This window comes from Paenibacillus marchantiae (assembly GCF_028771845.1).
GTDB lineage: Bacteria > Bacillota > Bacilli > Paenibacillales > Paenibacillaceae > Paenibacillus > Paenibacillus marchantiae.
Genome location: NZ_CP118270.1, coordinates 1499461 through 1557131, shown reverse-complemented (window position 1 = coordinate 1557131; position 57671 = coordinate 1499461). Strand labels below are relative to the sequence as shown.

Here is a 57671-nt window from a genome sequence, read left to right as displayed (position 1 = left end):
AACTCTCGGATATCGATATTATTCTCGCGGTGGCAAGGTCCGGCAAAATCTCACAGGCCGCCAAAGAATTGAATTATGCACAATCCAACGTCACCACACGCATCAAAAAACTGGAACAGGAATATCAGGTTCAGTTGTTTAACCGTTTTCCCAAAGGGGTGGTGCTGACTTCCAAAGGAGAACAATTTATCCAGTATGCAACACGCATCCGTGACCTGTTAAACGATCTGGAGCAGGATATGACTGATCCCGGTGAGCCTTCAGGCACGTTAAAAATCGGGATTGTGGAGACGGCAGCATCCAGCCGGTTCATGGAGATTCTCAATGAATACCAAGTGACCTATCCCGAGGTCTCCATCTCGCTTGTGAATGCCACTTCACCCAAAGTGCTGCGCAAGAAAATACAGGAATACGAGATTGATGGTGCCTTTATTAGTGGTGCGTGTGTAAAAGAGGGTCTGAAAGTGGAATATGAAATGCAGGACACGGTGCATATCATCTCCAAAAGGATGGACGTTCCACCCGAAAGCCTGTGTCAGGTTTCGTGGGTCGTTTTCCCAAAAGGCTGCCCATACCGTGAAATTACGGAGGAATATTTGCAGGAAGAAGGTTTGTCTGCTCGCAATATGATTGAAGTCAGCACGATGGATAACCTGCTTAGCTGTGTGGAGTCGGGAATTGCTTTTACCATTATGCCTTGCAGCGTTATTCACAAGAAACCGGATGAGTTCTCTGTATTTGATCTGGCCGAACGATTCACACATACCACAACGACCTTTGTCCGGGGTGAGGATCGATACGTCAGCAGCGCGCTGGATCAATTTGTGAAGCTGCTGAATCAGAAGTGTATTACATTTTGAAATAAAATTTCAATTTTCCCCATATCTGATTCAGCGCTTATCTAGGGCTAGAGAACACCAGAAGAAGAGATGCGTAAGTTCGCATCTCTTCTTCTGGTATTAGCTATAAAGGCTTTTTCTTACTTTTCACTAAAATGAATAGCAGGGATAGAAAAAATAAAATTTCTGACATGTTGACCAACAGCCTCATGCCTTCCCCTAATTCCTTTAATCCAAATAGAATATGGATTAGCGAAATCATTCCCGTCATTAAAGCGACCACTACAGCCAAAACCAGCATGCATTAATCCCCTCAAAATTTATTTTAAATTTTAATACTACCAAACCATTCCTTTAAATTACAAATAATGATAGATTAGGAGAGGTACAATATGGATATACATTCCAAAGGAGGATATTAATATTGAGTAAATCTATTATTCTACGTTGTGTCTTAACCTGTCTGTTCTTCGTTAGCTCGTTATCTTTGCTATCCATCCCTGCCGGTGCGGAGCAGTCAGCGGCGACCAATGGGCGCAATCCGATTGTGCTTGTACACGGTATTGGAGGCGCGGGATTTAACTTTGCCAGCATCGAAAGAGCACTAATAAACGAAGGTTATTCCCGAAGTGACCTGTACGCCATCGATTTCCTCGACAAGTCGGGAAACAATGTCACCAATTCACGTCAGTTATCCACCTATATTGATGATGTCCTGCGGAAGACCGGTGCCAGCCAGGTCGATATCATCGCCCATAGCATGGGCGGAGCCAACACCCTGTATTATATCAACAACCTCGGTGGTGGTAAAAATATAGGCAAAGTTATTACACTCGGCTCTCCCAACCGGCTTGTGGCCCGATCGGCACCAAACGGCATTGCATATACTTCCATCTACAGTACGTCGGACTTAATTGTAAACAATACGTTATCCCCACTGAACGGGGCGAACAATATTCGTATTTTCGGGGTGACCCATATCGGCCTGCTGATTGATCGTGGTGTTCAAAGTCACATCATGAACGCCTTGAAGTAAAACAAATGATAAAGAAGGCGGGCATCCATGGACGCCCGCCTTTTATCTGTACAATCGTAAGGAACACCAGACCGCGTTATTTCCTAAAATTTCGCTAATAAGACGCTAAAAACGCCTCAAATTTTGATATAACGTGTCTCAGGTTTCTTATCCTTCTGCTGACGCTTTAATCCCCTGAATATAAAAAGTCTCAGATTCGTTAGCGCTCCGCCCACGTTAAAGGCCCTCTTCAGCTCTCAGACAGAGGTTTCTTACCCGCGCAGTCTGCGGGAACTCAGCGCGTGATGACCATTTTGCAGAAACGTGCTGCGTGTATTTTTCATCAGTTCAATGCGGCGTTCAGCCAGGCGATCCGCAGCAATATACGTTGCGATGCCTTCGGTCCGTGACGTGTCGAAGATTTTCTCCAGATTATTGTAGATCTCCCCAACCTTGCTCCACGCACGATCTGCGTTATAGCCGTTCAGCTCATCCGCAATATTAATTACGCCACCTGCATTGATCACGTAGTCTGGTGCGTATACGATTCCCATTTCATGCAGCTTGTCACCATGACGCGGCTCCAGCAGCTGGTTGTTGGCACAGCCTGCCACAACCTTGGCCTTAAGCTGTTTCAACGTATCATCATTAATGGTACCGCCCAATGCACATGGAGCATAAATATCACAATCCACTCCAGTAATGTCGGTAGGGTCCACCGCCTTTGCACCGAATTGATCCACAGCCTGCTTCACGGAATCCTTATGGATATCGGTAACGATCAGCTGCGCACCTTCTTCGTACAAATATTTGCACAGACGCATCGCCACGTTGCCCACACCTTGTACAGCCACGGTTTTGCCTTCCAGCAGATCCGTGCCGAATGCTTGCTTCGCTGCGGCCTTTATGCCCCGATATACACCCCAGGCTGTTGCCGGGGAAGGATTACCGGAGGAACCGTAGCTTGGTGATATGCCTGTAACATAGTCAGTTTCCTGATAGATCAGATTCATATCTTCTTCTGTCGTTCCCACATCCTCTGCGGTGACATAACGTCCGTTCAGTCCCTGAATGTATCGGCCAAAAGCCCGGAACATCGCTTCATTTTTGTCACGGCGCGGATCCCCGATAATTACGGCTTTACCTCCGCCTAGATTCAGTCCGGATACAGCATGTTTATATGTCATTCCCCGCGCAAGGCGCAAGGCATCTTCAATGGCAGCTTCCTCCGAAGCATAGGTCCACATCCGTGTGCCTCCCAGCGCAGGACCGAGTGTTGTATCGTGAATAGCAATAATTGCTTTTAAACCAGAGGCTCTATCCTGGCACAGTACCAGTTCCTCATAATCGTGATGTTCCATTGCATCAAACCAGCTCATGTGTTAACCGTCTCCTCCAACCATTTTTGCGATCAATTCGCCTTCTTCAGTTCGTCTTCCATCCTCTATTGTACCCATGATTATCAAGTTTGTGCAAAACCACATCACGATGTAACAAAAAGACCTTTCTCTCTTCGCAGGGAAAAAGGTTCATTTACTCCAGCATGGAATCGGTAAAAAATCTAGCGACCAGTAATCATGGCAGGGTTTCAACCACGTTGATGGGATGCAGATCCCCTCCCACGGCGAATGAAGCTTGACCTGTCTCTTCCGAGACAACCAGCACAACCGCATCCGTCAGCTCACTTAATCCGAGAGCAGCCCTATGCCGTGTGCCAATCTTCCGCTCATGTGCAATGGCCTGTGACAAAGGCAATACATTGCCCGCGGATACAATCTGATTGCCCCGAATCAGCACCGCCCCATCATGCAGAGGTGCACCCGGTATAAAAAGCGATTCCAGCAACGCATGCGTGACTCTGGCATCGACTGCAACCCCTGAGTGGATAATTGGTTCAAGCGGAACTTCCCGTTCAATTACAATGAGCGCACCATATCTGCGATCCGACAAATGCTGTACACTGGCAGTCAGTTCGGCAAATTTCTCCGTGAAGGGAGACAGATAACAATCCAGATAAAAGGAAGAAGCCAGCACCTCGATCTGCTTGATCTCGGCCCGAATCTCCGCAAATTGGCCCAGCAGACACACACTGTCATGGTCAAAGGTGGATAACGTCTTGTTCATTCGATCTGCCACACGATGGAGGTCCCCTTTGAGTTTCTGCCTCATGGTCGAGCTGTCGCAGTCTGCTTGCCGATTCATCATGGTCTTCCTCCTCACCTTGGCATCTCACTCATCATTCATAATTACCCATACGTTTCCCTCTGCTCCGGGCATTTATGCAAAATAAAGCCTGTCCGCAATTGTGGCGAACAGGCCGATTTTCCGTATATTTTCCTTACTGCTAATCTTACTGCGCTTTGCCGTACGATCCTGCCTTAAACGTTGTAGGATCGTACCATTTGTAGCCTGCAGCCGGTGTAGCCCATGGTTCGGTTTGCGGCTCGGTGGAAGAAGCCGGCGCTTCAATTGCAAGCAGACTTGTCGGCGTATCCAATGTCAGTCCAGACACCTGAGACAGACTTGTGTAGCTTTCTTTTACTGCAAGCCATTTCACTGTATTCACAAGGAATACACCGTCATTCACTTCTTTGAAGCCATCATACGTTGTTTTGGCAGCACCTGTTTCTTCACGTAAATATTTTGGAGTAGCATCCTCAACAGGTGAGGAGTCGCCGATAAATGCTGCTTTACCTCCTCCGATCTTGGCGATCGCTGCGTAGGCTCCTTCAGCTCGTCCGCCGCCATTGTATACGCCCTGATCTACCGCGTTGCCCCATTTGGAAACCCCACTAGGTACATACACCAGACCTTTGGCTTTGTTCGGGTCAATAATGGCAAGCGTGGAACCAGCATGCATGGCTACTGCGCTTACGCCGGTTGTAATGCCGAACGACTGCGAAGGTGCGACGATATCGGTTGCATTAACATCTCCCAGTGCGTTGTAGCGGAAACGAATACCGAAGTTGGATGCCAACCAGTCGGAACTGGTCACACCTTGCATGGCTGGAGACTCGGCTTCTGCTGACGACATGCCTTTGGCCGGATTCAAGAATGCACCACGGCGATAGCCGTTGAATACTTCGGAGGAATCCCAACGGTTTTTGTTCCGGTCTGCGTTGTAGTGGTCGGCAATGAAGAAGACACTGCCACCATTCTGTACATATTGCAGCAGTGCAGCCTGCTCTGTCGCTTTGAAAGGCACGTTCGCTTCGCCGATAACGAAGACATCATAATCTTTCAATTTATTAAAGGTGATGGCTTGCTCACCGAAGGTATACGGGATGCTGCGATCCAGCTGATCCACGGTAAAGCCCGCGTTTCGCAAACCATTCGCAAAGTCCGAAAATGCCCCATCAATAACCCAGTCCGCAGCCCCGGCTGTCTGAGCATGCGTGTTATCGAATAATACTTTCTTCCCTGTACCATCCGGCAGCGTTGTGCTTGGATCAGGATCAGGATTGGTTGTTCCAGAGGAGAGTGCGATTGAGGTAGGATTCTTAACTCCGGCATAACTGTTATATGCGCCAAGTGTTCCGGTTATGATAACCTTCTGCCCCACAAGATTCGGGTTGGTAGCCAGTCCATATTGCGAGCGGTACGACGCTGGAATCTGCACGTCGAGCAGTTTCGCGTTAGTCTTCTCTGTCGCTGAATCTGCAATCAGGAAGTTAAAATCATTGGCGTAAGGAGATGTAAACTTGGCTGTAAGCGAACCGGTGGCATGTCCAACAATATATCCTTCCACCGTTGCCGTTGCTCCGCCACTCTGGGCAGCGATGGCCTGCGATACCGTAATAGGTGCTGCAGCGGCCTGTACCGGACCTTGTGAACCAGGTTGAAGCAATGCCGTCGCCATCATGATGAAGATCAGGAATGCCCCGATCCAATGCTGCCATATCGCTTTCTTCATACTTGCCTTCTCCTCCTCGTAATTACCTGATAATGGGTTATCCACCTTTAATTTAATCGTTCATATGCTGAATTCCTCTTTCTTTTTGTAAAATGTTTGAAAAAACTTTTGGAAATTCCACCAATTGCCCATACTGGTTAACAAAAGTATCCCAAAGGAGACCTGTATGATGAAGTTTCTTTTTCTTCTGCTCCTACTGATTGTTCCACTGATTATGGTTTTTGTTGCGCTTCGCTCTCGGATGGTGACCCGTGTTTTCCATGTACTTGCCCTGCTCTGCTTCTATAGTGCGGCGACTGTCATTGCCGGAGATGTGTACGCTACGAATGCCCATATGACAACGTTCACTACAGAAATTCACCATTTCCTGTTGAATGGATGGTTTCTTTATCCGTCTGCATACCTGGGTGTGTACATTCCCTATGTGCTGTGGATGAGCCTTTTTTCGAAAAAAAGTTGAGTACATTCGAGCCTTGGCATTGCATTTTGACATCGTTCATTGCATAATGATAATATAACTGTGATAATGATTATCATTCTTGAGCTTGTCTCAAGTCTTCTGCCTACTGTACATGACTTAACGATTTTATAGATAAAGGGGAACGAACATCGAATGAATACAACTCTGCAAAAGGCTGATCTGCAGCTTGACGATTATTTGGATCTTCTGAACCTGGCAACCAACCTGGGTGACACTAAATGGCAAAAGGAAATTATTCGCAAGCTGGCTTATACTTATCCCGCAGTTGAATGTAAACAACCACAATAGCATGCTTATACTTACATAGCTCGTAACCCATTCTTTACACGAATCGGTTATTGGGCTATTTTTGTTTTACTATATAATTGAACTAAACATTTACACGAGAAACGGAGAGGACAGAAAAAACCTGAAGAAGCGGAGCGTTCGCCTTTATCCCCGGATTTTCTCCTTTTAAAAAGGGAATCAAAAAAATCTGGGGATAACAGCGATCGGAAGGTTGTTCTGTCATCGAAGTGGCAAGTGTAAATATTCTTTAGTTCACTTTATATAGGAGGGAATAGCTATGCAATTGGAGACCGAACGACTCATCATCCGGGATATTCTGGAGACAGACTGGGAAAGTATACATAGCTACACATCCATGACAGAAGTTACTCAGCATACGGCATGGGGACCTAATACGGAAGAAGATACGCGAGATTATGTGGAATTTGTGCTAAATTCACAGCAAACACAACCACGAGAGGGTTTTGAACTGGCGATATGCTTGAAAAAGGAGGGCATTCTGATCGGCGGTGTTGGCCTTCACATCGAAAAGACGAACGCAGAAATCGGTTATGTGCTCAATCCCGTTTATCAGGGAAAAGGGTACGCTGCCGAAGCAGCCCGAGCGATGCTTGGCTTTGGCTTCAATACACTTGGCGTACACCGTATTTATGCGAAATGCCGCCCGAACAACAAGGCTTCTGAGAAGGTTATGCAGAAGATTGGTATGCAGCGTGAAGGTCTGATGCGAGAGCATTGGTTTTACAAAGGGGAATATCATGATTCGTGTCTATATTCGATTCTTTCAAAGGAGTATGTAAGCGCGAATGTTGAACGTTAAGCGTGCCTACAACAAAAAAACATTTTAACCACGCCAAAAAGCTGATCCCGAGTAAATCGGACATCAGCTTTTTTGATTTCTCCGTAACGACCCCAATCGCCATCGAAGGTAAAACTACTATTCAACTTGCTTTCATTACAATCGGCACAGCTCTACCGGGCAGCTTGGAAATGTAGGACATCCGCACATACAGCGTAAGGCTGCCAGGTCACGAATCATCAGCTTTCCATCCATGGTGTCCAGCGTCCCCTGTTCCTTCCATGCTCCCAACATACGCGTTACACTCTCCCGCGTGGCACCAATCATTTCCGATAATTCGGTATGATTCAGCTTCATGTCGAGCACGATGCCATCCGGCGTAATTCTGCCATACGAGTTGCTGGCACGAATGAGCGTCGATGCGAGTGCACCTGCCTTGCCATAGAGCAAGAGGTCACGGAAACGCGACTGGGTGATACGCTGGGCGAGGGCCATCCATTGCAGGAATTTCAAGGCAAGATCACCATGTTTGCTGAGCACACTTTCCAAGTCGCTGAGCGAGATAATCCCCAGCTCCCCTTTGCCTGCCATCTCTGCACTGTAGCTGTGAGTCAATCCGCCTATACCGCCAAACTCTCCAATCAGATCCCCGGTTTGCTGAATCGATAAAATGATTTCTTTCCCATCCTCAGTCGACTTGGTCAGCTTCACTCTTCCCGAGCGAATGTAGTACAGGTATCCGGCTTCATCGCCTTCCAGAAAGAGACTGTACCCCGACTTTACCCGTTTTGGCTGCATCTTCGCCTCGATCAAGCCCCACTGTTCAGCTGTCACGAACGAAAGGATTCCACCTGTCTCCCGTGTCATCTTGCTCGCCTCTGTCTGTTCTTGTTGTGTCGCCTGGGTTGTTCTTTCTGTAAATACCGTACCCATTACCATCGTCCCCCTCGGTGTTTCCTTATGTATCCATCATACCGCGAATATAGCGTGGGGGTTATCGGGGGATTACCTGAACCTCACGGGGAAACTCCCTGAATTTTCTGTGAGATAAATCACACTTACGAGATCCCTTCACGACTCCGTAATCGAAAAAAGCCTTGCCATTCCTGGCCTCAATGCCTGTCCATACACAGGATCAGCAAATTGCAGAACGGAAATAGGGGTTTTCCCTGAATTACAACACGGAAGAAAGGGGCTACAATAGAAACAACAGCGAAATACCCTTATTTTAAGATGTTCCCTGACCACAGGATAACGATATTGATTACACCGTAACGTACGGTATGATTCCAAAAAAGGAAGTGTCCTCTCATGCATGATGAACTGCCATCTGGCATTCAGGAGATGATCGACGGCCTGCGCCTGAGTACCTCCAGCGATTTTTGCGGACTGGCCTGTCTGTCCGGCACGATGCTGCGCTGGAAATATACATCCGGCGCCAGTAACGAACGTGTGAAACGCATGGAGATGCGTCCCGGACAAGATCTGGTTGGCACAGCGCTTCGAACTGGACGCACCGCTCTATCTGATGCACAATCCACCGGTGAGCATACACCCGGCCGTTGCCCGTTAATGCTTGCGGAGCGGTTGGTATGTGCCATAGCGGTGCCTGTGTTCCAGCAAGGAAGTGTTCCTGGCGCCGTGTTGCTCCTTGGCAGCAGATTACCCTGCACGTTCTCACCAGAGATGGTCCGTCAGACCGAGCAGGTCGCTATACAGCTGCAGCCAAAAGTGTACGGATAAAGATAGTTGTCTGTAATACGTTAAGAAGTCTTGTTATTTCCTTATAGGAAGTAACACGGACTTACAGAGAATCGAAGCCATTCAGAGATTAACCTCTGAATGGCTTTCTTTTTTGGTATGATAAAGAAAGAACTGTGGAACCGGACAGGAGGAAAATGATGTGATTCAATTATTAGTTGTCGACGATCATGTAGTTGTACGCTCCGGGCTGATTGCCCTGCTCGACGGAAAGAATGATATACATATTGTTGGAGACGCGGCCGATGGGGATGAAGCTATTGCCAAAGCACAAGAACTGAAGCCGGATGTGGTCTTAATGGATTTCAGCATGCCGCCAGGCAAAGACGGTCTGACCGCTACTGCTGAATTGAAGAAATTGATGCCGGATGTCTCCATTTTGATCCTGACCATGCATGACGATGAAGAATATCTGTTCCGCGCCATCCACGCGGGAGCATCCGGATATATTCTCAAGAGCGCACCGCATGAAGAATTGCTTGCCGCTATTCGTTCCGTAGCAGAAGGTAGCGCCTATCTATACCCGAGTGCGACCAAGCGGCTGATGAGTGAATACCTGGACAAAGCGAAGCAGGAGAACGCTGGACCGTATGACACGTTATCCGAACGAGAGAAAGAGATTTTGTCCTGGATTGCCAAGGGTTACGCCAACAAGGAAATCGCTGAACATCTGGTGATCAGTGTCAAAACGGTTGAATCCCACAAAAGCAATCTGATGGAGAAGCTCGGCCTTCGAACCAGACCGGAACTGGTGAAGTTTGCGATGAAAAAGGGGTTGCTGAACTTTGAGTAGCACACGTAAAAACAGACTTAGCGGATTTGCCGACCAGCCTGTGCGTCAGTTATTAGAGGAAATCGACAGTCACATTACAGATACTGAATTTCGCAGCAGACTGAAAGGTTCCCTGCATCAGCTCAGTGATCTGAAGTTTGCCTTGGATGAGTCGTCCATTGTAGCCCTCACGGACCGCAAAGGAAAGATCCAGTATGTAAACGACAAGTTCTGCGAAATTTCACAATATAATCGGGAAGAATTGATCGGCCAGGATCATCGGATCATTAATTCGGGTTATCACGGCAAGAATTTTATGAAAAACCTGTGGGAAACCATCTCTTCCGGACGAGTGTGGAACGGAGAGATTCGTAACCGTGCCAGGGATGGCAGCCATTATTGGGTGAATACAACGATTGTGCCTTTTCTCGATAACGATGGTGAGCCCTATCAGTATTTGGCTGTTCGCAGTGAGGTAACCAAGTTGAAGCGGGTCGAAGCTGAGATACAGACGATGATGACCCAGGTCATGAACATTCAGGAAGAGGAGCGGCGTCGCATCTCGCGTGAGCTGCATGACGGCATTGGACAGAGTCTCTTCTCTCTTGTTATTCAGATGGATCGTCTGTTGGTGGACCAACCTCAATCTGGTGTGGAAGCACTGCGAAAACAAGTTACGGGCATTATGGAGGATGTACGCGGCATGGCATGGGAGCTGAGACCCTCCGTACTGGATGACCTTGGTGTCGTTCCGGCCATTCGCACGTATATCGAGAACTATACCCGGCACTACGGGATTGAAGTGGAGCTGGAATGTAATCTGCGAAAACGGCTGGAGATGAACCGAGAGATCGCCATGTACCGCATTATCCAGGAGGCGTTAACCAATGTAGCCAAGTACGCCGATGTGTCAGAAGCACATGTGACGGTGGAAGATTCGGAAGAGGCAACCGTTGTGAAGATCGTGGACCAAGGCGCAGGGTTCAACAGTACGACGGCTGGTAACGGTGTTGGTCTATTTAGCATGGAGGAGCGCGCTCGTGGAGCCGGAGGTACACTTGTAGTATCTTCGGAGCCTGGCGAAGGAACTGTAGTTACCTTTTGTCTACCCAAAACTTTTCATTAAGTCGCTTCAACCTGTACTTTATATAGAAGACTGTTTACGGATGTGCTCCGTGAACAGTCTCTTTTTCGATTCATGCCTGCATCCTGCTCCCATTCATCATCTCTGATTGGTAAAAATGACAAAATGAAAGCTTTGAATCGGATAAATTCAACATTTACAATAAATATATTGACTCCAATTACGATTCGTCATTAAAATATGAATGCTGCATACAAATTGTACGTAGATTCTATCATAATTCTTTATTCTATATAGTTAAAAAAAAGGATGGTCAATCATGTCAGAGAAACGCTCCTCCAAAGGTGGAGAAATCCCGCAAATGCACAATCTGGATGCAATCGATCGTAAAATCATTGCCGCCCTTCACCAAAATAGCCGGATATCCTACACCGATCTGGGTGCACAGATCGGTTTGTCCCGTGTGGCCGTTCAGGCCCGCATTAATGCCTTATCCGAAAAGGGAATCATTGAACGCTTCACCGTGGTTATTAATCCGGGCAAAGTTGGACTCCAGGTCTCTGCCTTTTTCAATGTCGATGTAGAACCGCTATTCCTGGATGAAGTAGCCGCGAAACTGGACGAAGAACCCGCAGTAACCAGCCTCTATCATATGACAGGCCCGAGTACCCTGCACATGCATGGAATTTTTGCAGATATGGAAGAGATGGAGCAGTTCCTGCTGGAGAAGCTCTACAAGATGCCAGGCATCGTCAAGGTAGAATCACAGCTGTTGTTAAAACGATATAAAAGCCGAATGGGCATGAGACTCTAGGAGGAAATCAGCATGAGTTGGAAAGATTACAACGGTCTCGTCATTGGGATGGTACGAACCGGAATTTTGGGATATGGCGGCGGCCCCTCGGTTATTCCGCTGATCCGTTATGAAGCCGTTACCCGCTATAAGTGGGTGAGCGATGATGAGTTTGGCGAGATTTTGGCCATTGCCAACGCTCTGCCTGGTCCCATTGCTACCAAGATGGCCGCGTATCTCGGGTATAAAACGAAGGGCGTGCTGGGCGCTATTGTGTCGGTCCTGGCCCACATTTTGCCGACGAGCATCGCCATCATTGCGCTGCTTGGTTCCATGTACGCGCTGCGCGAATCGAAAATCGTAGCAGGCATGGTGGCAGCTGTTCGCCCGGTCATTTTTGTCATGCTCGGCATGATGGCATACGAATTCGCCAAGAAAGCATGGAAGGGACTCGGTACAACCTTTGCCGCCCTGTTCGGTGTCCTTACATTTGTACTGCTGCAGCTGCTGGATATTCACCCCGGTATTGTGATTGCCGTCTTCCTCGGATATGGCGTCTTCCATCTGGATGTGGTCCAGCGTTTCAAATCCAAACGCGATTCCGACAAGGGGGTATCCTAAGCGATGCTTCAGACATGGTGGGAATTGTTTTGGGGATTTTTTGTAGCCAATATCTTGGGATACGGGGGCGGCCCCGCCTCCATTCCGTTAATGCAGGAGGAAGTGGTCAACCACTACAAGTGGATGACCACCGAGCAATTCGGTGATGTACTCGCTATCGGCAATGCACTTCCCGGTCCAATCGCGACCAAAATTGCCGCATTTGTCGGTTATCAGGTAGCTGGCTGGTTTGGCGCATTCATCGCCAGTTTTGCCACAGTTGTACCTTCTGCTGTCGCGTTAATTCTGCTGCTTCGTTTACTGAACAAGCATCGCACTTCACCAAAGGTGAAAGGGATGACGTTGCTCGTACAACCGGTTATTGCTGTACTTATGATCTTACTTACATGGGAATTCGGTCAGGTATCCACCAATTCCATCGGCATTTGGCAGACATTGATCATTGCAGGGATCTCGCTTTGGGTCATGACCAAGACCAAGCTGCATCCAGCCATCCTCATCGTCATTGCTTTTGCATACGGTGCGCTGGTTCTGTCTCATACGATGTAATTCATTGATTATTTAGATTCGGGGAACGTCTTGGAACATTGTGTTTTTATATCCAGTATGGATATATGCACAAGTGCCGGGGCGTTTCTTTTTTGTATTGTTAGTTCTTTTGTGTTTTTCCCATTAAAAAACGGTGATGCCAGCATTTAAGCTGTCATCACCGTACATAAAATTGCTTGTTTTACCTTCGTACTTGAAGATATTATTTCGCTTCAACGACTACAGTTACTTTGGTTTTCACACCTGCGTAAGTTACAGTAATGGTTGCCTTACCCTTGCCATTGGCCTGGATTATTCCATCCTTCACCGATGCTGTCGCTATACGGGAAGATTTCCACAGTGCCGGCTTGGATACGTTCGCTTCGCTGCCATCGGCATACGTTGCTGTAGCAACCAGAGTTGCTTTGTCACCAGGCTTCATGGTCAGGGTTACTTTATCGGTTTGCAAATATTTCAGTGTATCTACATCGACTGCAATGGTTACCGTCTTGCTGCCGTACTTCGCTGTAATTTTTGCTTTACCTGAACCTGTCGCTTTTACTTTACCTTTGGTTACCTGAGCTACTTTGTAGCTGTTGGTTTTCCATTCCGCTTTGTCCGTGACATCACGCTCACTGCCATCGCTCAGATATGCGGTAACCGTAAGATCTGCGGAATCACCGGTTTTCAGGGAAAGAGCCGGTTCGGATGCTTCAATGCGTGAAATAACGTCCACTTCAACCTGAATGGTCACTTTGTTGGAACCATATTCAGCCGTGATATTGGCTTTACCGCTGCTGTTCGCAGTGATAACCCCTTTTTTCACGTCGGCTACGCGGGAATTGCTTGATTTCCATGTTGCATCGGATGACACGTCCTTGGTCAAGCCATCTTCATCCGTTGCTGTGAGTACGATTTGCTGTGTTTCCTTGGAGGACAACACCACAAAGTTCACATCTGCCTCCAGCCCACTAGCCATGCCTACTTCAACAGGCAAAGTTAACGTTTTACCTTCAATTTTGGCTGTGATGGTTACTTTACCTGTTACAATACCCGTCACGACACCTTTACTGTCCACTTCAGCGAGTTTCTCACTGCTGCTGCTCCAATCCGCATCTTCGGACACGTCTTTGGATGTATCACCGTATACGGCCAATACTTTCACAGATAATGTACCACCAATGGCTACAGAACCTTTTTTCTTGTCCATTTCATACTTGTCTGGAACGTCTACATTCACTGTGAATTTAACGGTTTTGCCGCCGTATGCCGCAGTGATGGTCGCTGTTCCAGATTTATAGGCGATCAGCTCGCCGCCAGATACATATACAACATCCGCATTGCTGGATGTCCAAGTTGCTTTGGAAGTTACGTTTTCTGTACTTGCATCAATATATTCTGCATTGGCTACCAGTTTCTTGGTTTTGTTATCACCTGTAACACTCATAGCCAGTTTATCTTCGACACCCGCAATATCCAGATATCTTGCTGTATCAACGTCAACCGTGATTTCCACTGTTTTGCCGCTATACGTTGCCTTAATTGTCGTAGAACCCGCACCAATGGCTGTAACTTGTCCCTTGAATACCGTCGCTACCTTCTCGTTGCTGGATGTCCATGTCGCTTGATCCGTTACATTTACATCAGCGCTATTCGGGTAAGAGGCAGTCAATACTACATTTGCCGTTTTATTGGACTCGCTCAAACGGAAGAAAATGCTCTGTTTCTCCACACTCAGTTTGCTTGTCAGATCAACATCCACATCTACGGATACGGATTTCGTTCCGTATTTGGCTGTAATCTTAGCAGAACCTGCGGAGTATCCTGTAATTTCACCTTTTAATACATCTGCTACTTTTTCATTACTTGACGTCCACTCTGCCAGATCCGTTACATCTTTGGTTGTGCCATCTGGATAGGTGGCTGTCAATTTTACAGTTTCGCTTTTGTTCAAGAGCAGATTGACCTGCTTCTTGTCCACATCCACACGTTTAACAACCTCAACATTAACATCCACAGTCACGCTTTGACTGCCGACTTTACCTGTGATGACAGCTGTACCGGCGCTTTGTCCAGTAACTTTACCATTCACAACCGTTGCCACTTTCTCGTCATCGGATGACCATTCAGCTACTTTGGATGCATCTGCATTCGTCGTATTATCACTGTAAGTTGCTGTCAAAATAATGTCTTTGCTATCCCCTGTGCGCAAGTCCAGGGACTGCACGTTTTTGGAAAGGGCTTTAACCTTTTTGGTTACATTCACCTGAACCGTTTGACTCTGAGACAGATACGACGTTGTAATGGTTGCCGTACCTTCCTTTTTGGCAGTAATGGCACCATTATATACAGTCGCTATCGAAGTATCACTGCTACTCCAGGAAGAACTGATGGTTACGTTAGCCGATGTATTGTCGGTATATACTCCTGTCACCGTAACCGAACTGGAATCACCCACTTCGAGCGACAGCTCATTTTTGGAAACTACAATTTTGGACAGTTCTTTATCTGCCGCAGCGGCCAAGCCTACGTTGGAAATACTCAGCACCAATACCAGCATCATCACCATGTACTTGGTCAATCTTGGCTTTAACATCATTTCCCCCCGATTCTTTTCATTTTGTTCCTTAGTTTAATGTCGGCAAGTTCTTTCCAGATGTTTAGACTTTCAGGGAATTTTCAGGGGATTTCGTGGAATTCATTCATCCGAACTATCGATTTCCAATTGATTCATACCTGCAAATATTACGCATAACCTATGTATAGTCACTATTTTGAATTCATTTATATGATCGGGGGAGAAACATGAGTCAGCCTTTTGACTACAAAGGATATTGGGAACAAACGTATAGCTCAGGCGAGACATCCGGAAGGGGTTCGTATGGCGTACTGGCTGAATTCAAGGCAGAGGTCGTAAATGGACTGATTCAGCGTGAGGGTATTTCCAGCGTCATTGAATTTGGATGCGGGGATGGCAATCAACTGCAATATATGAACTATAATACGTATCTAGGTGTCGATGTAGCCGGCTCGTCGGTGCGTCTATGCGCCTCCAAGTTTGCTAACGATACCTCCAAGAGTTTCATGTTATATACACCAGGTCTGTGGATTAACCGCGGTTTCCTTCAAGCTGATCTCACCGTGTGTCTGGATGTGCTCTATCATATTACGGATGAAACGGATTTTCGCAATACACTCTACGACATTCTGCACTCTTCGTCAGGGTGGGTTGTGTTGTACACTCGTTTGAAAGAAAACGGTAATCCAGGAGTTAGCACCATTCAGGACCGAAATATTTTTGACTATCTGTTCGACTATCCCGAATTCAAAGTACATGAAATTATTCCTCAGCGATATCCCGACCAGTCCTCGGCCGACTTTGTCATCTTAAGACGCACACCCGGCATCGAAAATAAATCGGTCTGAGACCAAGGGTGTGCTCCGCCTCCAAGACAGGAATACCCTTTCCCACTAGGAGGCAGGCACACTCGAACGGCTGTATGGTGGGTCGCCTACTCATGCAACTCACGCATACTCGCCGCTTGAAGTGTGACATTCCTGATTCCCTGATTCTCGTTTCTCTAAAATAAACCCGGGCGGCCACGCAGCTTCGCCAGCGCCTCCATATAGAAATAATCGCCGTATATAATCGGCACATTCAAGCCACGACCCTCTGGATAATGCACCGTGCCCTGCATAATTAGACCTTCTTCCGCTGCCGTCTCACCGGAGCTGTAGTTCTCATGCAGCCCGCGGAGGATACGCTCTGCCGCGGCTGCATATTCCTCGCCGCGCGGCGACAGCTTCGCCAGCTCCAACAGGCCGCTTGCGGCAATCGCCGAAGCGGACGAGTCCCACGCCACCTGATGCTCGGCAGGTGCGCGGAAATCCCACACCGGCACGATCTCTTCGCCAAGCATGGCGAGGAAGAAATCGGCCGCCCGCTCCGCTGTCTCCAGATAGCGGGCTTCGCCCGTATACCGGAAAGACAGCGCAAACCCGTGCAACGACCAGGCGGTACCCCGCGCCCAGGCGGAACCTGGCGCATGGCCCTGCCCGCCATGCTCCTGCAGCTTCTGCCCCGTGAGTGGATCGAACTCCACCACATGGCAGATGGACCCGTCAGCGCGGACGAATTCGCGCGCCACGGTGTCCGCATGCGCTTCCGCCAGGCAGCGGAAGCGTGGGTCGCCGCTCTGCTCGGAAGCCCAGTAGAGCAGCGGCAGGTTCATCATGCTGTCAATGATGGCTACGCCGCGCGTATCCATGGTTGACGAGCTGAAGTTCCAGGCGCGGATGAATTCACCGCGCACGTTAAAGCGGGCAGCGAGCAGATTGGCGGCGAGCATTCCTCGCCGCCGGCCATCTGCGCTGCCGGTCTGGCGGTAGTTGGCTACGCCACTAAGCAGCCAGATGAACCCGAGATCGTGATCCACCGATTCGGGATCACGCAGACAACCTTCCAATTGCCGCTCACAACTTTCGGCAATGCGGGATAACGGAGCGACAGCTTCGTCTTCCGGCGACTCGCCATAGACAAGCCATAACAACCCCGGCCAGAAGCCGGCGGTCCACCATTCGGGATCATTCCGGTCATATATGCCCTGCGGGGCAGTGTGCGGAAATGTATCCTTGATGCGCTTCGCGTTGCGAATCGTTTTGGCCGCTCCTTGCCGCCATGCTTCCTCCAGCCATTTCACGGATGTTGATGTATTCATAAACCTATGCCTCCTCTAATCGATACCTACCTCTTTTTATTACATCCAGCTCTAACACAACACATCTTCCGTAGCTCTTCCCCAATATCATTGCGATATATCTCCAATTAAGAATCCATGCCCACGCATCTGACCTGATATAGATATCGGAACAGACTCATGTCACTACACCCAATCTGATCGTAAACGTTATAATTCGCACGCCGCTCACTTCCATTCGTGCTTCCTTCAGCAGCCCATTGCGTGATGCCACCGGCTGTGGTTTGAGCTGAATGATGGCTCCTTCATCCAGCACAGTGGATTCCACATAAGCTCCCCGGTACTCGCTGCGCACAGCCTGCTTGGAATGAGTGATGACAGCCTGCTCGCGGCCGTCACTGAACATCAATGGAATGAGTGCTCCGACAGCCTCAAGCTCACCGTCGAATTCATATGTCACAGTAAGTAAATCAGCCTGCTGTACATAACGGGTGCGCAGTGAATCGAGTCCGATTAGTGGGCCGAGCCATGTCACTGTAAATGCATTGGCCTGTTCCTGATGCTTCCCGTCATTTTCCTCTGGGGAGGCTGAATCATCTCGGACCTCTCGATCTACCGTTTCAAGCAAAATCGAACCTCCGCCATCGGCAGGATTAATCCCGGCATCCCGGTCATAATCAGCACCTGACGGAATGCCCTCGGCAAGACTGTGCCAGTTCCCATCTGCCGTCTTCCAGACAGGACAATAGCTCAGCGGACTAACTTCCCCTTCCGCAAACTCTGTGAATCCAGATTGCGCATGTCCAGCAGCGGATGGACCGATCAGCCCTGACAATCCCGCCTGTTGTATGCGCACGAGACCGGGAACCGTGTATGGATCATTCATAGCTGTATGCAGAATCATTTGTTGACCTGGTACCGAGGCAATGATCGTTTCAAACCATCCATCGGTCTGCAACACCCGGTTGCCTAACTCGGAAGGAAGGTATATTTCCGTTACATCTTCACCAGGATCGCTAAGGCAGGCATGGGCCAGCGCTGCTGCCGTCCACAGATTATAACCCGTATGATTCGTATAGATTTCGTAGCCATGACGTGCATCAGGCGCATACTCGTTCCGAACAATTTTCAGACGCCCATCTTCCATCTTCCAACGCTCCACAGCTTCGAAACACCGATTGGCCGCACGAGCGAACGCTCCAGCCATCACCCGATCTCCAGTCTGTAAAGCCTGTGTTGCATGGACAGAACATACGTAGGCTGCAGCCGCTTCATTCCATTGATGTTGGGAGCTGCGTCCACGCGGAGGAATCTCCCCCAGCGGTGACAGTGTAAGCAGTGTACTGAATGCACCATGACGTAATTGTTCCTTTAACTCACCAGCGCAGGCCCCCTCATAACCCGCTTCAAGCATGACATCCAGATGATAGCGCGTTGCAATATCATAGGAAAATGGACAATTGGGTCGATCCAGCGGCCCGTCCTGATATAGTCCAAGCGCCGTAAATCGTGGCAGATGATACAGATTCAGATAACGGTCCATCCAATCCGTACCCTCACTGGCGAGATGTTCCCTCAAGCGCAGATATTCTCCCGAGATCATGATGGCGTTCCAGTTAATCATGCGATTGGGATTGTTCATTTTTCTCATTGTAAAAACATAATCTTGTTCTGGCTGTATCTTCTTAAGAGCCTCTGCCCAGACCTTTGCTTGCTCAGGCATATGCGGCTTCAACAGGATGTAAGCTCTCATCATCAACACGGGGAAAAAGTCCGGGTGATGATCCGGTGCACAACCCTTCACAACAACATCTATACTGTGTGACAGGGCCGATGCGGCCGAAGCAAGCAGGTCCATATGTCCCGCTTGAACAAGAACCGATGCAGCCATTGCATATGCTGGTGTGGAATAATATCGCTCGGCCTCCGAGAACGGATCAATAATGGCGCCACTACTGTCCTGGTAAGGTGTATAAGCCCGAACAACACTCTCCACAAGGGCCAATTTGCGAGCCTGATTCCAACCATCTGATGGGGCAGGCCCCGCCTTTTCCGCCAGTGTACGATAATTTTCGAGAGCATCTCTCCATGGATACGTTGATGCGGCTGTATACTTACTCACGTATGCTCACCTCCATCTTTCACTTTGGTTCAATCGTGAATTTCAGCTCACACATCGTCTCCAGCAGATCGGTTTCATCACTTCCCGCACTGGAGTTATCCGACTGCTCTCGCCATTCAAGTGATGTCCGATAGAATGTAACTGGCACATTGTCATGATCCACCGTATTAATGATCTCTATGTCAGCCTGCCATTGGTTTGCATCATACGTCATACAGACCGTTGCTCGTTCGCCATGCCATTGAATCTGCCCCTCATGTACGATCTCAGGTACCTTTCTGCTCATAAACCGTTCCGTCACATTCGACCGATTCAATTCGCCCACCGAATTTAACGTGCTTGATGAAGACGCCGCTCTGTTTTTCCATTGAAATCGATCCTTCAGACGCAGTTCTGCTACGCTCCCGGCATCATTAGCAGAACCGCTCCAATGCAGCTGGCGTGTATAACGAGCGAGCGAAGTTGCTTCAGGATAAGCTGCTGTCAGTTCCAAGCAGGCATCCAGTGTACGGTCATCGTCCGAAACCGTCGCCTCAAGAATCTGTGCTTGCGCCTCGCGCCCTGAGCTCTGCTCCTTCCCCTCAATCCGCGGCACGCTATGCCCGGCCGAACTAATGTGGAACAACCGCTCTCTGCCCGGAGCAAAATAGGCTTGTGTATACAGCCCTGCTCCCGGATCACAAAGAATGTTTTCGCCACCACAATGAATCATAAATTGCCCCAGATCATTATGGTTATGGGGTTCATCGTTATGCCCCGCCTTGACGGAAAAAGCAACAGCGAGAGGTTTATCTCCGGTAAGTTCAGCGCTTGGAGAATCAAGTGCTCCCTTCGCAATCATCCAGCCTAAATCTTCCAAAATAATCCCTCGTTCCGCCGGAACACCCCCCGCTTCTTGCAGGTACATTGCCGGACTGCTCCACATCACGTTGCGCAGCAGGTGAGCCCAACGATGACAGGGATCATCGGTAAACAAAGGAATATGAAACGGCAGATCGATCTGTATACCGAAACGAGATGCCAGAAGTGAAAGCAAGCCCGAAGGAATCTCTTGCTGCTCCGCACTATCCGAATAATTCACGAAGGTTCCCCCCGACAGATGAACCCGCAGTGGGAAGGCTGCTATCGCCGCTATCTTTGAACCATTCAGCAGATCCAACTCACCTTTACTGTATTCGCGTAGCATGTCGGCATAATAGACGAAATAGCCGAACCCATACACCCAGTAACCAATGCCTTCTGCACAGCCACCATCCATGCCATATCCACTCAGAAATGCCTGCATGGATCGAATCGCCTGACCAACCGATTCCGTCAGAATCGCTTCTTCCTCCAGCAGTAATAGTCCAGCCATGCCACAGCATCCGCTGCACACAGCAGACCAGTTATGCTCTGCATCTTGCCAGTGATAGGTACGTTGTTCCCGATAGAGCGGTGTGAAGATGCGCCGCTCGGCCTCAGCCCTAATCCGCTGGATGATACGTGCGTCCAATCGATCCGCGTGAATCGTCACGATTTCGGCCAGCATATGTACCGTCTCCGCGGCAAACAGATCAATATTACCGTTGACCTGTTCCACTCCCCCCGAACCCAAATGTGCAGGCAAACACCATGTATACTCACCACACACATCCCACAACATATCTTCCAATGTCTCTATCCATCTCGGCGCATTCGAATCCACTGCAAGCAGCGCTATTGCCGCCAGATTTCCCCTGCGTTCAAAGTACGCATCCTCATACAACTTTCGTTCCCCTATATCCCCAAACTTCCGATAAAGACCGAATGACAGCGAAGGCAAGCTTTCGTTCAGAGCACGTTCCCCATAGCTGCTCAGATCTGTGTAAAAAGAAGCTAGCTCTGGTTGCAATAATGCCTTTCCAATGGCATTGATAGAGCAGATTGAGGGTGCTGCTGAAGCAAGCAGAAGCTGCTGACTCCTATTTCTGTCTCGTACCATCCGATGTACTGCCTGCTGAATGACCGTAGAATCCGGGATGCAGATGGAGCTGACTTTACTTTGATTGGTGTTTTCCATTGAATTCACCCTAATCTATATGGAATACGAAACCTTCATTATATGTAACCGATTTCATTTTACCGGATAATGCTGTACATTTGAAGAGTTATCCATCATATCCAACCAAATTAACCACAGAATTCCTGTCCCAATATAAAAAAACGAAGAACCCCTCAGGGTTCCTCGTTGCATTCAGCTTTTTAGCTCAAACTGGATATTTCTAATTCTATTAACCAATCGCAAGTGGAGAATTCTGTACAACGGACAGCCATTGACGGGCAATCAGCTCATGACCCGCTGCGGTTGGATGCACACCATCCCATAACCAGTAGGCTGCGTCAGCTTGTTCGAGAGCATCGTTGAACGTTTGCTGCAAAGGTACCCAGACCGCCCCGAACTCACTTGCGAGTTCACGGACCAGATTTTGATACTGCCCGATACGCGCCTGCCAAGTATCCCAAAGCTCCACTGTAGCTCCCGTTTTAAGAATGAACGGCTCCATTAAAATCAGCCCGGTATTCGGCATTACTTCCCGTGTTTCCTCCAGCAAATGACGATATGCACGTCCAAGACGATCCGTCACTCCACTAGGTTCGCCATTCATGGTACGCCATGCATCATTAACACCAATTAGAATGCTAATCAGATCCGGCTTCAGACTAAAGGTATCCTCGTTCCAACGTGCATAAAGATCAGAAGCGCGGTCCCCGCTAATTCCTCTGTTGTAGAACGTTGGCTGTTTGGCTGCCAGTTCCACACCCAGTTTGCTTGAGATCAGATAAGCATAGCCATGCCCGAGAAAATGATTCGGATCGTCATTGCGCGATCTTCCGCCGTCTGTAATGGAATCTCCCTGAAAAAGTATAACGGATGAATGTGTACTCATAATCAAAACCGTTCCTTCCTGTATGTAAAATGAAAACCTCAACCCTGCAGTCTCCATTTTATCCCTTTCGGACGCAATAGAAAATAGCGTTTTCAGAACGGTACTTTTCAGTTAACTCTCCGCATTGTACTTCCTACAAAGTCACCCGTAGTTCTCCACGTCTTGAGACGTTGCAGGTCTTTAAGATTTCAGGATTTCAGGATTTCGGGTCCTTCGCGACATATCCTCCGCCCTGATATTCCGTCTCATCCTGCTTATCCGGCGTTCCCTTACGTTTCGCTTCTTCCCATAGCTCTGCTGCATCGTCCTCCGGGCGGTACCCAATCATCTGTTCCAGATATCCAATATCATAATAATTGTCCGTATTCGCTGAAGTTCCATATAGATTAACGTATTTCATGCTCGAATCCGCCTCAATGCAGCACTCGGCAAGCTGTACCATATCTCTTGGTGATATCCAAATGTGTGCGGAACGCTCAGAATGCGGATGTGCATCGCCCGAGAAGTTGCCAATTCGAATATTGAATGACGACAAATCATATTTATCCACGTAATATCTGCCAAGCAGCTCTATATAACATTTACTGAGCCCATAGAGACTATCTGGCCGATATGGATCATCCACTTCGATATCCTCACCTGTTGGATAAAATCCTGTCGCATGATTTGAACTCGCAAAAATAACCCGCTGTACACCGTTCAACCGTGCAGCTTCATACACATGGTAGGCCCCTGTAACGTTGATTGGCAGGACTTTGCCCAGAAAGTCTTCTTCATCCTTGGCCCATGCAATATGCAGCACCGTCTGAACACCCTGCATCAGCTCTTTCAGTCGTTCTCCGTCAGTCACATCCATCGCTACAATTCCTGCTTGAGGATCATCATGAAGATCGGCAGCCACAATGTCATACTTGCCCTTTCCCCTCAGTCCCTCCAGCAGACTGCGACCAATGATTCCCGCTGCTCCCGTAATCAATATTCTGTGCTTCGAGTTGCTCATGGATTTAGCTCCCTTCGCTCTATTACGATCCTATAGAACATTATTAACCGTTAGAGCGAAGGATTTACCTGATCCAATAAAGGCCCCGTATATTATCCCATCAAGTACCGCAAAATCATCATTGCAACAATACCGACAAGTACGGTTCCGAGCAGACTTCGTGTCCAGATGGCTACAGCAATCGTAGGCAGTGCTGCCCACAAAGCTGGATTATGTGTAATCGGCAACAACTGGTTGTCCGCCATAAACAGTTCCTGACCAATCAGTGCCGCCATGACCGCCACGGGTACATATTCAAGCCAGCGTAACAGCCACATCGGAATCTGTATTTTACTGAACAGCATGAGCGGCAATACGCGCGGGATGAACGTTAACAAAGCCGAACCCATTATAATCCAGAATACATCCCATCTTACTTCCATCGTTCCATCACTACTCCCATCGTTGCCGCAATGACCGCAGCCACAATGACACTCATGCTGCCAAGTGAAGCCATGCTGGCGAAGATTACACAGACAACGGCGATGATCGCCACATTGATGTGTAATTTTTTATTTTTGCGCTGCATCAGCTGAAGCACAACCAGACCAATAAACATTGCAGGCAGGGCAAAATCAAGTCCGAGCCGCTCGGGATTGGTTATCCAGCGTCCAAAGTAAGCCCCCGCCATATTCGCCACAAACCAATTCAGGTATGCTGTAATGTTCAGACCGTGCATCCAGCGCTCACTCAACGTTTTCCGGCCAATCGCTCGCGTCATCGCCACGCCAAAGGACTCGTCGGTAAGCAGCGAGCCGATCCACATATTTTTAAGCGGCGTCAGATGACGAAAGTACGGTGATACGGCTGCACTCAGCAGCAGATGGCGAAGATTCACGAAGAATATGGTGAAAATGATAGCAGTCGCTGAACCACTCGAGGCAAGCATGCCTGCGGCAATAAACTGAGCCGATCCAGCGTATACAATCAGACTGAGCAGAGCCGTTTCCGCCAAACTTAAGCCTGCCGTTATTTCAATGACACCTGCTGCAAACCCAATACTTAAATATCCAAGCAGTGTTGGAATACAGTCCTTAACCCCTTGCATAAATGAAGCATCATCCAACACCTCTTCGGTATTTGCGGGCCCGGATGTCAGTGGTATGGATTTATCCAAATCCGGTTCATCCCCTCTCCATGTCATCCACATCTTGCGGATTACTTTTAATTTAGAAATATATCACAGGATAAGACATTCAGGGAGAGACAGATTCACTTTTACAGAACAGATCCGTTCCGAGCGTTCATAAACCATTGATTAACGATAAATCACCAACGAGAAAAAGACTGAAGGGTTTCACCCCCACAGTCTCCTTCGAGAAATGCTATTGAACTATAACTTGAATTTCTCAATCAGGCTTTGCAGATCTTCAGCCATGCGAGACAATGCCGCAGAAGAAGCTGCAACCTCTTCCATCGTAGCCAGCTGCTCCTGCGCAGCAGCTGAACCATCTTCGGTTCCTGAGGCAATTTGATTGGATAATTCAATGGTGGCGTTCACTTCCTTGGACACATGACTCATGCCTCCATCAATCTGACGGGAAGCTGCCGACACTTCTCCAGCTTGTGCAGCAACCAACTGCACGGCGCTACGGATATTTTGGAAGGCCTCTCCCGCCTCCGTAATCATTTGCGTACCTTTAATCATGCCTTCTCCTGTACGGGCAAAGGTAGACTGTACCGCATTCGTTTTCTCTTGCATCTCACGCATAAGTTCATTAATACGTTCAGCTGCACTGCCCGAATTGTTGGCTAGCGATTTTACTTCATTGGCAACGACAGCAAAGCCTCGACCTTGTTCACCTGCTCTTGAAGCTTCAATGGATGCGTTCAAGGCAAGGATATTGGTCTGTTTGGCGATGTTGGTAATCTCGGCCACAATCTCAACAATCTCTTCATTTTTCGCTCGAAGATCCTGAATGACAGCAGCCATGGCCTCACTCTCATTATTCACCTTCTGAATATGAGCAACCGCCTCTTCCACCGTAACCATACCCGCTTCGGACTTAGTAGATGCTTCTACAGCTATACGAGCCGTGTCTTCAGCACTCGATGAGATTTCTTTGACACCTATAGACATTTCACCGACGAGTTGGCCCGTTGCAGCAAGGCTGGCGTTTTGTTTGTTCGTTCCTGCCGCTGCATCCTGCATCAATTCGGCAACCTGTTCCGTTGCTCTGGATGTCTGTTCAGAACTCGCCATCAGCTCCTCAGAGGATGCCGCTAGCTGGCTTGATGTATCATGCACTTCGCCAAGAACGTTACGTAGCGAAGATGTCATGGTATCGAAGCTTGCCCCGAGTTGTCCAAACTCGTCACGGCGCTGTAAACCTACACGAACTGTCAGATCACCCGCGCTTACTTTGGATGCTGCTTGCGTTAGTTGCAACAATGGACGGTGTATACTGCGAATAATGAACACAAGCAGAATAATACCAATAATCAACGAGGTCCCTACCAGAGTGTAGGCACGAATCAAGATCGGTCTTACCGCATCTGCTGCTTCAGAAGGAACCATCTCACCGACAATTTTCCAGCCTGTTTCTGGATTCGTATAGAATACGGCTTCCAATTCTTGTCCATCATACGTGTACTTTACAGTTCCTTGATCTTTTTTATACATCTCATTAATGTAGCTCTCATTGGACTGCACACCGGATTCGATATTGTAATGGAACAGGAACTTCCCGCCGTTATCCAGCATATACAGTTTTCCCTTTTCACCAATATGTATCTTATCAACGGAATCTTTCAAATAATTGAGACTTACATTGGCTCCAATTACCCCTTTACCATCGGCCAGCTTGGCAGCTGCGGTGACAACCCATTCACCCGTGGTTACCGACTGGAACGTGTCCGAGATAATTGGTTCATCCTGTGACATACCCATCGTATACCAGCTGCGTTCCCGTGGATCGTAGATTTGTTGTCCGGGGTCAGGGGATTTCATCCAGCTGCCATCTTCAGCACCTGCTGTTATTACACCCAGTTCTTTGTGAGCTTTGGACATACGATCCATTTGTCTCTGAACAGCTGGTGATTTATTGATAATATCTGTTGAAGTAATACCCGCTGCAAACTGCGCTGCGTTATCCTTCTCCATATCCAGCATTTGAGTAATCTGCAGACTGAGCATTTCCGTTTTGGCCTGTGCAGAAAGAATGATTTCTTCCCTGACCTGGTCTGCTGCTTTTAAATAAGACAACCATCCCACGCTAATGCTCGGTACAATCAAGAACAAGAGCAACGAAGCGATCAGACGTTTCTTAACCGTTAATGTAAACCAATTGCGAATCCTTTTCTTCATTTAAATATCCCCCATCATCATCTTCACCCCTTTTTTATCGGACAAACGTAGTAAAAATATTATGTATGGATACTAAAATGAATCGAAATTGCATTATTTTTGTTAGGGAAATAGAAAATGATGCTCACGCCTCGTTTTGACCCTCTCTGCGAGATCGTTTACAATATCTCATAAGCTGGTTATCCATGAAACGATTGGAAGGAGAGGATTCGAATCTTACGCAAGTCACATGTGCAACAACCTGTTACCAGATTATATTCATCCATGTTACGTATTCTGTTAGCCCTCATCCTTTGTGCAGGCCCTATTATGGGACAAGCCAGTTTCACGGCATCCGCGGCACAAGAGACGCAAACAGTTCACATTGAAGTGAATGGTCAAGAGCAATCGTGGAAAAATGCACCCCTTGTATACAAAGGTACAACGTATGTTCCATTGCGAGATGTGGTTACCTCTGTAAATGGCACCTTGAAGTGGGAAGCTCGTACCAAAACGGCTACGATTACCGTTGGTCGAGACAAGCTCTTTCACCAAGCTGGCAGTGACTTCATTCAAGTTAATCACGTTCGCCTGTCCTCCGGTGTGCAATCCCGCACCATTAACGGCACCCTGATGTTACCTGTCCGCGCGCTTGCCAATGCTCTCAAGGCAGATATTAAAGTGCAACGTACAGCCTCAGGGCAGATGAGTGTTAATATCCAGACGGACAAAGTGAGCCTATTAAATAGTCAAGTCGCTAGTGTAGACAGCTATTTGCGCGAAATTGATTTTCCAGGCATGGCTCTGATTGCCCGCAATGGCGAAGTGCTGCTTCGCCAAGGCTACGGACTAGCGGATGAACAGACGCTGAATCGTCCAGATCAGAAGACCAGAATTGCCTCTCTGAGCAAATCCTTCACCGCAGCCTCCATTCTCAGCTTGGTGGAAAAAGGGAAGCTCGATGTGCAAGATCCAATATCCAAGTACATCTCCGGTATACCAAAGGGAGATCAGATCACGCTCCATATGCTGTTATCCCAAACTTCAGGTATTCCATCCGCCTTTGGCCGGGGTGAAGGCACTTCATTGGAAGAAACGGTAGAGGAAATCCGGCACAAAACATTAAAATTCGAACCGGGTAGTGCCTATTTATACAGTAACAGTGGTTATGTTCTGCTGGCCTATGTTATTGAACAGGTATCTGGCATGAGTTATGCCGATTATGTAGAACAAACCATTCTGAAGCCACTCGGCATGAAGAACTCCGGAGAAGCTTCACGCAAGGTCCATACGACCAGCGGGTTTGTTTCGGAGAATAAGCAGTGGGTACCTGCCCCTTATTATGTTTCACAATCAGGTTCAGGGACGATCTACTCCACGGTGGATGATTTGCTGAAGTGGGATCGGGCACTGTACACGGACAAAATTCTAAGCCAGGATACGATTGAACAGATGTATGAGCCGTATTCGGATAAAAATTATGGCTACGCCTGGATTCTTAAGGAAAGCGATCAGAATCGTACCGTGTTCCATAACGGTAGCGGCGGTGGTTTTGCCACAGCGTTCTCACGCAATTTAACAGATGATGTTACCATTATTCTGCTCGGCAATCATGCGGGCATGGATATGACTTCGCTTATGGATAAAGTCGAGGCTAAGACAGCTCAGGCACTGAATCTGCAATAATTTTGCAATTATCCATTAGATATAGCAGAAGGGACGGTCCATTATAGGATCGTCCCTTCTGCTATATTGGTCTTCATATTCCGAATCAAACTTTCGCTTCGTTCGTCATTTAACGCCTGTCTACTTAATGGATACAGGAAGTTTCCCGGCAAAAGGAATATGCCCCATCAGCGCCCGAGCGGCGCTATCCATGGCAAGCGGCCTACTCTCGTAAGCTGCCACATACACCTGAACCTCCGGGATTGCAAGCAGATCATAGGGACTGCGGAGCGCCACAACAGCGAGCGGTTTGCCCAATTGCTGCAGCCAGCCGATCAACCTGCACTGCGGATCACCAGAGGCACTGCCTGCATTATACGTCCCCACCACAATCTGGCGAACGTCATCCTCTTCGGCAGCTTGAAGCAGACGGGCAGAACGAATGGCAACCTCCTCTGGCGTGACTGTTACTTCGAACACATCCAGACCGCAGTGCGACAAAGCCGAACCTAGAGTAACCGCCTGAGTCAGCTGTTCGTCGGCAATCGTTGTCACAGATGTAGCAACCGTTATGACCAGTGTACGTTCCGGCTTCAAAGGCAGCATGTTCAGTTGGTCACGCACCAGCGTGATGCTGTTCTCACTGATTCGTCGAGCCACCTCTTGGTGTAACGGTTGGTTGCGCTCTTGGAGCTTCGATGAAGCTGAATCGGTTAATACCTCAGCGGAGAGTGAAGTCGACACAGAATCGTGTACTTCATCATTACCTGTGCCTGTGCCCGTTCCCTTCTCCATCAGGCCTCGTTTGGCCTTGTACTTCAGCAACCGGGTTACAGATTCGTCTATGCGGGCCTCGCTGATTCGCCCGCTCTGCACGGCTGCCAGCAGCGCTTCAAACGCCCCTGCCTGAAGATGAGCTGTGTGGCTGATCAACACCAGATCTGCGCCGGCCTCTACCGCCATCACAGCTGCATCGACAGTACCATAGTTGGCAGCAATTGCGTCCATCTCCATACAATCGGTTACAATCATGCCGTCATATCCCAGTTCCTGACGAAGCAATCCACTTAACACGGCTCGCGATAGTGTCACAGGCAGACGCTCCGGTTCCAGAGCCGGAAAATAAATATGTGCCGACATCATCGCATCAACACCTGCCGCTATGGCAGCCCGGAACGGAATCAGCTCCACACGGTCTACCCGTTCCCGATCATGGGTGATGACCGGGAGATCCAGGTGCGAATCGGTATCCGTATCCCCGTGTCCCGGGAAATGTTTGGCTGTCGCTGAAATGCCAGCATCTTGGACTCCCGCAATGCTCCTGGCCCCATACGCTGCCACGGACTGCGGTGATTCCCCAAATGAACGCACACCAATTACCGGATTGGCGGCGTTATTATTTACATCAAGAACCGGAGCAAAGTTCATGTTAATTCCCATCGATCTAAGCTCCACCCCACTGATATAGGCTGCCTGGTATGCATCCTCGATGGAACCTGCTGCCGCAATCGCCATCTGTCCCGGCATCAGGGTGATCCCTTCGGTAATCCGGGCAACCATACCGCCCTCCTGATCAATGGATATCCAAAGCGGTACATTACCGCTATCGACAGCAATCCGTTGCAGCCCCGACGATAACCGCTCTACCTGCTCCGGCGACTCGACGTTGCGCGCAAAATAGATTACGCCGCCAATGGGATACTTTCGCAGAAAAGCATCCACATCACCGGCAGCCTCAGTGCCATGAAATCCACAAAGCAGCATTTGTCCAATTTTCTCACGCAGGGTCATCTGTTTCAGCTTCACCGGGTATATCTCTTTTGGCTCACTCATTCCATGCCTCCTCCCCATGACAAACATCATCCGTACATTACGCGACATTCTATTGATGAATTCCATACTTTATGGGTATAGCAAAAACGGCTTACGCCGTTCCTTCCATTCCTTTGCCTCTGCATTCCATGCTTCCATCAAGCGTACTAACTCTTCACGGTCATGAATGACATCCCTGACTTTCCTGCCTCCGGTCAACAGATCAATAAAATAACGGGAACCCGGCTGTGGCGGCTCCAACCAGCGAAATTGCTCCGGATAGAGCGATGCCAGTTCATGCAAAAGCACCAGACCTGTATCTACCGCCCGGAATGCCCTGCTATCTGTCACGAAAATCCTCACACCTCCGCACAGCTCACCTGCATGTTTGGAGAAGCTTGGCGACATGTACACCGGATGCACATGCACCCCCTCCATTTTATGTTCCCGAAAGCGTTCCGCCAGTCGTTCACCCTCAATCCAGGGGGCTCCAATCCACTCAAATGGGCGAGTCGTGCCCCTGCCCTCTGATACATTGGTGCCTTCGAACAGGCAAGTACCCGCATACACCCGCACACTGTCCAGCGTGGGCATATTGGGAGAGGGCAGCATCCAAGGAAGCTCACAATTCGTAAACTCCATGGAGCGCCGCCATCCTTCCATTGCTATCACATCCAGTTCGCAGGGCACCTCCATCTCACTGTTGACCAACAGAGCCAATTCACCGACCGTCAGTCCGGTGCGGACAGGAACACGCCAAGCGCCAACGAGTGATTCATACCCCGCGCTTAGCAGGCCGCCTTCCACACTATCCCCGCCCAGCGGATTGGGACGGTCCAGCACCAACAAGCGTTTGCCTGCTTCGGCACAGGCCTCCATCATGTGGAACAGAGTGGATGCATACGTGTAATAACGAACGCCCACATCCTGGATATCAAACAGCACCGTATCCACCTCAGCCAGCATCGCAGGCGTAGGCTTCTTGTGTTCCCCATAAAGGCTGAACACAGGGATGCCCAGACATGGGTGCACCGTATCCCCGAATCGAATACCAGCTTGAAGCTCACCATCCAGACCGTGCTCACACGCATAAAGCGCTGTAAGCTTGGCATCTGTCAACCCGGCACAAACATCCACCGTAGAGACAAAGTCGGCCGTAATACCAGTGGGGTTCGTCATCAGGCCAATACGCGTATCCGTTAACCATGGGTGGGAGAATCCTCCCGACAGAAGATCAACTCCAGTTCTTACACCCATCACACATTCCCCTGGCTTATCCACCCCGTATGTTGGTGGTCATTGCCGCCAGATGTGACAGGTTCCTCTTCAGGTTCAAGCACATTAAGGGCGACCTTATGCTGATAGATGGCAAACATGCCCGCGAACAGCGCTCCGAAGCCAACAACCGTCAGCATTAGCAAAGCCGTCAGACACAGCGCCTGAAAACAGGCTCCCATCGTGTACCCCGGATGACGGAAGAATAGCTTCACACTTTCCCCCATCGCCTGAATGATGCCCATGTTTTTTTGCAAAACAAGCTGCCAGGTATAGAATTGCGACATCAGCGCCATGAGGACGAAGAACGTTTGGAACATGCTCACCGCTGTGCCTGTAATCCCGCCCTGTCCGCCGTAATACCACCAGGTTGACCAGAGAATAAAGCCAAGCACGGCGAAAAGCACACCTACTGCCCCTCCCGGGATGAATCCCTTCATCGTACCGTTCCAGATATCCTTAAGACCATTGCGGCGTTCCTTGCGTTCCAGCCTGTGATGCACGGCATAACTGACACCGAACAGGATTGGCATATAAATCACGGCCAAAAGCAGCACCGCGATTGGCAGCGGAGCAAACATCAGAATGGGTACCAGCACGATGGAGCTGACAACACTGTACAGGGCCACCGGAATAATATCCCGATAGATTTCCGCCCCCGACTTGACCAACACTTCACTCAGCTTACGCATCCCCACACTCCCTTTCTTGCAGCTCGTTTCTTATTCCCGTCCAATCGCCAGTTCCGTCTCTGGGTCAAAAAAGTGCGCCTTACGCAGGTCCAGTACAAAATTCTTGTCCATTCCTACATAAGCATGTGTTTCCGGGTGAACCTTGGCCGTAACGGTACGGGCACCCGAATGGAAATACACCAGATTCTCGGAGCCCAGATGCTCTACAACCTGAACCCGCGCCTGCAGCATATGATCTGTCGGGATATTCGGAGCGACATCGTCACCAAAAATATGCTCTGGACGCAGACCCATAATCACCGGTTTGCCTTGATAGCTCTGAAGACGAGCGAGTACATCTTCTGGCAAGGTGAATGATGCACCGTCCACAACAACCTGCGTGCCTTCAATCCGGGCATCAATGAAATTCATCGCCGGGGAACCGATAAATCCGGCAACAAACATATTACGTGGACTCGCATACAATTCTTTCGGTGAAGCCACCTGCTGGATATCTCCATGATTCATGACCACGATTCGCTCCCCAAGTGTCATGGCCTCCACCTGATCATGCGTGACGTATACAATTGTGGCGCCGAGCCGCTTATGCAGTTCGCCCAATTCCACCCGCATCTGCACCCGCAGCTTCGCATCCAGATTGGAGAGCGGCTCATCGAACAGAAACACCTGCGGATCACGGACGATCGCACGTCCTACCGCCACACGCTGGCGCTGACCACCGGACAGCTCGCGCGGTTTGCGCTCCAGCATCGCCTCCAGCCCCAGAATGGCGGCCGCATTCTGTACCTGTTCATCAATATAGGATTTTGGTTTCTTGAGATTTTTCAGACCAAAGGACAGATTTTCACGTATCGTCATATGCGGATAAAGTGCATAATCCTGAAATACCATCGCGATATCGCGATCCTTCGGATGCAGGTCGTTCACGACCCGTTCCCCGATGACAATATCGCCACTCGTCTGTTTTTCCAGTCCCGCAATCATCCGCAGTGATGTCGTCTTGCCACAGCCCGAAGGACCCACAAAAACCACGAATTCCTTATCCTCTATAACAAAGTCCGAGCCGGCCACAGCCGTGAACGTTCCTTTATGATCGTCTTTGAATTCTTTGCGCACTTGGCGAAACTCCACGCGTGCCATAGGTAGATCCCCCTTTACGTTGTCGCTTGTCCTGAACTAACAGTTCACCTTAACCTTTTACTGCACCGATCGTAATGCCCTGTAGGAAATAACGTTGCAGTGAGAAAAACAGAATGATCATCGGCAGCGCACCAATTGTTGCCCCTGCCATCATTGCGCCGAAATCCGTTGATTCGGCAAATACGAACGAAGCCAGCCCCACCTGAACGGTGCGCATCTCGTTGGAGTTAGTGATCAGGAATGGCCAGAAGAATTCATTCCACGAAGCTACAAACGTGAAAATCGCCAGCACCGCGATCCCTGGCTTCGCCATCGGCAGAATCACTTTCCAGAAGATGCCGAACTCACTGCATGCATCAATACGTGCCGCATGAATCAGTGATGTGGGCAGCGTTGACATGAACTGTTTCATCAAGAAAATGTTGCCCACACTGACCGCAGCAGGCAGAATAATGGCCGTATACGTATCCCCCAGGTCAAACACGTTGACCATCAGAATATACAAGGGAATCAGGGTCACCTGTGCCGGAATCATCATCGTGCCCAGCAAGGTCCAGAATACCGCCTGACTTCCCGGGAATTTCAGTTTGGCGAACGCATATCCCGCCAGGGAGGCGAAGAACACATTCGTCACGGTTAGAATGACCGAGATGAGCAGCGAGTTGTACAGCCAGCGCCAGGCATCAGTTTTGGCAAAAAAGCGCTCATATGGTGATAACGACAGCTGCTCCGGGATCATCTGCGGTTTGAAGGAAGCCGACATCGCACTATCCTGCACCGAACCGACTAGCATCCAGTACATCGGAATGACCGTCACCAGTGCCCAGACCACCAGCAGAATGGATGCAACGACAAGCAGTGTCTTTTTCTGTGTTGATTTCATGGATTTCATTCACCCCCGGATGCTTAATGCAACATGCTCTAATAGTACGTGTTTTGAACTACCTCTAATACTCAATATCGCTGGAGAAATATTTGAACTGGATGACGGAGATGACAATAATGATAATCGCCAGAACGAACGACTGTGCAGAAGCCAATCCGAACTCATAGAACTTGAATGCCGTCTCATAGATCAGATAAGCGATCGTTGTTGTCGCAAAGTTCGGTCCACCCTGTGTCATCAGATATACCGAAATGAACACCTGGAAAGACGTGATCACACCTGTCACGAGCAGATACAGCGTCGTTGGTTTGAGGAGCGGCCATGTAATCTTGCTGAACTGGGTCCAGCCGCTGGCATGATCAATATCCGCCGCTTCGTACAGCGATTTCGGAATACCGCCCATGGCTGCCAGATACAGAATAATGCCCGCTCCGTGCGATCCGAGCCAGTTCATCAGAATGAGTGAAAAGAGTGCCGTTCCCGATTGGCCCAGCCAGATCACCGGATCAAGGCCTAACAGGCCAAGGAAGCGGTTCAGCAGTCCCGAATCTGTCGGGTCAAAGATCGCCAGCCATACGATGGAGATGGTTACTCCGGATGCTACCGCAGGCAGGTACAATGTTGCTTTGAAGAACGTCTGCCACTTGCTTTTCATCTGGTAGATGAAGTAGGACAGTACAAAAGTAATGAGAATATTGACCGGTACCGTACCTACAGTAAAGATGAGTGTATTTTTAATCGACTTCCAGAACGTCTCATCTTTCACCAGTCGCTCGTAGTTATCCAATCCAACCCACGTCGAGTTCATAATGTTGTATTTCTGGAAGCTCATCACGAGAGCCGTCAGAACGGGATATAGTGTGAAAATGAGAAACAGCAGGACAGGCGCCAAAATAAACAAATACGCCCACCCGTAGTCTCGCCAAAACCGGGCAACCCGGGAAGTCCGGGGCACAGACGGTTTTGGCGCAAGGGCGGTCTGCATGGCGAATCCTCCTCTCCTAATCAGTGTGGTTTTGCGTTATGTTGTATGGTCCGAGTTATTGTCCAAACATCTGCTGGCCTTTGTTCTTGAAGTCTTCTGCGATCTGCTCCGGTGTCTTCTCACCCGAGAACAGCGCCTGAATGTTAGGCTTCACAACTTGTTCCTTGAATTGTTTTTGCTGTGATGCTTTGTCGATATCCAGTTCCAGTACAACCGGCATAGCGATATTCTCTGCCATGACTTTTGCAGCAGCCAGATTATCCGGTTGACCAAGTTCTTTTCCTTTAAACAGATCCACCTGGGATTGTCTTACGAATGGGAGTGCCAATTCATTGGCCGAGTTCCCTGCTTTGGCACCACTGAGTGCCTCCATAACCAGGAACGTATTTTTAGCATGCTGTTCACCTTTGTCCTTCTTCTGTTTGAAGGCTACATACCCTTCGCCACCCATCGTTGTTGCCGCAGGTTGATCATCATTATGCGGTACAGGCAGCAGGACAAAATCAATTTTCTCCCCTTGTACCTTGCCGTCATCAATATCCTTGTTGCGGTTCTGAATCATCACATCATAATAAGGAATCGCTTTGGAGATGATCGCCGTTTCACCCGCGTAGAACATATCCGTCCGTTTTGCTGGAGCAAGAGCAGCCGTTTCCTTCGGCATATAACCTTGATCCATCAGATTTTTGATAAAAGAGAGAGTATCCAGAATGCGGCCATCATTCCATTGGAACGTGCCAGCTTTATCGAGAACGTCAATCATGCCGTTGTTTCGGGACAACATTTCAATGAAATCAAGCGAGGTTCCGTCGGTAACCAGTGCATATTGTTTAGCCCCACCATCCAGCGTTTTGGTCAGCTTGGCTGCGGCAGCGTTGAATTCGGACCAGGTCCAGCCATTTTGCTGAATGGATTTCCAGTCAATACCCGCTTCCTCGAGAATGCGTTTGTTGCCACCCCATGCCCATTGGAATTGATACAACGGCATTCCGTACTGTTTCCCTTGGATCTGGCCTAATTCAAGCGTACCTGGCAGATAGTCATCCTTGATCTCAGGTGTCAGGTAGTTGTCCAGCTCAAGTGCCAATCCCGTATTCACATATGTGCCATCTACACTATGAAAGTAAAGATCCGGCGGGTTGCCCGCGTTTAGAGCGACATCAAATTTTTTGGGCCCTTCCGCCCAGGAGAGCATTTCCGTCTTCACGGTAATGTTCGGGTGTTCTTTATTGAAATCAACGATCAGATCCTTCAGTTCATCTTCATATGTCCCATGTACTGGATAAGTCCATACGGTCACCGTATCTTCTGCATTGGGATCATCTGAAGCAGCGCCCCCGCTATTCCCGCAGGCAGTAACCCAGACCATCATCAACAACATTGCCCATACCAGACCCTTCTTTTTCATCCCTTCATCTCCTTCGCGTGTCGTCTCCCGATAATTGCATTGCCTAACCATGCTACCCCTTTTGAAATCATCCATCCTTAAACGACTTAACAGATTATTGAGCGTGGCAGTAAGGAAAATGCACCTCCCTTATGGATTAGACCTGAACGTACGCAGGATTAATCTCTTAAATGCAATATTAACGTCAACTTAGTTAACATTAACAGTATTAATTCCTTCCAAAATTGTAGATTGAGTTCATTATATGAGCTATGAAATAAAAATTCAACATTATTTTTTATTATAAAATTTAATTTTACTTTTTCATTTTATGCCTCTATACTATGTAAAAAGAAAACTCAAGCAATCGAGGTGAGCCACTTTGCGAGTATATGTAGGCGTAGATGGAGGCGGTACCAATACTGATGCAGCAATCATTTCTGAGTTTGGCGAAATTCTCGCCCGGCTCAGCGGCGGTCCCACAAATCCTCACAGCGTACCACTGGAACAGGCCCTTTCCGAACTGCAACGAGTGCTGGAACAGCTATTTAATCTAAAAAGTGATTTATCGACAAATTGTGAAGGTATATGCCTCGGCATGTCAGGTGTAGATACGATCCAAGAACGGCAACTTATAGCCGACGCAGTTAATAACTATATGAAGAGTCGGAATCGACAGGGATCAGAAGGGTGTCCAGTCTGGGTTGTATCCGAAGGAGAGATTGCTCTGATGGCCTCTCTCGGACATACTCACGGTGTATTGTGCATCTCTGGAACAGGATCCATCGTGTACGGATTTACGCTGGAAGGAGAGCGATACCGTGCAGGAGGCTGGGGTCATCTGCTCGGAGATGAGGGGAGCGGCTATCGTATTGGGCAGCGTGCACTCCAAGTGGTAATGCAGAGCTATGACGGTGTTCTTCCTCCAACCCGTTTAACCCCCCTTCTTCTAAAGAAACTGAACCTTCGGGATATATCGGAGTTAAAGGCACGGGTGTACCAGACGGATTGGGGCAAAACCGAGACCGCATCCATCGCCCGTCTGGCTATAGAGGCTGCTGAATCCGGGGATGAGGCCGCCCGGGCACTGATCATCGATGAGGCCGCACAATTGGCGGATACCGCCAAGGCGCTGATTGCCCGTCATCCCGAATTTGCATCCACTCAGGTTGTCCTGTCTGGATCATTGTTTCGATACGCTGCACTTTTCCGAACTACATTTATCCAGAAGTTATCGGGATATTATGAAGAGTTGGACTTTGTATATCGTGAAGATGCCCCTGCTCCAGCGATTGGTGCAGCACAACTGGCAAGAAGACGCTGTTCCTTGAATGAATCATTTTAAAAGAGAGAAGGAGGCCATACGGATGAATCACATGCTGAACTCACTACTAACGGAACAACCCAATCCACTAACGGATCATATAGATGAATTGCCTTCGGCAGAAATTATGGAGCTAATTAATAAGGAAGATCAACGGATTGCGGAGCTCATTCAGCCCCTGATTCCGGTCATTGCTCAAGCGGCGGACCTGATTTTGAAGGCCTTTCAATCTGGCGGCAGGCTATTTTATGTAGGTGCAGGTACCAGTGGACGATTGGGAATACTTGACGCTTCGGAATGCCCTCCTACTTACGGAACCCCTCCCTCCATGGTGCAGGGTATTATTGCAGGAGGATTCAGGGCAGTGAAGGACCCGGTTGAAGGTGCTGAGGATAGCGAGGAATTGGGAGCCGCAGACCTTGATGAACATGGAATAGACGAAAACGATGTCGTGGTTGGCATTGCAGCCAGTGGCCGGACGCCGTATGTGCTGGGTGCGATGAGACACGCCAAGGAGATCGGAGCTACTGTAATCAGCCTGAGTAACAACGCAGGTACGCCGATGACCCTTTTGGCTGATGTGAGCATCGAGGCTGTTGTCGGCCCAGAGGTTGTCATGGGTTCAACACGTATGAAGGCAGGCAGCGCCCAGAAAATGATTCTGAACATGCTCACCACTACTGCCATGATTCGTCTGGGCAAGGTTTACCGTAATTTCATGGTCGATCTGAACCCTTCGAACGAAAAGCTTGTCCATCGGGCCAAACGCATGATTCATCTGGCAACCGGAGCGAACGAAGCGGATATTGAACAGGCTTTTTCCAGTGCAGACGGTCATGTAAAAACGGCAATCGTCATGCTAATGGCAGGCGTGGACGCCGTGGAAGCTCAGCGAAGACTGGATCTGGCTGACGGATTTGTCCGCGCCGCCATTGTGGGTCCTTCCTGAGCCGTACAGAAGTATTCCTAGAGGTTGAAAGAGAAGAGCCCGACATTAGTCTGGGCTCTTTTTATAATTTTTTTATTATAAAAACGGATATAATCCGTCAAAAAAATCCCCTCCTGTATAAACAGAAAGGGATTCATATGGTTCTACTTCACTTATGCTCCAGAATAGCCTGCCGGCTCTTCTCCAAATATTCCACCGACTGGTTGTAGTCGCGGCTGGCAATCGCCAGATACAAAATGTCGATCACGTTCAGCTGTGCGATGCGTGACGAAGTTGCTCCGCTCCGGATATCGCTTTCGGTGGAAGTAATCATCAGGGGTACATCCGCCAAACTGCTGAGCGTATTGCTCCCCCACTTGGTAATGCTAATCGTTGCAGCGCCGCCTTCACGAGCATGCTTCAGACAGGAGATCACGTTCGAAGTCTCCCCTGAATACGAGATACATACCACCGCATCATCTTCGCGAAGCGTCGTTGCGGACGAAATCTGCATATGCGGATCGGCGAACGAAAAGCTTGTGCGATTGATTCGCATGAACTTGTAGTGTGCATCCAGCGCAATCAGGTTGGAGGCCCCCACCCCGTAGAAAAAGATCCGGTTCGCCCGATGAAGAACATCCACTGCCCGCTCCACCAGACGCGGGTCCAAAATATGAACGGTATCCTTCACCGACTGAATATTGTTTGCGGACACATGCTGAATAATGCTCTCCATGGAGTCCTGGGGACGAATCTCCGTATATTGGTATTGCTCACCTGTCTGCAAATCTCCGGCAATCTTCAGCTTCAGCTCCTGGAAACCCGTTACACCCAGTGATTTGCAGAGACGGATAATGGCAGCCGGGCTGCCACCGCTCCGTTCAGACAGCTGTGCCACCGAGGACTGAACCGTCTCTTGGGGATGATCGAGAATGTAAGCACCGATCTTCCGTTCCGACGGAGTCAAGTCATCCATTAATGCGCGTAAACGTACAAGTCCACCTTTCATGCCTTCCATCCGCTCCTCCTTTCCGTACTGCCTTCATGTACAAGCATTTTATCCTATAATTCCAATAGAGTCTAATTGATTAAACGCCCTTGCTTATTCAACTCATTCAAAAGCCATGCTGCACTACAGTGTCAGGTTGCCCGATATTACGGCGTGTTTCGCGCCGGTTACTGCCGGGAGCGTGTTGGTTCTGCCCATGAGTGCCTCATGGCCAAGGAGGGCAAATCCGATCGCTTCACGGGCATCATCTGGTATACCATAGTCCGCTGTTCGCTCCAAACGGATACCTTCCGGGAGTCTCTGACGGATCATCTCCATTAACGCGGCATTGGAAGTGCCACCACCGCAGGCGAGCATGGCCGATATGTGCACCTTGGGCAGGATAAAATCCTTCACTGCACGCACGATCGTCTCCGCGGTCAGACAAGTGGCGGTAGCCAGCGTATCCTCCAGGGATAAAGAACGCGCAGCGGCCATCTCCATCAAGCGTACTGCATATGCTGCACCGTATACTTCACGTCCGGTACTCTTGGGAGGCAGCCTTTTGAAATAGGTATCGTCCAAACACAGATCCACCAGATCCTGATCAAACTTTCCCTGTGCGGCGATGCTTCCATTTGGATCATAGTGCTGCCGCCCACCAGTCGCCTGGCGTACGATCGCGTCCATCACCATATTGCCAGGTCCCGTATCAAAAGCCGAAATGCCTTCATTAGAAGACGCTGATGGAAGCACGGTAACGTTGCCAATACCGCCGATATTTTGCACCAGTCGTCCTTCCTCCGGGCTGCGGAACATCAACGCATCGGCGTAAGGGGTAAGGGGCGCCCCCTCCCCGCCAGCCGCCATATCCCGTGCCCGCAAATTGCCGATCACTGGCAGGCCAGTTCGTTCACGTACAACGGCGCTTTCGCCAATCTGCAACGTGGACACCACTGGAAGACTCTCGCCTGCTGGCCCTGGAAAAGCCGAAGCTACAGGTGCGTGCCATACGGTCTGTCCGTGCATGCTGATCGCATCCACCTGCCCGGATGAGATTCCTGAGGATCGAATAAGCTCTCTGACACTCTGAGCATACCACTCCGATACGCCAAAATGTGCAGCCGTCAGCTCATCCACACGTGCCGTCTCCGGTGAACATAGTCGAATCAGCACTTCTCTCAATTCATTGGAGTAAGGTACGCAGACGAAGTCAACCAGATCGATCTTTTGCAATGCCCCGCTGTCATCTGTCAGAATACGCACCAATGCCGCATCCGTCCCGTCGAGGGACGTGCCTGACATCAGTCCAATGATGTAATGCTCCCGTTTCAAGCGATATTGCTCCCACATCGGATAGCTGCCTGTATCCATCCATTCACAACCTCCCGCCAGACCCGATGAACACGTCATCCTGCCATAATTTCACCCAGTATATGATATAAAATTTCACAAGTCAAATATTTTATGAAATTTAATTACACTCTTCCAACCATAGCGACTCTTTGTCCGAAATGAAATGCTCACAAGATACTTCTATAAATAAAAATAGATAAATAACGATCAAAAAAGAAACATTTTTACAATTTTACCGTTTATATAACGAAGGTATATTTTGGAATCGAAATGTTGAGGATTATAAGCTGTCACTAGCGGAAGGAGATACCAAGATGAATAACGCTGCTATTTGGTTTTCGACTGTGCTATTACTGGGGGGATTGACGACTACATCGTCATCTATTGTTGGTGCCAAACCAGCTGCACCAGAACAAATTTCACAACGTTCCGTTAATGCGCCTTCTGTAACTCCTTCCATCTATTCAAGCGTCACACCTTTTAAAAAGAGCAACAGTACCAACAAAATCATCTTGAAGGGAGGAAATATTACTTTAACCGCTACTACAGTGAAGTTGGAAGGTATGCCCACATTTGAACAAAACGTAATTCAATCCATTGTCGTCACCAAGGGGAGCCAGAAATATACGATTGAAACGAGTGACTTGGAGGACAATTGGCTCGATATCACAAGTGTTGTTGCCTCTAACTCCAATACATGGCTTGCTATACACGCAGAACGTAGCTCAGGAAACACTCTGATGCTGCTTAACCTTCAAACGGGTGAAGTGACGGAATTAAATGATCGATTGAAAAAAGCAGGCAAGAAAAACATAGAAACGATTGCCGACTATAACTGGGCACCCAACGAAGATCAGATAGCCTTCTCTTACGGAGATCCCTCCAAAAGCTCAATAGCCATCTACAATGTTCAGAAAGAGAGCTTTGTATACCTACCAAGGGCAACCAATTATATTAGTACCAATCTGATTTTGTGGCAAAAAAACGGAAAAATGCTAGATTACATCAGTGAGTACCCGTCTGATCAAATGATACTTTATAGGTATAGCATAGAGAGTAACAAGGTGAAGCCTGTTAAGAAAATCAGCCGTAATGAGTTTGCCGAATGGTTTAAGCTGGATAAGTATTCCATACAGTAACGATCTAAATAGTAGAGGTGCATAATGAAAAAATCGATTTTACTCCTGTTTTTGAGTCTGTTCTTGCTGGTTGTACTCCCTCATCAGGGAAATGCGGCTGCAAGCACGTCGAAAATCTTCTTGGACGGCGAGGAATTAATCCTCCCAAGTGACGTTCAGGTGACCATCGTGAATAAGAATGTTATGATTCCGATTCGTGTCGTTGCCGAAAATTTGAAATTCAAAGTGGATTGGAATCAAAATACACGTAATGTAAAGATCCAGCAAAATGACAAGACGATTTCTTTAACCGTTGATCAAAAGCAAGCCATGGTCGCTGACAAGCAAGTTACCCTGAACACAGCTCCACTCATTTTAAATAACACCATGGTGGTACCCATTCGATTTGTCAGTGAACAAATGGGACTCAACGTGAAATGGAACAACAAGGAGAAGATTGTATACTTAATCAACACCGCCACCAGTAAAGAGCTCAATGTTGAGCCGGGCAACGGTTCAGGAAACGGTAACCCAGCATCGCTAACACATGTTACCGATATCCAATTTGCCAACAATCAGCTCGTCGTGTCTATGGATGGTGAATCCAAACCAGTGATGACGACTTTGAAGAATCCCGATCGTCTGGTCGTGGATCTGCCCGGAGCAGTGTTTGGTGATCTATCGCAACCTTTGAATCAAAACATGAATGGTAAATTGGATGTGGACGCATACCCCAATGTAACGGAAGTTAGATATTCTCTTTTTAAACAAGACCCTGGTCAAGTTCGAATTGTCGTTGAATTGAATCAGGTGAAGGATGTACAGTACAGCCAGAACATCATTGCCGATAAACTAATTATCGATCTAAATGTTTCGGGAGATAACGTCACACCCGTTCCTGTAACTCCTGTAGGCGATTCAGGACGTAAGGTTGTTGTCATCGACCCAGGCCATGGGGGTAAAGATCCAGGTTCAACCAGCATCACCAACAAACCCGAGAAAGAATATAATCTGGCATTGGCTCTCAAAGTACAAGCACTGCTTCTCAATGAGCCGGATATCGAATTGGTGATGACTCGTGACGGTGATACTTATCCCACTCGCCCGGAGCGTGTTCGGCTCGCTAATCAATTAAACGCGGATGTTTTTGTATCTATCCATGGCAATAATGTGGAGTCCTCACCCCAGGCGACAGGTACAGAGACGTTCTACTATCAACGCAGCAGCAGCAAGGAATTAGCCAATATCATTCATCAACGTTTGGTTAAAGCCATGGGGCTCAAAGACCGTGGTGTGAAAAATGGCAACTTGGAAGTGATCAGAGATACGACCATGGCTGCAGTACTTTTGGAAGTGGGATTCCTGAGTAATGTTATAGATGAAGAACTGATGTCGTCCGATGTCGTTCAGATGAAAGCCGCGCAAGCGATAGCAGATGGAATTAAGGAATATCTGGGTATAAATTAAATAATAAAACATAATGAAAATATGCTGGAGGATGTGATCCATTGAAAACGAAATTGGGATGTGCACTCGTCTTATCCTTCTTAATGATAGTTGGCATTGGTTGTGCTCAGAAGCCAGTCAGTGAATCCGGATCGGCCGAACCTGCTGTTCAGGGAGGACAGTCACCAAAGCCATCCGAAACAGAGGTGGATCTGGGCTCAATGAACACAAAAGCGGTTGATGTGTATTTCGCAGATGCCCAGGTACTGGAACTTGAGAAAAAAGAGCAGGAAATTGAATACAAGGACGATTCCGAGAAATACAAAAAAACATTTGAAGCTTTACAAAAAAATACCGATTCGGAGCTCGTATCCCTCTGGGAAAAAGTCGAATTGCTCTCCCTACAGTACGGTGAGGGCAAAGTCACTTTGGATGTTCATATTCCGGATGAGGCCAAATTGGGAACCAGTGGCGAGCTGCTTGCATTGGATGCACTGACCCAGACGATGTTTCAATACGATGAAGTAGAAAGTATCGATATCCTGGTGGACGGTGAAGCCCTCGATAGCTTGATGGGCCATTCAGAGCTGGAGCATCCTATTCAGCGCGAGCCCTAATCTAATTTTAAAAGACAGCGGATGATTTCCAGATGATTCTCCCCTTGAATCATCTCCCATGCATGATGAGAAGCATAACTTCTCATCATGCTTTTTTTTATTAAAAATCCACATTCAAAAAGACGTCCCCAGGGACGCCCTACATAGATCCAATCTTTATCCAATTCAACTTACAGATACAGCTCATCTCCAGGAGATAGCGAATGCAAAATCCCTTTCCCCGAGACCGATTTTCCGCTGAGCAAGCCTTCTCTCAGTTTATCCGTCTCTGCCCGATCCGCATGCACAAGTACCGTATGCCTCGCAGGAACCTGATGCAGCATTCTCTCGACATCCTTCCAACCCTGATGCACCTTATAACGAATTTTCCGTACCTCGCACGCTCCGTGTTTTGCAGGATTCTGCAAAAGCCTGTAAGCATAGGTGCCGGCAGAGACATGCCCAGTGAGCAGTACCAGATTATGTTCATCGTCCGCAAACTGGCTATAGTACCAGCGAGCAAGAGAGGACTGCATCATTCCGTCCGGAATGAACCACAAAGAGGCAGCATGTTGATGCAGTAGCCGCTCTCGATTTTCCTTTGTTACAGGCATTTCCCAACCATAACCCCTCAAAAAACGCTCAATTGCTTCCTTTACAGAGCCCGATATGTGTTCTTCCTCTTCCTTTAGCCAATATGGAGCACGTAAAAGCTGCTTCAGACCGTCCACCAGCCCTTGTTCCACTACAATTGGAACGTCCGGGAACTGCTGCTGTGCCCACAGCATGATTTCCTGACCGCGACCCACTGAGGGCATAGGCATTAGCACCTTTCCACCCCGGGCAATGGTCTCATGAATGGCCTGCTCCAGCTGTTCCAGCTTGTTGGCCTGCGTATCGCGATCTGTTCCATAGGCAGCATCCATAATCACCAAATCGAGCATGCCGGATGAAGATGCTTGGTTCATTTCGACTCCCTTGGATACGGCATAGGAATCCCCTTGCTCCACAGTTCTCCCTGCTGATACATGGGATCGTAATACCCCTTCGGATGCAGCAAAGGGGAGAGTCTGCGACGCGGATGGCTCTCCTGCCAAGACATGCCCACCATTCACGGCGGTTCGTATATCCGTTTTCCAACGTTGACTAACCGGAGTATCGAATCCACGCTTGTTACGTGGTAACTTTGCCTGCCAAAGCGTATCCGCTGGACAATCCTCCTGCAAAAGCATGGATTCGGAGGTGTAATCACCGGAATAGAATATCCGCTTATCCTCGATTTCCAGCCCGAACCATACCGATCCTGCAAGATGTCCACTGCGCCCCCACACCACCGAAACGCCAGGGACCATTTCAAACCAGGTTCCACCTTCGGCTTCGTCCTCCAGAAATCGGTAGCGAATCAATTGTTCATCGCCTTCTTCGTATGGAAGGGCGTGTCCTGCCCTCTCCATATTTCTTCGCCAAGCTCTGAAGTAAGTGTCCAATTGCTCTCTGGTTTCCCGCGTCGTCCATACTTCACCCTGATACCCCAATCTATAAAGTAATGGAATAGCGACAGAATGATCCTCATGGGCGTGAGACAGCAAAACCACATCCAGCTCTTTGACGATTTCCGGTTCAATCAATGGATACTCGCCGGCTCCTTCTTTTTTCACGCCACAATCCAGCAAAAGTTGAACCCGGCTCCCTCTCAGGAGATAGGCAGAGCGCCCGTGTTCTCCGGCGCCGCCCCATACCTTCAGTTTGATCATGATGCATTCCACTTTCTCTTCGAATTCAGAACTTCAATGCCGAGCAACATCAGTACCGTCATAACGACAGTAACCACGGCCATCGCCATTCCCAATGAAACCTGACCTTGTTCAAATTGAGCAAAAATATACGTAGCCGATGTCTGCATCGATGGAGGCAAAATCAACAGTGATCCCACCAGCTCCCGCGTGGCAATGGTGAATGTCATCATCCACCCGGCCAACATACCGGGAATGATCAGTGGTAGAAGAATGCGCCGCAGAATATACAACGGTCTTCCGCCAAAGACCTGACCCGCCTGGAACAACGTACCGTCTATCTGGGTGAAGCTTGATTTGACATACTGCACCGTGTACGGCAGGAAGAGCACCACATACGTCAGAACAACCATTCCGTACGAGTTGTACAGGGTGAACGGCATCCATGGTGAATTCCAGAACAGGATGAGACCCACCACCATGACAATGCCAGGTACCGTATTCGGCAGCAGACTGAACAGGTCAATGACACGCTGCATAAAGGAAGACGATTTACCAATCGTCAATGCAAAACCTGTACCGATAATAACCGCAACCGTTGAAGCTGCTAGTGACAGCCCTAGACTGTTCCCGATTGCTTTCATACTGACCGATCCCCAGGACAGCAATTCCCGGTAATGATCCAGCGTCAGATTGTCGAAGGACAATCCTGCGCCGCGCAGCTTCATAGTCGATGCAGCAATAATGGAGAAATACGGAATGCCCACCGACAGAATCAGCAGCAACGCGAGATAAAACCCACACAACCAACCCGCTCCGCCGCGTAGGGAGTATCGTTTGGATCGCTGCCCTTTGCCCCCTACCAGACGGTACGTGAACTTCCGACTCATGGCAGACTGCATGTACCACATCACCAGACAGACCGACAGCAGCACCGATGCAAGCGAGGTTGCCTTGCCAAAATCAATCGGCCAACTGGAGATATACTTGTGAATCTCAGATGTCATGACATAATAACCGATACGGCGCCCGAAGGTGGCCGGTGTTCCGAATTCCGCAATCGTTTTGACAAAGACGAGCATGATCCCCATGCCATAGGAAGACAACAGCAGTGGCAAAATAATGCGTCTGAATCGGTATCCCGCACGTCCCCCGTGCACCGCTCCCGCTTCTTCTAGGTTGCCTCCAATGCGAATGATGGCATCCCGAAGCAACAGATATAGGAAAGGGAACAGATGTAGGCTCATAATGAGCACCATGCCCCAGAAGCTGAAGAACAACTCACTCCAGCTCGCAGCGGAGGGCACCCATTGCTGCAGGTATCCCCCTTTTTGCATAAACAGAATCCAGCCCATGGAGCCGATATACGGCGGGGTCATGAACGGAATCATCAGGATTACGTCCACCCAGCGATGCTGACCCATGCGGGTCTTCGCCATCATCCAGGCCAGTGGCAATGCCAGCAGCGTTGTTACAGCTACCACGCAGATCCCCAGCCAGACGGAATTCAGCAGCACCCCGGATAAATGCTGTCCGGTAATGGTCCGAATCGGAGCCATCCAATCCCACTGCCCGTCTGGATACACACTTTCCCAGAAAATCAGCAAGAGCGGTACACCAATGCTTATCGTCAGCAGAAAGAGGGCCAGAATCACGCCCACTCTCCGAAAAATACGGTTGTTGTCTATTACACCAGGTTTCACTACGATTTCACCTCACATGACTTCCACAAAACAATCGTCTCTTCACTCTAGTTGCTCTAGTTACTCAATCGTTAGGTCATAACACTATGCTTATTTAAAAGTCTCGGAGAAACGTGCCGCTGTCTCATCTCCGTGTTCACTCATCCAGTTCCAATCCACTTTAAGCTGCGGGATATCTTTCAGATTTGCCCGGTTAGTCGCCTCGATGTCTTCACGACCCGGAATCAGGTAAGCATCTGCAACGAGCTTTTGTGCCTCATCAGACAACAGGTAGTCGATAAACGCCTTGGCATTCTCCACATTCTGACTCGATTTCAGAATCGCTGCCGGTCTTGGACTGATTACAGTCCCTTCCTCTGGATATACGATGTCCAGCGGTTCACCTTTGGCTTTGGAGGAATACGCCATGTAGTCCACACCTGCTGCTACGATGCTCTTCGCTCCAGTAATAACCGGGTCAAGTGCTTCCTGATTCGCTCCTGCCATCGCAACACCATTCGCTTTGTAGCTTTCCAGCAAGTCCCAGCCCTTATCTCCATTCACACTCAGGTATCCCGTAATGAAGTCCAGTGCAGAACCGGACAGTGTAGGATCAGGAATGTTCACAACATCTTTCCAGGCAGGTGTTGCCAGCTCAGACCAACTGGTTGGTGGCGTGGACACCAGCTTCGTATTGTAGACAATTCCAAGTGCCGAAGCACTGGAGCTAAAATAGTTGCCGTCGGCATCCGACCAGTCCTTGTTCAGCTTGTCTGCATTCTCCGCATCAGGATATGGGAGTGTCAGACCATCTGCTTTCAGTGCTTGTGCCGAAGGCAGGGAGGCCAGGATAACCACGTCCGCTACCGGATTAGATTTTTCAGCTTCCATGCGAGCCAGAATTTTACCTGTCGTACCCTGGAACATCTCCACTTCAATGCCCGTCTTGGCTGTAAATCCGCTGATGATGTTATCCGCCAGCTTCTGAGGTCCTGCACTGTACAATACCAGCTTACCGCCAGCTGGTTTTGTTGTTTCCGCCGATGCAGTAGCCGTACTGCCTTCCCCAGCAGCTTGACCCGCATTCCCGGTAGTTGAATTACCTGTGCTACATCCGAACAAACTGATACTCATTACCGCTGATAATAATAGCATTGCACTTCTTTTCCGTGTTTTCATACCCAACATTTTCATTCCATCTCCCTTGGTTTCTGATTATATTAGTATTCAAGTTTCTGCAAACTCACGCTGTATGCTCATCATGATCAGTTGGCTGCTGCGATGAACTCTCTCGGCTTCACATTCGGAGTGTCTTGTCCGTTCATTCGGCAAATCCGCTCCGGGGCTACATATAGCTGAACCTTCTCTCCTACGCGTACTCTTCGATCCAGATAGGCTGTCCATACACCCAGTCCCTCCATCTGCACCCGAATTTCATAACGCTCTCCTACATAACTGACGCTGAGCACTACCGCCTGATAACACAGATCGTCATGACCTGTTTTGCTCCAGGAGACATGTTCCGGTCTCACCATGGACTGATTAGGCGTAAGCCAGTTAGACTTTCCGATAAATGAAGCAACAAAAGGATCGCTTGGCGATGCGTAGATCGTTTCCGGGGTTCCCTTTTGCAATATCCGCCCCTTCTCCATCACCACAATCTCATCCGACATCGACATCGCCTCAACCTGATCATGGGTGACGTACAGCGCTGTCAATCCCATATCCCGTACCAATGACATCATCTCAATTCGCATCTCTTCCCGCAGCACGGCATCCAGTGCACTTAGTGGCTCATCGAACAGGATAATCCCCGGTCTTACTGCTACCGCTCTGGCAAAAGCAACCCTTTGCTGCTGTCCTCCCGACAGCTGATGAGGAAAACGATCCTCCATGCCTTGCAGGCGAACCATGCTTAGTGCTTCGGTCACCTTCTGGCGCAAATCCGATTTTTGCTTTCCGGCTTTCAAGCCGAACGCCACATTTTCGTATACGGTCATATGCGGCCATAATGCAAAATCCTGAAACACCATGCCCAGATTACGCTTATGTGTCGGTACATCTATTCGCTTCGTCGCCGAGTAAAAACTCTTGCCATCCGCGACGATTTCTCCCGCATCCGGTTGCTCCAGCCCCGCCAGCATGCGCAGCAACGTCGTTTTGCCACAGCCGGATGGGCCGAGCAGCGTCGTAAACTGTCCATGCTGAAGTGTTAAATCCGTGGGCAGCAGCGCGGGAGTGCGATTGAATGATTTTTGAATTCCCCTAATTTCCATTTTCATAAGCATCCCTGCCTGTCTTCTTGTACTGTTCTCAGTCTAACGTCCGCTTTCGCGAGTTGTATGTTAGAAATGTAAAATTGGAATTAACTTTTTAGATGAATTCTGTTGATCTTCATAGATTAAATCTATATAAGGTGATTCAAAGTTACCTGAGAGGAGTGTTGAGTTCGTTGAACCTGATTAAACTGCAAATTGTTGAACTCATTGATAAGCATCATCATATGACCAGCGTGGCCGAGCTTCTCGGCATCAAGCAGCCTACTGTTACCTTTCATATGAAGTCTCTGGAGGAAGAGATGGGGGTGCGATTATTCGAATCGCGTAGTGGAAAGACATTTCTCACCGAGGCTGGACAAGCCCTTTTACACTATTCCGTCAAAATCAATGCCCTGACCCAGGAGGCGCGCAGAGTAGTACAGGAATATGACAGCCTCTATCGGGGCACCCTGCACATTGGAGCGAGCTATGTACCAGCCACGTATCTGCTGCCACCTATTTTGAATACATTTTCTCAGGAATTCCCCGGTATTCGAATTATGTTATCGGTCAAACCTTCACCCGTTATCCGCGAAATGTTGATCCGTCACCAGATTGATCTGGGTGTAATCTCTTCCGAACCGTTTGTAGGGCCGGTGCTGCAAGCAGAGACGTTGTGTGAAGACGATCTGGTATTAATCTGCTCACCACAACATGCCTTGGCTCAGAGGGATGTGCTGAAACCTGAGCATATGGCACAGGTTCCTTTTGCACTGCATGGGGATGAATCCAGCACTCGCCGTTTAACCAACCAATGGCTGGAGCAACATGATATTCGTCTGCGGAGCACCGTTGAGATGGACTCTCTGGAAGCGATCAAGCAGTTGGTTCTACTCGGCGGTCATATCTCGTTCATGTCACGAATGGCCGTACAGTGGGAAGAGCAGCATGGACTGATCAAGGTCCTCCCCATTCCGGGGGAGCAGGCTCCGCGGCATATTTACACCGTCCACAACAAAGATCGTCATCCTTCCGTCCAGGTCAACCGCTTCAAGGAAGTACTGCGGGACATGAGCCACAGCATCTCTCTTTTTAATTCATGATCCCGCTATCCCATATAAACTATCGCTTGGCATTCATCAAATCTATGCAGGGTTAACGCAACGAGCCCTTCCATTTAATCGCTTTCACATACTCGGACGATAAAGTGGGTCTGTACGTTAATCCAGCCTAGGGAGTGATTGGTTTTGAAAAAATGGAAAAAGGTAACCGCCTCATTCATGCTGAGCATCGTGACATTGGGAAGTGGACTGACGTTTCTGGAAGCACCACAGGCCTCAGCAGCAGCCAACGCCGTTCCTGCTTATGAAGTGAAGTTCCTGGCTAAGCCGGAGCTGGTATTGAACACAGATGGCACACCACGCAGTGAAGTCATTCAGACACTTGGCTTGAACTCCACAGCAAGAAACATTAGTGCAGAGTATTTCGACACTAACGCACTCAATCTAAATCAAGCAGGATGGGATGTCCGTTTTCGGAAGAAGGATGACAAGAACAATTATGAACTGACTTATAAAAAGCGCTATCCTGTCATCAATGGTGATGTTAATGCGGCGTTGACTCTGGCTAACCAAGAGGGATTTAATGCGTCAGATGATAACTACGAGGCTGAAATTGACTGGGGATATGGCAAACAAACATTAAGCTTCTCCAACACGAAAAAGGTGGATACCAACGCTACAGGCGTACAACTTCCATCACAGCAGGAAGCCTTGAGCATGTTATTGGACAAGCTGCCTGGCAAATTAAAAAACTGGTCCTCCTCCAACTGGGGTAAACAACAACTCACGGCATCCCGTGCCTACGGCCCGATAACGTTCCAACGTTATGAAGGCACATGGAATGGACAGGAACTCACCCTTGAAGTATGGCCAATTCGCAACGCAGCAGGCACAGGTGTAGAGAATATCGTTGAGATCTCTTTCAAAACAGCAGATTCTACAGCTGTTTCTGGACTGCGTACTCAACTGATGCAAGTCCTAGCAAACAAAAACTGGCTCATTCCTGCCGATGGCCTGAAAACTCAGCTCATCTTGGAAAGATACTAATTGGTTGTAGCTGCCCATACCTTATAAGTCTAAGTATGGTATCTAGCGGTTTAAAGGCAACGGGGAAAATGGGCATGTCTATGTTCTTAATGAAACGAAACGAATCATGGTCTTTCCCCTTCCCATACCCTATCGCTTAAACATACAATGATATGTTTGGTTTATGTGCCCATTCAAGCCTACATCCATTTCCATCCAAAACAAAAGGAGATCAACAGGAACATTCTGTTGATCTCCTTTATTTAATATTCCTTACAGTTAATATATTTTAAAGTTCTGGGCTGTTTCGATCCCAAGTGCACTCTGGATAAACGTATTGGCGACCCGCTCCACAGGCACTGGATTAAATCCAATAAACACACCCTTATATTTCTCTGCAGATTCAACAAACAGGTTAGGACTAACCGAATTCAGACGTATACCTCGGGGCAACTCATACGCTGCTGCTTTGGCAAACGAATCAATTGCACCGTTGACCATAGCACTGGACGCGCCCTTCAGAATGGGATGGTCCTGTATAATGCCACTGACCAGCGTAAAACTTCCCTTATCGTTGATGTAGTGCTGTCCAATCAAGACGATGTTAACTTGACCAAGTAATTTCCCCTGCACACTAATCATGTTGTTCTCAGGGGTCAGCTCCTCCAACTTCGCATAATGGGTCTGGCCTGCTGCAACAATGACATAATCAATATTAGTCACCGTTTCAAAGAGGGATGTAATACTCTCTGTCGAGGTCATATCCACCTGGTAGTCCCCGGATTGCCTGCCGGCTGTAATGACCTCAACGGAATACTCCTGAAGCTTCGCAACAACAGCTTTGCCTAATGTTCCATTTCCTCCAATAACGAGAGCCCTTTTCATAATACGCCTCCTTTTTTCAGTGAAAGCATGATATTCTACATTCATTGATCTCTTCATTTAAACAAAGATCACTCGCATAATCAAACCTACTTCACAATTAAGCCTAATAATCCAACAAAAGAGGCAGCCTGAGCATCTGAGATGATACATCCGTCCAGATCCTCAATATCTACATGTAACCTTTCAAAGCTACAGTCACTAAGGTCCACTCCCTTAAGCTTTACACCCGACAAAAGAGCTTGGTCTATATTGCATTCAGAAAACTCCAGTTTTTGGGCTGTAGCTTGAAAGAAATCGCCACTCACCAGAGAACATTCCGTGTACTTCACCTGTTTAAACTTGGAGAATCGAAATAAAGAAAGGTCAGCTACACAGCCCTGAAAGCTTACATTTTGGAGCCTGCTATTTGCAAAATTGGTACCAAGCAATTTACAATTTCTAAATTCTGTCCGGTGGAGGAAAGAACCGTTAAAGTCCATATTGGATAAATCACATTTATCAAAAATCACATCAGTAAGCTCAACTTCGGGGAGAGAGGACTGGCTGAAGATCACGTTCTCAAAGACCACTTTATCGAATGAAACCCTGCTGGCGCTCTGATTCTCAATAGAGATATTGGTAAATCGTCCATGTTTGATTTCTTCTTTACTCTCCCATGCTTCTAAAGTTAACGATAAGTCCTCGAGTTCCAGGGGAATCTTTGGCGTTTCTATTTTATTTTTCATAAGTCCTCCCACTATTTTCTTATTTAAGATTACTATATCAAAAAGAGCCCTTGCAATAAGCAAGAGCTCTCTTTGATGTTACCATGAAGCGGGTGATGGGAATCGAACCCACGCTATTAGCTTGGAAGGCTAAAGTTCTACCATTGAACTACACCCGCATATAAAAATCGGGATGACACGATTTGAACATGCGACCCCCTGGTCCCAAACCAGGTGCTCTACCAAGCTGAGCTACATCCCGATACTTATGAAAATAATGGCGCGCCCTGAGAGATTCGAACTCCCGGCCTTTTGATTCGTAGTCAAACGCTCTATCCAGCTGAGCTAAGGGCGCAAATATTGGAGCGGAAGACGGGAATCGAACCCGCGACCCTCGCCTTGGCAAGGCGATGCTCTACCGCTGAGCCACTTCCGCAAAATATATGGTGCGGTCGAGAGGACTCGAACCTCCACGGGGGTTAGCCCACACGGACCTGAACCGTGCGCGTCTGCCAATTCCGCCACGACCGCAAAATATAATGGTGAGTCATGAAGGGCTCGAACCTTCGACACCCTGATTAAAAGTCAGGTGCTCTACCAACTGAGCTAATGACTCAAATTAAAACTAAAATGGCTGGGGATATAGGATTTGAACCTATGCATGACGGAGTCAAAGTCCGTTGCCTTACCGCTTGGCTAATCCCCATTAAGAAAACATGGGGCGATCGAGGGGAATTGAACCCCCGAATGCCGGATCCACAAACCGGTGCGTTAACCACTTCGCCACGATCGCCATAAGCTATCCCTTACATTCGCTGAGAGTATCTCAGTATTCCCATCTGAAACTACAATATACATTCTATTATAAATTCAGAGGTAAATGCAATAAATGGTGCCGGCGAGAGGACTTGAACCCCCAACCTACTGATTACAAGTCAGTTGCTCTACCAGTTGAGCTACACCGGCACGGTGTAAAATGTTGCTTGAGTAAAAATGGCGGAACCGACGGGATTCGAACCCGCGATCTCCTGCGTGACAGGCAGGCATGTTAGGCCAACTACACCACGGTTCCAGATCACTTTCTTGAAAGAAAGTATAATTGCGGGGGCAGGATTTGAACCTGCGGCCTTCGGGTTATGAGCCCGACGAGCTACCGGGCTGCTCCACCCCGCGTCGTTATTCAGAAATCTATATGGTGGAGGCTGAGGGGATCGAACCCCCGACCCTCTGCTTGTAAGGCAGATGCTCTCCCAGCTGAGCTAAGCCTCCATATATATGACCCGTAGGGGATTCGAACCCCTGTTACCTCCGTGAAAGGGAGGTGTCTTAACCCCTTGACCAACGGGCCACAGTAACAAAATTCTATCTGGCGGAGAGAGAGGGATTCGAACCCTCGAGACGCTTTTGGCGCCTACACGATTTCCAATCGTGCTCCTTCGACCAACTCGGACACCTCTCCTGAATGGCTCCCCGAACAGGGCTCGAACCTGTGACAACTCGATTAACAGTCGAGTGCTCTACCAACTGAGCTATCAGGGAATGGTGGAGCCAAGCGGGATCGAACCGCTGACCTCCTGCTTGCAAGGCAGGCGCTCTCCCAGCTGAGCTATGGCCCCATACACTGTGGTTTAAAACTTAAATGGTGGGCCCTGGTGGACTCGAACCACCGGCCTCACCCTTATCAGAGGTGCGCTCTAACCAACTGAGCTAAGGGCCCCAATATATTTCCCTTTTCCTTACGAGGGGGGCAAAAAAAATACCCCAAAGGGAATTCGCTTGGCGGCGTCCTACTCTCCCAGGACCCTGCGGTCCAAGTACCATCGGCGCTAGAGGGCTTAACGGTCGTGTTCGGGATGGGTACGTGTGGAACCCCTCCGCCATCGCCACCAAACGCATAGCTAGCTTACATTCAGAGTTTATTCTCTGAAAACTAGATCCGAAACGAAATGTGCGATTTATAACTTGCATATTTGGATAAGCCCTCGACCGATTAGTACTGGTCAGCTCCATGCATTGCTGCACTTCCACCCCCAGCCTATCTACCTCGTCGTCTTCAAGGGGTCTTACATACTGGGAAATCTCATCTTGAGGGGGGCTTCACGCTTAGATGCTTTCAGCGCTTATCCCTTCCGTACATAGCTACCCAGCGGTGCTCCTGGCGGAACAACTGGTACACCAGCGGTACGTCCATCCCGGTCCTCTCGTACTAAGGACAGCTCCTCTCAAATTTCCTACGCCCACGACAGATAGGGACCGAACTGTCTCACGACGTTCTGAACCCAGCTCGCGTACCGCTTTAATGGGCGAACAGCCCAACCCTTGGGACCTACTTCAGCCCCAGGATGCGATGAGCCGACATCGAGGTGCCAAACCTCCCCGTCGATGTGGACTCTTGGGGGAGATAAGCCTGTTATCCCCAGGGTAGCTTTTATCCGTTGAGCGATGGCCCTTCCATGCGGTACCACCGGATCACTAAGCCCGACTTTCGTCCCTGCTCGACTTGTAGGTCTCGCAGTCAAGCTCCCTTATGCCTTTGCACTCTTCGAATGATTTCCAACCATTCTGAGGGAACCTTTGGGCGCCTCCGTTACTCTTTAGGAGGCGACCGCCCCAGTCAAACTGCCCACCTGACACTGTCCCCGCACCGGATTACGGTACCAGGTTAGAACCTAGATACGATCAGGGTGGTATCCCAACGGTGCCTCCACACAAGCTGGCGCTCATGCTTCAAAGGCTCCCACCTATCCTGTACAGATCGTACCCAAATTCAATATCAAGCTGCAGTAAAGCTCCATGGGGTCTTTCCGTCTTGTCGCGGGTAACCTGCATCTTCACAGGTATTAAAATTTCACCGGATCTCTCGTTGAGACAGCGCCCAAGTCGTTACGCCATTCGTGCGGGTCAGAATTTACCTGACAAGGAATTTCGCTACCTTAGGACCGTTATAGTTACGGCCGCCGTTTACTGGGGCTTCGGTTCACAGCTTCGGATTGCTCCTAACCGCTCCCCTTAACCTTCCAGCACCGGGCAGGCGTCAGCCCGTATACTTCGCCTTACGGCTTCGCACAGACCTGTGTTTTTGCTAAACAGTCGCTTGGGCCTTTTCACTGCGGCCCCCTCGTGCTATTCACACTACCGGGGCACCCCTTCTCCCGAAGTTACGGGGTCATTTTGCCGAGTTCCTTAACGAGAGTTCTTCCGCGCGCCTTAGAATTCTCTTCTCGCCTACCTGTGTCGGTTTGCGGTACGGGCACCATCACCTGGCTAGAGGCTTTTCTTGGCAGTGTGAGATCATGACCTTCGCTACTATAATTTTCGCTCCCCATCACAGCCCAGCCTTAACGATGTGCGGATTTGCCTACACATCAGCCTCACTGCTTAGACGGACATCCATCAGTCCGCGTCACTACCCTGCTGCGTCCCCCCATTGCTCATAACGGCTTACGGTGGTACAGGAATTTCGACCTGTTGTCCTTCGACTACGCCTTTCGGCCTCGCCTTAGGTCCCGACTTACCCTGAGCGGACGAGCCTTCCTCAGGAACCCTTAGGCTTTCGGCGGATCAGATTCTCACTGATCTTTTCGTTACTCATACCGGCATTCTCACTTGTATAATGTCCAGCGCTCCTTACGGTACACCTTCAACCCTTATACAACGCTCCCCTACCCCTGATGCATAGCATCAAGCCATAGCTTCGGTGGTGTGTTTAGCCCCGTTACATTTTCGGCGCAGAGTCACTCGACCAGTGAGCTATTACGCACTCTTTCAATGGTGGCTGCT

50 protein-coding genes, 17 tRNA genes and 2 rRNA genes (2 of these 69 only partly in view) are annotated in these 57671 nt (G+C 48.8%); 21 read left to right on the top strand and 48 right to left on the bottom strand.

All coding sequences use genetic code 11. The annotated features are described in order from the left end of the window. Positions 1-860: the 3' portion of a LysR family transcriptional regulator gene (locus tag PTQ21_RS07185; RefSeq protein ID WP_090954152.1), read on the top strand. Its footprint begins 4 nt before the window's first position; only the last 860 of its 864 coding nucleotides appear in the window; its start codon lies beyond the left edge, outside the window; its stop codon occupies positions 858-860. Positions 861-963: 103 nt separating this feature from the next. On the opposite strand, the gene PTQ21_RS07180 is transcribed toward PTQ21_RS07185, so the two are convergent. Then, the gene (locus tag PTQ21_RS07180) at positions 964-1140 is read right to left on the bottom strand and encodes a hypothetical protein (RefSeq protein ID WP_161490616.1); all 177 of its coding nucleotides are present in this window, start codon (positions 1138-1140) and stop codon (positions 964-966) included. Between the two features lie 123 nt (positions 1141-1263). On the opposite strand from PTQ21_RS07180, the gene PTQ21_RS07175 reads away from it, so the two are divergent. Next, positions 1264-1875, top strand: coding sequence for an esterase/lipase family protein (locus tag PTQ21_RS07175; protein WP_063566288.1), 612 nt, complete (start codon positions 1264-1266; stop codon positions 1873-1875). A 251-nt stretch (positions 1876-2126) separates the two neighbouring features. Here the strand turns inward: PTQ21_RS07175 and PTQ21_RS07170 are convergent, their stop codons facing one another. From PTQ21_RS07170 to PTQ21_RS07160, 3 genes are all read right to left on the bottom strand, one after another. Then, complete coding sequence (locus PTQ21_RS07170) at positions 2127-3233, bottom strand: Leu/Phe/Val dehydrogenase (protein ID WP_090810111.1); 1107 nt, start codon at positions 3231-3233, stop codon at positions 2127-2129. A 196-nt stretch (positions 3234-3429) separates the two neighbouring features. Beyond that, a complete protein-coding gene (cdaS, locus tag PTQ21_RS07165; RefSeq protein WP_063566290.1) occupies positions 3430-4059 on the bottom strand; it encodes a sporulation-specific diadenylate cyclase CdaS in 630 nt (209 codons plus the stop codon). 145 nt (positions 4060-4204) lie between these two features. Beyond that, positions 4205-5716: a DUF6359 domain-containing protein gene (locus PTQ21_RS07160; protein ID WP_274570460.1), complete on the bottom strand. Its 1512-nt coding sequence runs from the start codon at positions 5714-5716 to the stop codon at positions 4205-4207. A gap of 217 nt (positions 5717-5933) precedes the next feature. On the opposite strand from PTQ21_RS07160, the gene PTQ21_RS07155 reads away from it, so the two are divergent. The 4 genes from PTQ21_RS07155 to PTQ21_RS07140 all read left to right on the top strand — a co-directional run bounded on the left by PTQ21_RS07155 (position 5934) and on the right by PTQ21_RS07140 (position 7532). Next, complete coding sequence (locus PTQ21_RS07155; RefSeq protein WP_157258621.1) at positions 5934-6227, top strand: hypothetical protein; 294 nt, start codon at positions 5934-5936, stop codon at positions 6225-6227. 153 nt (positions 6228-6380) lie between these two features. Beyond that, positions 6381-6536, top strand: a complete 156-nt coding sequence (locus PTQ21_RS07150; RefSeq protein ID WP_162842450.1) for a hypothetical protein — start codon at positions 6381-6383, stop codon at positions 6534-6536. Positions 6537-6813: 277 nt separating this feature from the next. Beyond that, positions 6814-7356: a GNAT family N-acetyltransferase gene (locus tag PTQ21_RS07145; RefSeq protein ID WP_274569289.1), complete on the top strand. Its 543-nt coding sequence runs from the start codon at positions 6814-6816 to the stop codon at positions 7354-7356. A 2-nt stretch (positions 7357-7358) separates the two neighbouring features. Next, positions 7359-7532 (top strand): hypothetical protein, encoded by a 174-nt coding sequence (locus PTQ21_RS07140; protein ID WP_274569288.1) that lies wholly within the window; start codon positions 7359-7361, stop codon positions 7530-7532. Here PTQ21_RS07140 and PTQ21_RS07135 read toward each other — a convergent pair. After that, entirely contained in the window at positions 7492-8268 is a 777-nt protein-coding gene (locus tag PTQ21_RS07135; protein WP_274569287.1) for a Crp/Fnr family transcriptional regulator, read from the bottom strand. The genes PTQ21_RS07140 and PTQ21_RS07135 overlap by 41 nt on opposite strands. 378 nt (positions 8269-8646) lie before the next feature. On the opposite strand from PTQ21_RS07135, the gene PTQ21_RS07130 reads away from it, so the two are divergent. From PTQ21_RS07130 to PTQ21_RS07105, 6 genes are all read left to right on the top strand, one after another. After that, positions 8647-9078 carry a GAF domain-containing protein gene (locus PTQ21_RS07130; protein WP_072734976.1) on the top strand — a complete coding sequence of 144 codons (432 nt, stop codon included), beginning with the start codon at positions 8647-8649 and terminating at the stop codon, positions 9076-9078. 160 nt (positions 9079-9238) lie between these two features. Continuing rightward, entirely contained in the window at positions 9239-9889 is a 651-nt protein-coding gene (locus PTQ21_RS07125; RefSeq protein ID WP_053780067.1) for a response regulator, read from the top strand. After that, a complete protein-coding gene (locus PTQ21_RS07120; protein WP_274569286.1) occupies positions 9882-10994 on the top strand; it encodes a PAS domain-containing sensor histidine kinase in 1113 nt (370 codons plus the stop codon). Before PTQ21_RS07125 ends, PTQ21_RS07120 begins: the two co-directional genes overlap by 8 nt. A 277-nt stretch (positions 10995-11271) precedes the next feature. Beyond that, entirely contained in the window at positions 11272-11766 is a 495-nt protein-coding gene (locus tag PTQ21_RS07115) for a chromate efflux transcriptional regulator ChrS (RefSeq protein WP_063566298.1), read from the top strand. 12 nt (positions 11767-11778) lie between these two features. Continuing rightward, on the top strand, positions 11779-12366 hold the full coding sequence (locus PTQ21_RS07110; protein WP_274569284.1) for a chromate efflux transporter ChrB: 588 nt from the start codon (positions 11779-11781) through the stop codon (positions 12364-12366). 3 nt (positions 12367-12369) lie between these two features. Next, positions 12370-12915 (top strand): chromate efflux transporter ChrA, encoded by a 546-nt coding sequence (locus PTQ21_RS07105; protein ID WP_053780063.1) that lies wholly within the window; start codon positions 12370-12372, stop codon positions 12913-12915. A gap of 202 nt (positions 12916-13117) precedes the next feature. Here PTQ21_RS07105 and PTQ21_RS07100 read toward each other — a convergent pair whose 3' ends face one another. Next, positions 13118-15463, bottom strand: a complete 2346-nt coding sequence (locus tag PTQ21_RS07100; RefSeq protein ID WP_274569282.1) for an Ig-like domain-containing protein — start codon at positions 15461-15463, stop codon at positions 13118-13120. 236 nt (positions 15464-15699) lie between these two features. On the opposite strand from PTQ21_RS07100, the gene PTQ21_RS07095 reads away from it, so the two are divergent. Beyond that, entirely contained in the window at positions 15700-16320 is a 621-nt protein-coding gene (locus PTQ21_RS07095) for a methyltransferase domain-containing protein (RefSeq protein ID WP_090810093.1), read from the top strand. 155 nt (positions 16321-16475) lie between these two features. Here PTQ21_RS07095 and PTQ21_RS07090 read toward each other — a convergent pair whose 3' ends face one another. The 8 genes from PTQ21_RS07090 to PTQ21_RS07055 all read right to left on the bottom strand — a co-directional run bounded on the left by PTQ21_RS07090 (position 16476) and on the right by PTQ21_RS07055 (position 26965). Then, positions 16476-17612, bottom strand: a complete 1137-nt coding sequence (locus PTQ21_RS07090; protein WP_274569281.1) for a glycoside hydrolase family 88 protein — start codon at positions 17610-17612, stop codon at positions 16476-16478. 157 nt (positions 17613-17769) lie between these two features. Continuing rightward, the gene (locus tag PTQ21_RS07085; RefSeq protein ID WP_274569280.1) at positions 17770-19713 is read right to left on the bottom strand and encodes a glycosyl hydrolase; all 1944 of its coding nucleotides are present in this window, start codon (positions 19711-19713) and stop codon (positions 17770-17772) included. A gap of 19 nt (positions 19714-19732) precedes the next feature. Continuing rightward, a complete protein-coding gene (locus tag PTQ21_RS07080; protein ID WP_274569279.1) occupies positions 19733-21751 on the bottom strand; it encodes a heparinase II/III domain-containing protein in 2019 nt (672 codons plus the stop codon). 211 nt (positions 21752-21962) lie between these two features. Next, the gene (locus PTQ21_RS07075) at positions 21963-22619 is read right to left on the bottom strand and encodes an SGNH/GDSL hydrolase family protein (protein WP_090810392.1); all 657 of its coding nucleotides are present in this window, start codon (positions 22617-22619) and stop codon (positions 21963-21965) included. A 196-nt stretch (positions 22620-22815) separates the two neighbouring features. Continuing rightward, complete coding sequence (locus PTQ21_RS07070; RefSeq protein WP_274569278.1) at positions 22816-23619, bottom strand: NAD-dependent epimerase/dehydratase family protein; 804 nt, start codon at positions 23617-23619, stop codon at positions 22816-22818. 92 nt (positions 23620-23711) lie between these two features. Then, a complete protein-coding gene (locus PTQ21_RS07065; RefSeq protein WP_072734985.1) occupies positions 23712-24041 on the bottom strand; it encodes an AzlD domain-containing protein in 330 nt (109 codons plus the stop codon). Next, on the bottom strand, positions 24032-24706 hold the full coding sequence (locus tag PTQ21_RS07060; RefSeq protein ID WP_274570459.1) for an AzlC family ABC transporter permease: 675 nt from the start codon (positions 24704-24706) through the stop codon (positions 24032-24034). The genes PTQ21_RS07065 and PTQ21_RS07060 overlap by 10 nt, the downstream gene beginning before the upstream one ends. 285 nt (positions 24707-24991) lie before the next feature. Continuing rightward, positions 24992-26965, bottom strand: a complete 1974-nt coding sequence (locus PTQ21_RS07055; protein ID WP_274569277.1) for a methyl-accepting chemotaxis protein — start codon at positions 26963-26965, stop codon at positions 24992-24994. 309 nt (positions 26966-27274) lie between these two features. Here PTQ21_RS07055 and PTQ21_RS07050 point away from each other — a divergent pair, with 309 nt between their 5' ends. After that, positions 27275-28630: a serine hydrolase domain-containing protein gene (locus tag PTQ21_RS07050; RefSeq protein WP_274569276.1), complete on the top strand. Its 1356-nt coding sequence runs from the start codon at positions 27275-27277 to the stop codon at positions 28628-28630. Positions 28631-28750: 120 nt separating this feature from the next. Here the strand turns inward: PTQ21_RS07050 and nagZ are convergent, their stop codons facing one another. The 7 genes from nagZ to PTQ21_RS07015 all read right to left on the bottom strand — a co-directional run bounded on the left by nagZ (position 28751) and on the right by PTQ21_RS07015 (position 36807). Further along, complete coding sequence (gene nagZ / locus PTQ21_RS07045) at positions 28751-30442, bottom strand: beta-N-acetylhexosaminidase (protein ID WP_274569275.1); 1692 nt, start codon at positions 30440-30442, stop codon at positions 28751-28753. Between the two features lie 69 nt (positions 30443-30511). After that, positions 30512-31678 carry an exo-beta-N-acetylmuramidase NamZ family protein gene (locus tag PTQ21_RS07040; RefSeq protein WP_274569274.1) on the bottom strand — a complete coding sequence of 389 codons (1167 nt, stop codon included), beginning with the start codon at positions 31676-31678 and terminating at the stop codon, positions 30512-30514. Beyond that, the gene (locus tag PTQ21_RS07035) at positions 31678-32388 is read right to left on the bottom strand and encodes a hypothetical protein (protein ID WP_064642815.1); all 711 of its coding nucleotides are present in this window, start codon (positions 32386-32388) and stop codon (positions 31678-31680) included. Before PTQ21_RS07035 ends, PTQ21_RS07040 begins: the two co-directional genes overlap by 1 nt. Positions 32389-32418: 30 nt before the next feature. Next, positions 32419-33528: an ABC transporter ATP-binding protein gene (locus PTQ21_RS07030; protein ID WP_072734987.1), complete on the bottom strand. Its 1110-nt coding sequence runs from the start codon at positions 33526-33528 to the stop codon at positions 32419-32421. A gap of 49 nt (positions 33529-33577) precedes the next feature. Then, the gene (locus PTQ21_RS07025) at positions 33578-34411 is read right to left on the bottom strand and encodes a carbohydrate ABC transporter permease (protein ID WP_062322342.1); all 834 of its coding nucleotides are present in this window, start codon (positions 34409-34411) and stop codon (positions 33578-33580) included. Between the two features lie 64 nt (positions 34412-34475). Continuing rightward, on the bottom strand, positions 34476-35399 hold the full coding sequence (locus tag PTQ21_RS07020; protein ID WP_063568019.1) for a carbohydrate ABC transporter permease: 924 nt from the start codon (positions 35397-35399) through the stop codon (positions 34476-34478). A 55-nt stretch (positions 35400-35454) separates the two neighbouring features. Then, the gene (locus PTQ21_RS07015; RefSeq protein WP_072734989.1) at positions 35455-36807 is read right to left on the bottom strand and encodes an ABC transporter substrate-binding protein; all 1353 of its coding nucleotides are present in this window, start codon (positions 36805-36807) and stop codon (positions 35455-35457) included. A 361-nt stretch (positions 36808-37168) separates the two neighbouring features. Here PTQ21_RS07015 and PTQ21_RS07010 point away from each other — a divergent pair, with 361 nt between their 5' ends. Together PTQ21_RS07010 and murQ are read left to right on the top strand one after the other, a co-directional pair. Next, entirely contained in the window at positions 37169-38131 is a 963-nt protein-coding gene (locus PTQ21_RS07010; RefSeq protein ID WP_274569268.1) for an N-acetylglucosamine kinase, read from the top strand. A gap of 22 nt (positions 38132-38153) precedes the next feature. Beyond that, the gene (gene murQ / locus PTQ21_RS07005) at positions 38154-39059 is read left to right on the top strand and encodes an N-acetylmuramic acid 6-phosphate etherase (protein WP_274569267.1); all 906 of its coding nucleotides are present in this window, start codon (positions 38154-38156) and stop codon (positions 39057-39059) included. Between the two features lie 148 nt (positions 39060-39207). Here the strand turns inward: murQ and PTQ21_RS07000 are convergent, their stop codons facing one another. Both PTQ21_RS07000 and PTQ21_RS06995 read right to left on the bottom strand, forming a co-directional pair. Continuing rightward, on the bottom strand, positions 39208-40047 hold the full coding sequence (locus PTQ21_RS07000) for a MurR/RpiR family transcriptional regulator (RefSeq protein WP_072735023.1): 840 nt from the start codon (positions 40045-40047) through the stop codon (positions 39208-39210). A 123-nt stretch (positions 40048-40170) separates the two neighbouring features. Then, the gene (locus tag PTQ21_RS06995; protein WP_274569266.1) at positions 40171-41400 is read right to left on the bottom strand and encodes an anhydro-N-acetylmuramic acid kinase; all 1230 of its coding nucleotides are present in this window, start codon (positions 41398-41400) and stop codon (positions 40171-40173) included. Between the two features lie 296 nt (positions 41401-41696). On the opposite strand from PTQ21_RS06995, the gene PTQ21_RS06990 reads away from it, so the two are divergent. The 3 genes from PTQ21_RS06990 to PTQ21_RS06980 are packed head-to-tail and all read left to right on the top strand — an operon-like array spanning position 41697 to position 44563. After that, complete coding sequence (locus PTQ21_RS06990; protein WP_274569265.1) at positions 41697-42521, top strand: TolB-like translocation protein; 825 nt, start codon at positions 41697-41699, stop codon at positions 42519-42521. A gap of 24 nt (positions 42522-42545) precedes the next feature. Next, entirely contained in the window at positions 42546-43967 is a 1422-nt protein-coding gene (locus PTQ21_RS06985) for an N-acetylmuramoyl-L-alanine amidase family protein (protein WP_274569263.1), read from the top strand. A 41-nt stretch (positions 43968-44008) separates the two neighbouring features. Continuing rightward, positions 44009-44563 (top strand): GerMN domain-containing protein, encoded by a 555-nt coding sequence (locus PTQ21_RS06980; RefSeq protein ID WP_274569262.1) that lies wholly within the window; start codon positions 44009-44011, stop codon positions 44561-44563. 170 nt (positions 44564-44733) lie between these two features. Here PTQ21_RS06980 and PTQ21_RS06975 read toward each other — a convergent pair whose 3' ends face one another. The 4 genes from PTQ21_RS06975 to PTQ21_RS06960 all read right to left on the bottom strand — a co-directional run bounded on the left by PTQ21_RS06975 (position 44734) and on the right by PTQ21_RS06960 (position 50239). Then, the gene (locus PTQ21_RS06975) at positions 44734-46296 is read right to left on the bottom strand and encodes an MBL fold metallo-hydrolase (protein ID WP_274569260.1); all 1563 of its coding nucleotides are present in this window, start codon (positions 46294-46296) and stop codon (positions 44734-44736) included. Beyond that, positions 46293-47978 carry an ABC transporter permease gene (locus tag PTQ21_RS06970; protein WP_274569258.1) on the bottom strand — a complete coding sequence of 562 codons (1686 nt, stop codon included), beginning with the start codon at positions 47976-47978 and terminating at the stop codon, positions 46293-46295. The genes PTQ21_RS06975 and PTQ21_RS06970 overlap by 4 nt, the downstream gene beginning before the upstream one ends. Positions 47979-48068: 90 nt before the next feature. Further along, complete coding sequence (locus PTQ21_RS06965; protein WP_090954187.1) at positions 48069-49145, bottom strand: ABC transporter substrate-binding protein; 1077 nt, start codon at positions 49143-49145, stop codon at positions 48069-48071. A 77-nt stretch (positions 49146-49222) separates the two neighbouring features. After that, positions 49223-50239 carry an ABC transporter ATP-binding protein gene (locus PTQ21_RS06960; protein WP_079695927.1) on the bottom strand — a complete coding sequence of 339 codons (1017 nt, stop codon included), beginning with the start codon at positions 50237-50239 and terminating at the stop codon, positions 49223-49225. A 170-nt stretch (positions 50240-50409) separates the two neighbouring features. On the opposite strand from PTQ21_RS06960, the gene PTQ21_RS06955 reads away from it, so the two are divergent. Together PTQ21_RS06955 and PTQ21_RS06950 are read left to right on the top strand one after the other, a co-directional pair. Continuing rightward, entirely contained in the window at positions 50410-51318 is a 909-nt protein-coding gene (locus tag PTQ21_RS06955; RefSeq protein WP_079695908.1) for a LysR family transcriptional regulator, read from the top strand. A gap of 144 nt (positions 51319-51462) precedes the next feature. Then, positions 51463-52323 (top strand): CYTH domain-containing protein, encoded by an 861-nt coding sequence (locus tag PTQ21_RS06950; protein WP_274569254.1) that lies wholly within the window; start codon positions 51463-51465, stop codon positions 52321-52323. A 258-nt stretch (positions 52324-52581) separates the two neighbouring features. Here PTQ21_RS06950 and PTQ21_RS06945 read toward each other — a convergent pair whose 3' ends face one another. The 21 genes from PTQ21_RS06945 to PTQ21_RS06845 all read right to left on the bottom strand — a co-directional run. After that, positions 52582-53187, bottom strand: a complete 606-nt coding sequence (locus PTQ21_RS06945; RefSeq protein ID WP_072734997.1) for a short chain dehydrogenase — start codon at positions 53185-53187, stop codon at positions 52582-52584. 86 nt (positions 53188-53273) lie between these two features. Continuing rightward, positions 53274-53912, bottom strand: a complete 639-nt coding sequence (locus tag PTQ21_RS06940) for a pentapeptide repeat-containing protein (protein WP_274569253.1) — start codon at positions 53910-53912, stop codon at positions 53274-53276. Positions 53913-53999: 87 nt separating this feature from the next. Then, a tRNA-Gly gene (locus tag PTQ21_RS06935) sits at positions 54000-54070 on the bottom strand. A gap of 9 nt (positions 54071-54079) precedes the next feature. Beyond that, positions 54080-54153, bottom strand: a tRNA-Pro gene (locus PTQ21_RS06930). A 16-nt stretch (positions 54154-54169) separates the two neighbouring features. Then, positions 54170-54246, bottom strand: a tRNA-Arg gene (locus tag PTQ21_RS06925). Between the two features lie 6 nt (positions 54247-54252). After that, positions 54253-54327, bottom strand: a tRNA-Gly gene (locus PTQ21_RS06920). Positions 54328-54335: 8 nt separating this feature from the next. Continuing rightward, positions 54336-54422: transfer RNA gene (locus PTQ21_RS06915), tRNA-Leu, on the bottom strand. Between the two features lie 9 nt (positions 54423-54431). Beyond that, a tRNA-Lys gene (locus PTQ21_RS06910) sits at positions 54432-54507 on the bottom strand. Between the two features lie 15 nt (positions 54508-54522). After that, positions 54523-54597: transfer RNA gene (locus tag PTQ21_RS06905), tRNA-Gln, on the bottom strand. Positions 54598-54608: 11 nt separating this feature from the next. Next, a tRNA-His gene (locus PTQ21_RS06900) sits at positions 54609-54684 on the bottom strand. 97 nt (positions 54685-54781) lie between these two features. Further along, positions 54782-54857: transfer RNA gene (locus PTQ21_RS06895), tRNA-Thr, on the bottom strand. A 28-nt stretch (positions 54858-54885) separates the two neighbouring features. Next, positions 54886-54963 (bottom strand) — tRNA-Asp (locus PTQ21_RS06890). Positions 54964-54990: 27 nt separating this feature from the next. Further along, positions 54991-55064: transfer RNA gene (locus PTQ21_RS06885), tRNA-Met, on the bottom strand. A gap of 20 nt (positions 55065-55084) precedes the next feature. Then, positions 55085-55160: transfer RNA gene (locus PTQ21_RS06880), tRNA-Val, on the bottom strand. 7 nt (positions 55161-55167) lie between these two features. Continuing rightward, a tRNA-Glu gene (locus PTQ21_RS06875) sits at positions 55168-55239 on the bottom strand. A gap of 19 nt (positions 55240-55258) precedes the next feature. Further along, positions 55259-55350: transfer RNA gene (locus PTQ21_RS06870), tRNA-Ser, on the bottom strand. 4 nt (positions 55351-55354) lie between these two features. After that, positions 55355-55430 (bottom strand) — tRNA-Asn (locus PTQ21_RS06865). Between the two features lies 1 nt (position 55431). Continuing rightward, positions 55432-55507 (bottom strand) — tRNA-Ala (locus PTQ21_RS06860). Between the two features lie 24 nt (positions 55508-55531). Continuing rightward, positions 55532-55608, bottom strand: a tRNA-Ile gene (locus tag PTQ21_RS06855). A gap of 57 nt (positions 55609-55665) precedes the next feature. After that, a 5S ribosomal RNA gene (gene rrf, locus PTQ21_RS06850) occupies positions 55666-55782 on the bottom strand. A gap of 79 nt (positions 55783-55861) precedes the next feature. Next, a 23S ribosomal RNA gene (locus tag PTQ21_RS06845) occupies positions 55862-57671 on the bottom strand; it runs 1117 nt beyond the window's last position.

Bases quoted from the DNA above. Each gene is read 5' to 3' on its own strand.
- PTQ21_RS07180 (WP_161490616.1), bottom strand. From the start codon at position 1,140: ATGCTGGTTTTGGCTGTAGTGGTCGCTTTAATGACGGGAATGATTTCG.
- PTQ21_RS07170 (WP_090810111.1), bottom strand. From the start codon at position 3,233: ATGAGCTGGTTTGATGCAATGGAACATCACGATTATGAGGAACTGGTA.
- cdaS (WP_063566290.1), bottom strand. From the start codon at position 4,059: ATGATGAATCGGCAAGCAGACTGCGACAGCTCGACCATGAGGCAGAAA.
- PTQ21_RS07160 (WP_274570460.1), bottom strand. From the start codon at position 5,716: ATGATGGCGACGGCATTGCTTCAACCTGGTTCACAAGGTCCGGTACAG.
- PTQ21_RS07155 (WP_157258621.1), top strand. From the start codon at position 5,934: ATGATGAAGTTTCTTTTTCTTCTGCTCCTACTGATTGTTCCACTGATT.
- PTQ21_RS07150 (WP_162842450.1), top strand. From the start codon at position 6,381: ATGAATACAACTCTGCAAAAGGCTGATCTGCAGCTTGACGATTATTTG.
- PTQ21_RS07145 (WP_274569289.1), top strand. From the start codon at position 6,814: ATGCAATTGGAGACCGAACGACTCATCATCCGGGATATTCTGGAGACA.
- PTQ21_RS07135 (WP_274569287.1), bottom strand. From the start codon at position 8,268: ATGGGTACGGTATTTACAGAAAGAACAACCCAGGCGACACAACAAGAA.
- PTQ21_RS07130 (WP_072734976.1), top strand. From the start codon at position 8,647: ATGCATGATGAACTGCCATCTGGCATTCAGGAGATGATCGACGGCCTG.
- PTQ21_RS07115 (WP_063566298.1), top strand. From the start codon at position 11,272: ATGTCAGAGAAACGCTCCTCCAAAGGTGGAGAAATCCCGCAAATGCAC.
- PTQ21_RS07110 (WP_274569284.1), top strand. From the start codon at position 11,779: ATGAGTTGGAAAGATTACAACGGTCTCGTCATTGGGATGGTACGAACC.
- PTQ21_RS07105 (WP_053780063.1), top strand. From the start codon at position 12,370: ATGCTTCAGACATGGTGGGAATTGTTTTGGGGATTTTTTGTAGCCAAT.
- PTQ21_RS07100 (WP_274569282.1), bottom strand. From the start codon at position 15,463: ATGGTGATGATGCTGGTATTGGTGCTGAGTATTTCCAACGTAGGCTTG.
- PTQ21_RS07095 (WP_090810093.1), top strand. From the start codon at position 15,700: ATGAGTCAGCCTTTTGACTACAAAGGATATTGGGAACAAACGTATAGC.
- PTQ21_RS07090 (WP_274569281.1), bottom strand. From the start codon at position 17,612: ATGAATACATCAACATCCGTGAAATGGCTGGAGGAAGCATGGCGGCAA.
- PTQ21_RS07080 (WP_274569279.1), bottom strand. From the start codon at position 21,751: ATGGAAAACACCAATCAAAGTAAAGTCAGCTCCATCTGCATCCCGGAT.
- PTQ21_RS07075 (WP_090810392.1), bottom strand. From the start codon at position 22,619: ATGAGTACACATTCATCCGTTATACTTTTTCAGGGAGATTCCATTACA.
- PTQ21_RS07070 (WP_274569278.1), bottom strand. From the start codon at position 23,619: ATGAGCAACTCGAAGCACAGAATATTGATTACGGGAGCAGCGGGAATC.
- PTQ21_RS07065 (WP_072734985.1), bottom strand. From the start codon at position 24,041: ATGGAAGTAAGATGGGATGTATTCTGGATTATAATGGGTTCGGCTTTG.
- PTQ21_RS07060 (WP_274570459.1), bottom strand. From the start codon at position 24,706: ATGCAAGGGGTTAAGGACTGTATTCCAACACTGCTTGGATATTTAAGT.
- PTQ21_RS07055 (WP_274569277.1), bottom strand. From the start codon at position 26,965: ATGAAGAAAAGGATTCGCAATTGGTTTACATTAACGGTTAAGAAACGT.
- PTQ21_RS07050 (WP_274569276.1), top strand. From the start codon at position 27,275: ATGGGACAAGCCAGTTTCACGGCATCCGCGGCACAAGAGACGCAAACA.
- nagZ (WP_274569275.1), bottom strand. From the start codon at position 30,442: ATGAGTGAGCCAAAAGAGATATACCCGGTGAAGCTGAAACAGATGACC.
- PTQ21_RS07040 (WP_274569274.1), bottom strand. From the start codon at position 31,678: ATGGGTGTAAGAACTGGAGTTGATCTTCTGTCGGGAGGATTCTCCCAC.
- PTQ21_RS07035 (WP_064642815.1), bottom strand. From the start codon at position 32,388: ATGCGTAAGCTGAGTGAAGTGTTGGTCAAGTCGGGGGCGGAAATCTAT.
- PTQ21_RS07030 (WP_072734987.1), bottom strand. From the start codon at position 33,528: ATGGCACGCGTGGAGTTTCGCCAAGTGCGCAAAGAATTCAAAGACGAT.
- PTQ21_RS07025 (WP_062322342.1), bottom strand. From the start codon at position 34,411: ATGAAATCAACACAGAAAAAGACACTGCTTGTCGTTGCATCCATTCTG.
- PTQ21_RS07020 (WP_063568019.1), bottom strand. From the start codon at position 35,399: ATGCAGACCGCCCTTGCGCCAAAACCGTCTGTGCCCCGGACTTCCCGG.
- PTQ21_RS07015 (WP_072734989.1), bottom strand. From the start codon at position 36,807: ATGAAAAAGAAGGGTCTGGTATGGGCAATGTTGTTGATGATGGTCTGG.
- murQ (WP_274569267.1), top strand. From the start codon at position 38,154: ATGAATCACATGCTGAACTCACTACTAACGGAACAACCCAATCCACTA.
- PTQ21_RS07000 (WP_072735023.1), bottom strand. From the start codon at position 40,047: ATGAAAGGTGGACTTGTACGTTTACGCGCATTAATGGATGACTTGACT.
- PTQ21_RS06995 (WP_274569266.1), bottom strand. From the start codon at position 41,400: ATGGATACAGGCAGCTATCCGATGTGGGAGCAATATCGCTTGAAACGG.
- PTQ21_RS06990 (WP_274569265.1), top strand. From the start codon at position 41,697: ATGAATAACGCTGCTATTTGGTTTTCGACTGTGCTATTACTGGGGGGA.
- PTQ21_RS06985 (WP_274569263.1), top strand. From the start codon at position 42,546: ATGAAAAAATCGATTTTACTCCTGTTTTTGAGTCTGTTCTTGCTGGTT.
- PTQ21_RS06975 (WP_274569260.1), bottom strand. From the start codon at position 46,296: ATGATCAAACTGAAGGTATGGGGCGGCGCCGGAGAACACGGGCGCTCT.
- PTQ21_RS06965 (WP_090954187.1), bottom strand. From the start codon at position 49,145: ATGTTGGGTATGAAAACACGGAAAAGAAGTGCAATGCTATTATTATCA.
- PTQ21_RS06960 (WP_079695927.1), bottom strand. From the start codon at position 50,239: ATGAAAATGGAAATTAGGGGAATTCAAAAATCATTCAATCGCACTCCC.
- PTQ21_RS06945 (WP_072734997.1), bottom strand. From the start codon at position 53,187: ATGAAAAGGGCTCTCGTTATTGGAGGAAATGGAACATTAGGCAAAGCT.
- PTQ21_RS06940 (WP_274569253.1), bottom strand. From the start codon at position 53,912: ATGAAAAATAAAATAGAAACGCCAAAGATTCCCCTGGAACTCGAGGAC.